This window comes from Petrotoga sp. 9T1HF07.CasAA.8.2 (genome assembly GCF_002895585.1).
GTDB lineage: Bacteria > Thermotogota > Thermotogae > Petrotogales > Petrotogaceae > Petrotoga > Petrotoga mobilis.
This window is the reverse complement of sequence record NZ_AZRI01000010.1, coordinates 1-57,671: the sequence shown is the minus strand read 5'-3', so window position 1 is coordinate 57,671 and position 57,671 is coordinate 1. Positions and strand designations below refer to the sequence as shown.

Here is a 57,671-nt window from a genome sequence, read left to right as displayed (position 1 = left end):
AAAGTTGACCATTAATCTACGCGGTCTACCCAGAAGGCGGACACTAAAGTCTCTCGGCGGGCAACCTCTGGCCTTCTTGTTTGACCTTGCTCAAGATAGAGGTTACCAAGCTGCCAGATCGCTCTGACACTGGTGAGCTCTTACCTCACCGTTCCACCCTTGCCTTTCGGCGGTTTTCTTTTCTATGGCCCTATTCAGGGATCACTCCCTCTGGTTGTTAACCAGTATCTTGCCCTTAGAGTCCGGACTTTCCTCAAAATAGGCCCAAGTATGCCTACTCGCGATCAACCGTCCTACTTCAATTATTCAAATAATTAAAAAATTTTCCCTGATAGGAATCCCTTTCTCTCATCGTATCTTCAATTAAGTTTAAAATCTTTATTTTAGAAATTCCCCAATTTCCATGTAACGTGCCAATTTTTGGAGGATCGGCAACGAGCCTATGAATCACAATCTTTGGATCCAAATATTCCAAGAAAGTAATCGCCCTTTCTACAAAATCATCCAACGTCAAAGGCACAAACTCCCCACTTTTATACAAATCCGCAAGCTTTGTATTTTCAACGATATACAAAGAATGCAATTTTACACCGTCAACCTTCAACGCTGAACTAACTTTAGCCATCTCTTTCACATCTTCTAATGTATCACAAGGAAAATCTATTATATAATGCAGAATAACCTCTAATCCAGCTTTCTTTAACCTGGTAACAGAATCTATAACCTCTGCCAAAGAATGCCCTCTGTTCATATACTTTAACGTATTGGGGTTAGTGCTCTCAACACCAAGTTCAATGTAAACATCAACTTTATCTTTGAAAGTTTTTAAAAGCGCTATCACATTATCTGGAACACAATCAGGACGGGTCGATACATCCAAACCTACTATTCTATCGTCTATCAAACTACTATTATACTTTTCTTTCAACTCATCAACAGGGGCGTAGGTATTGGTGTTTGCTTGAAAGTAAGCTAGGAATTTATTAGCTTTTTTCTCGTATCTATTAATCATGTCTTTAACCTGTTCTTTAATACTCACCTTGGGTTTAAAGGCTGCAAAACCGCTCCCCGTTAGATCACAATAAATACATCCACCCTTACCTCTCTCGCCTGTTTTATTTGGGCAAGTAAATCCTGCATTGATTGGTAACCTTTGCACCCTTTCACCGTATCTATTCTTAAAATACTCACTCAACCTATTATACAAATCCAACTACATCACCATCTATTCAATTGAAGTTTCAAGTCGTTTATAACGCTTCTTTTTGGACCATAAATGACAAAAAATAAGTTGTTTACTCCCCTATACCATGCACTGATTTGCATCTTCATATACTCATCGTTGTACTCGCCATATATAAAAGGAATAGCCGAAAAAGCAGCGGCTAAGCCATCAGAATAATCACTAACAAAGGTATACCAAAAATTCAACAAAGCGAATGGATTCTCGAAATGAACAATGTGAACTTCGTACAAACCTCCATTCTTTTTGAAGTTCATCTCCAAATGTTCGCCAGTATCTGGGACCGTTGTGTTTATTATCGTCCCATTTCTGGTGACTATCCTACTTATCTCCTCATAGCCTGTAGGAGAAAACTCTATGTAATCATCGATGGGTTTAGATATCCCTATCGTCGTTATGGCTATCAGAATGATCGCTATTATTATACTTATCTTCGATTCTTTGGTAAAAATTGTGGAATTTCTCATAAATTTGCTCCTTTTCTTCTTTTAAAGTTAAAAATTCTCCATTGTAGTATAAGAATTTGCCAGCTACCATCGTTGCGAAAACGTTCTTAGGATTTGCAGAATAAACGATATGAGACTTTAACCTTGATAAATCATTAGGTAAAAACTCAAAGGAATCCATATCTAAAATAACCAAATCCGCTTTGAACTCAGGTTCTAACCTTCCGATATTTGTTTCTAAGGCAAAACCTCCGTTCTCCCAGCTCATCCTTAAAATCTGTTCTACTGAAAATCTATCAGGACCGTACTTGTATTTCTGCAATATGCCTCCAAACTTCATCTCGTTGAAAAAATTCAAAGAGTTGTTGCTAGCACAACCATCCGTACCAAAGGTTATGTTTATATTCTTATCGAGCATATCCACTATGGGAGCTATCCCATTGCCCAACTTCATATTACTAATCGGGTTATAAGCTACATTCACTTCGTTTCTCGAAAGAACCTCTATATCTTTTTCATCCACATGTACACAGTGCGCCGCAATCGTGGGAAGATCGAATAAACCTGTATTCTCAACATCTAAAAGATTGTACTGCTTTCTTTCATTTGCAGATTCTAACAGATGAATTTGAATGTGAGTGTTATACTTTTTTGCAATTTTCGCTACTTCTTTCAATTTATCCATTGGAACAGTGTATGGGGCATGAGGTCCAAAGCCTATATAAATTCTATTATCCAATCCATTGTATTTTTCATACGTTTCGATATTTTCTTTTATCCTTCTATTCCAACCCTCGTCTGTATCAAAAGAAAGCCCTCTTGAGATATATGCACGAATCCCTAAATCGTATGCAGCCTTGGCTATCTCATCCGTAAACATATACATATCAACAAAAGTTGTTATTCCGTTGGAAATCATCTCTAACATAGAAACTAAAGCACCATAGTAAGACATTTCACTTTCCAAAAAGTCCTCTCTCGGCAGCATCTCTTTGAACAACCAATCGTTAAGTGATAAATCATCGGCAATACCTCTAAAATAAGACATTACTGAATGGCTGTGGGTGTTAATAAATCCAGGGACGATCAACTTACCAGTTAGATCGTACTCGTCCACATCTCCCAAATCCACCTCGTTTGAATCACCTGGTGCAAGTAAATCTTCGATCTCATCACCGTCTATTAATATATCAAATTTTTCTACATCGTCATCCGCACTTATCAAAACATACGCGTTCTTCAAAAGCTTTTTAGGCATATCCACAACTCCTTTGGTTGTTTTCATTGATATTATACTGTGAACTACCATTGAGCTAAAGATTCAATAGCTTCCTAATTCATCAACCATTGCGGAAAAACACCCTAGAAGGGATCTAAGGATGCCCGTCTTACACAGTCTCCAAAGGCTTTACTTCCCCCAGTTCCTGGGGTAGAGTCAGTTTATACAGTGACTCGCTGTTTTAATCCAAACTGCCTAATATTAACGGCAGCGTTTATATCTCTATCATGTTTAGTTCCACATTCAGGACATATCCATTCTCTATCAGAAAGTTTTAAACCTTCGTTCTTATACCCACATACACTACAAACCTTAGACGAAGGTTCGAACATTCCTATCTCAATTACTTTCTTACCTAGTCTCTCTGCTTTGTATTTTAGGAACGTTTTGAATTGATACCATCCTGAATCTGAGATACTTTTAGCTAAGTGATGATTCTTTAACATACCTCTTATATTGAGAGTTTCTACAATGAAGAAATCAGCTTGGTTCTCACTGATTTCTTTTGTTAGTTTATGCAGAAAATCCTCTCGTGTATTTTTTATTTTCTCATGTATTCTAGCAACTTCTAATTTTGCTTTGTCCCAATTCTTAGAACCTTGTTCTTTGCTTGAAAACTTTTTATATGCGTGTTTTAATTTCCTTTCGTACTTAGACAAAACTTTAGGAGCTGGATACTTTGTTCCATCGGATAATACAACAGAATCTTTCAATCCCATATCCATACCAATTGAGTTCTCATAGTCTATATATCTTTCGGGGTAAGAACCTTCGACTTCAAATGTTATAGATACAAAATACTTACCTGTTGAAGTTTTAATGAAAGTACAATTTTTTATCTTTGCATTTGGATCTATTTTTCTATGTACTCTTACTTTGATACCTTCTTTAAACTTTGGTACGAAAAGAATTCCGTATTTACCATTACTCTCATTTTCGTACAGTTGTATATGTTGTGGAACTCTAAAAGATTGTCTACTAGATTTCTTTTTAAATTTAGGATGCTTAGCTTGTTTCTTGAAGAAACGTTTGAATCCAGTTTCTAAGTTCTTTATGGACTGTTGTAGAGATTGAGAATTGGCATCGTTTAGCCATTGATACTTCTCAGTTTTTTTAAGAGCTGTAAGCACTTTAGCCCACATATAATAGTTAGTTGATGTTTTGGTATTCTTGTATGCATTACTGGAGAATTCTAGAAAAAGATTGTATACAAATCGAGTATGTCCAAAATGCTGATTAAGTTTCTCTATTTGTTCGTTTGATGGATATATACGAAACTTGTATGTTTTTAACATATTCAATCACCTTAATTCGAAAACTCTATGATATAATACAATTGTACCATACATACATATAATTAACAACATTTTTTTGATTCAAGCTCGTAAGGATTAATATTTTGAAAAGGACAATGGTGGAATTCATCCATTAAGCTAAAGACTCAATGGTTTTCTTCCACGAATTTTATAAAATATCGTTTATGAGTTGATTTTTAAAAGAAAAAAGTATAAAACCAAGTAAAACGAATAATTCAAGCTTCATTAAAAATTACAATAAAAAAACAATGAAAATGTAAAACTTTCGTGTTGGATTGTAGGTGATATAATGATATTATTAAAGAAAAAAGCCTATTTTTCTCCTAAATTAGCTGTACTAGATTTTTGTAAGTTTTAAGAAAATAAATATTAAAAGATTGAGGTCAGTTTTAAAGATAATATAGATAACGTCGAAATTGGGGAGAGGCAATATTATGAAAAAGTTTTATTATGTAGGGTTAATATTCCTTTTGTTGTTTGTATTAGTGCAGGTGAAAGAAAAACTGGAGGGTACGATCTTTCTTTGAATAATATCAGTATAAACAAAGATAACTTTCAAATTTTTATAGATTTGTTTTTAAAGGTACCAGCTAAAGGAGAGATGGTCACACAAGCGTTTACGTATCCTTCAATAGCGGTAGAAATTAACGAAGTTTTGGATGTAGGAGATTGGGAAGTGGTTGTAACTATTGAACAGAAGAATGGTGAACCATTGTTGTTAAGAGAGAGTTTTACATTTTCTAATTAATATTTTTAAAGAAATATCGAGGTTTTATATTTTAAAAAATTGAGAGACGACCAAATTGGTTGTCTCTTCTCTTGTTGTTATAGCGCCCCTTCGCCCCGCAGCCCGCCCATAAGGAAAAAGGAGTTAATTTTGCTCCATTACCCACCCAAAAAGAAAAAGAAGTTGAGTTTGCCCAGCACCCCCCAAAGGTATTTTAAAAATAATTGAAATTTTGGCAAATAAATAGTATAATTGTTTATGGTTGTTTTTTGGAGGCTTAATTGTGAAAAAACACGATCTACGTTCACTTGGTTATTTGAATATGATCATTTATTTTGCTGTAATAGTTCTGTCAAATATATTTGTTGGTCTTTTGATAGGATATTTAATATACAGGTTTACCGACCAGCAGATATGGATGGTCTTGTTGATGTTTTTAGGGATAATTTCAGGATTGTATTCGGGTATAAGGGAGCTTTTGAAAGAGGTAGAGAAACATGAAAGAGCTGAAAAAAAAGCTGAAAGAGATAGAAATGAAAACAATAACGTTAATTCTGGTTGAAACCTTAGTTCTTTCTTTGTTCTTTTCTTTAGAAGCTCTTTGGGTGTTATGGGGAGGAATTGGAGCAGTTATAGGTTTTTATTCGCTTGCAGAAGAGATTAAAAAAATTACGGTTGGTTCAAAGCCTAAAAAGATCTTACCTGGTTTTTTTATGAGATACCTTTTGTATGGAGTGATATTGGGAATCGCTGCCTTTAATTCAGCTTATGCCCTTTTGTTGGCTTTTGTCGGTTTAATAAATTTGAAGATAGTTCCATTTTTATCGTATAAATAATTTTGGTAGGTAGTTGGAGGAGGTGTTCTTTTGACGAACGATAGATTGAAGAAATTTACCATCTTTCTTTTTGCCGCTTATATAGTTTTGGGGGTAATTAACTTTTTTGTTTTCGATATGAGTTTAGAGGGTGTTGGGGATAGATGGATTGTTTATTTTGGTGATGGTGGGTTCTTTGGTCAGTTGAACCCAATGACGTTGATAATGTCTTTTGCTGTTATGTTTCTGTTGATTTTAGTTGCCCGGAGTATACATTTTGAGAGGATTCCTGGAAGGTTACAAGCTGCTGTAGAAACCTTTTTTGACTATTTTTGGGAGATGGTGGAAGATTCTGTGCCCAACCCTAAGTATCGGAGACAAACTTTTGTAATAGCTATGAGTTTTTTTCTGTATATAAGTGTTTCAAACGTTCTTGGTGGGATGCCTGGAATAAACGTTGTACCAGTTGAAAATGGATTGAATGTGCAGTTGTTCACGGATACGTGGTACACACCTACCTCTGATTTAAATGTAAATCTTACGTATGCCTTGATGGTTCTAGTGGTTAGCCACTTTTTTGCTGCAAGGTCTAAAGGCGTACTTAAATGGCTTAAATCTTTCTTTGAACCCAATCCATTGTTGTTTCCTATCAATATAATCAGTGAAATAGCTAAACCAATTTCTCATTCTTTGAGGTTATTTGGCAACGTCATGGGTGGTGGGATATTGGTGTTGATTATTAGTTATATGTTGAAATATTTCGTTTTACCTGTGTTCTTGTGGGGTTTTTTTGGTTGGTTTATTGGTCTAATTCAGGCTTTTGTTTTTTCTTTGTTAACTATTGCGTATATTGGATCATTGCTGGAATAAAAAAACTTATCAAATCAAAAAAACTAGTTTAAGGAGGAGAAAAAGATGGATTTAGCTACAATGCTTCAAAATTTAGTTACTGAAGGTGGTTCCATTGGATGGGGTTTATATTATTTAGGAAAGTTATTGGGAGCAGGAGTTGCAATGGGAATAGGAGCTATAGGTCCTGGTGTTGGAGAAGGTAACATTGGAGCTCATGCAATGGACGCTATGGCAAGACAACCAGAGATGAGCGGGAATTTAACAACGAGGATGTTATTGGCAATGGCGGTTACAGAGTCAACGGGCCTTTATTCTTTGGTTGTTGCCTTGATTTTGTTGTTTGTTCTTCCATGAGTATCTATTTTGTTGAGAATTATTAGTTTTTCCCCCAAGAGGTGATTGTATGATATCTTTTAACTTAACTTCCATAGTTAATTTAGTAGGTTTTTTGGCTTTCATGTTTCTTATGTACAGGTTGTTGTACAAACCATATTTTGATATGACAGATAAAAGAAAAAAAGAAGTAGAGAAGAATTTGAATGAGGCTGAAAAATTAAGATTAGAAGCCCAATTAAAGAAAGAAGAGCTGGATAAACAACTATCTGAAGCAGATGAAAAAAGGCGTGAAATTTTATCTGAAGCCGATGAGCAAGCTAAATCTATAATCAAGGCTGCTCAAGGAGAGGCTCAAGAGCAAAGGAAACTTATTTTAGACAAAGCAGAAAAAGAGGCTGAAGAGATTAAAGAAAGTGCAGCAAGAGAACTGCAATCGAGAATTGTTTCTCTGGCTGTTACGATTTCTTCTATGATATTGAAGGAGCAGATCGATAAAAAGAAGAATGAAGAGTTGATAAGAAGGGCTATAAACAGTTTGAAAGACAAAGGGGAATTGTGATGAAAGCTTCTTATTTTTTGGCTTCAAAGTATGCCCAAGCCCTTTTGGGTACTTTGGAAGAGAAAGGTGAAATTTCAAGATTAGATGAATATGTAGAAGCGTTTCAAAGGTTAAAAAAAGCTCTCGAAAGTAGCGAATCTCTTAGAGACATGGTTTATAGCCCGTTGATTCCGCCAAAACATATAGTTTCACGAATGAAAGATGTCTCAGAATTTGATGATACTGTTTTTGTTCAATTTTTGGAAGTTTTAGTGGATAAAAGACGTCAAAATTTGATTCCTTTTATGTCTCATATTTTATATCAAGAGAGTTTAGAGAGAGAAAAAGTTGTAGAAGTGAGGCTTGTGCTTCCTAATGAAGTAAGTAATACGATTATAAATCAGGTTAAACAAGCTATTCAAAATAAAACAGGAAGAAAAATAAAGTTAAGAACGCAATTCAATGAAGATCTTATAGGTGGATTACAGTTGTACATTGGAGATAAGTTTTTTGATTACTCCGTAAAAGGATTTTTAGAGGACATTCAATCTGCCTATGCCCCAGTTAGTGGAGGTGAAATATTTGAGAGTTAATCCAGATGAGTTAACGAAAGTAATAGAAGAACGTATTAAAAGTTATGAAAGTGGAGAGATAAAAGAAATAGGATGGGTAATGCAGGTAAGCGATGGTATCGTTAGGGCTTACGGTTTGAAGGATGTTATGACCAACGAATTGGTTGAAATAGAGACATCTGAAGGTGAAAAGATCTACGGTATAGCTATGAATCTAGAAGAAGATAACGTTGGTATTATCACCTTGGGAGATTACAAAGGAATAAAAGAAGGAGACAAATTAGTAAGAACCAACAGAATAATAGAAGTACCCGTTGGTGAAAAGTTGCTAGGTAGAGTTGTTAATCCTTTAGGTATGCCATTGGATGGAAAGGGTGAAATAAACACCGATGATTTTTATCCAATTGAAAGAAAGGCAATGGGTGTTGTAACTAGAAAACCCGTTGATACACCTCTTCAAACTGGGTTGAAAGTGTTGGATGCCTTGATCCCTATAGGAAGAGGTCAAAGAGAGCTTATAATCGGAGATAGACAAACTGGTAAAACCGCTATAGCTACTGATACAATTATAAACCAGAAAGGGAAAAATGTTTTTTGTATTTATGTTTCGATTGGGCAAAAGTCATCAGGTTTAGCAAGAACTATCGATAATTTAGAGAAGTATGGTGCAATGGACTACACTGTAGTAGTGGCAGCAGATGCTTCAGATCCTGCCTCTTTACAGTATATAGCTCCTTACGCTGGTGCAGCAATTGGAGAATATTTTATGTTTAATGGTAAGGATGCGTTGGTAATTTATGATGATCTAACCAAACATGCCGCTGCTTACAGGGAGATATCACTTTTACTTAGAAGGCCGCCAGGAAGGGAAGCTTATCCCGGAGATATTTTTTATTTGCATTCCAGATTGTTGGAAAGGGCGTCTAGGTTGAACGAAAACTATGGAAATGGATCTTTGACAGCTTTACCAATAATCGAGACACAGGCGAACGATATTTCTGCATATATTCCTACCAACGTTATTTCAATAACGGATGGCCAGATCTATTTAGAAACAGGGTTGTTTAACGCAGGGATAAGACCTGCTGTTAACATAGGTTTATCTGTTTCAAGGGTCGGTGGAGATGCCCAGACGAAGGCGATGAAAAGGGTAGCTGGATCTTTAAAATTAGACTTAGCACAGTACAGAGAGTTAGAATCCTTCACTCAGTTTGCTGCTGATCTTGATGAGGCAACAAAGAAACAGCTAACAAAAGGAGAAAAGCTCACTGAATTGATGAAGCAACCACAGTATTCACCAATGGAGATGGAAGAACAAGTTGCTGTTATTCATGCTGCCAATGAAGGTTATTTGGATCAAATCCCTACAGATAGAATAAGTGATTTTGAAAGACAATTTTTAGCCTATCTTAAAGAAAATTATAGGGATACCTTAAATAAGATAAGAGAGAGCAAAGACATAGCAGATGAGATAAAGAAAGAGCTGAATGAAGCAATCTCAAAATTTTTGAATGTGTTTAGATGATTGGGGTGATTTTAAATGAGTCGTGGTAATTTAAGAGCCATTAAAAGAAGGATCGCCTCTACAGAATCTACTATGCAAATAACAAGAGCTATGCAGATGGTTGCTGCTGCAAGGCTCAACAAAATACAAAGGCAATGGAAAGGTGTAAAAGATTATTCTAATTACGCAGAAAGAATTCTAAAAAAAGTTCCCTTTGTTGAAGAAAGCTTATACACTCAAAATAGTGAAGGTTCTTTAATCTTTGTGATCACCCCAGACATGGGTTTAGCTGGCTCTTTTCCATCTGATCTAGTTAAAGAAGCTTTAAGGGTGAAATCTAAGCTGGAAGATTTTAAAGGATACTTTGCATTGGGTGCAAAGGGCTATTCAGGTTTAAAGAGTGAAACAGTCTTGGAAAAAGAGATAAATTTATTCGACATTCCAAAGGTTGATCATGCGGAGTATTTGCTGGACATTATTTTTCAAATTATGGAAAATAAAGGCATTAGCAAGGTGAAAGTTGTGTATGGAGAGTTAAAAAATGCCTTGATACAGTTACCGAAAACTTATGATCTACTTCCAATAACAAAAGATAAATTTGAAATAGATGCCAGATACGAATACGAACCCGAGGAAGAGAAAGTGTTTGAAGATGCTGCATATCAGTATCTTCTCTCTAAAATGTATCTATTTTTATTTGAAACCAAGTTGAGTGAACTTCATGCTCGCCAGAACGCAATGAAAAACGCCACAGATAACGCGCATGATTTAATAGAAGAGTTGAACCTTGAATACAACAAGCAAAGACAAGCCTCTATTACCCAAGAATTGATAGAGATTGTTAATGGGGCGAATATGCAATAGGAGGTAATTCGATGCAAGATCAAAAGGGTAAAATAATATCTGTTATTGGACCTGTCGTCGATGTGAAATTTCCCGAAGGCCAGCTACCTAACGTTTACGATGCTCTAAAAGTAAAAAACGAGTACTCAGGTGAAGAATTAATACTTGAAGTTGAGCAATTAATCGGAGACGATACAGCTAGATGTGTTGCGATGGATTCTACCGATGGTATAAGAAGAGGTCAAGAGGTTATCAACACGCTAGAGCCAATAAAAGTTCCCGTTGGAGATACCACGTTGGGAAGGATGGTCAACCTTTTGGGGAAACCTATCGATGAAAAAGGAGAGGTTGAAGGGGAAGAATACTGGCCAATCCACAGGGACCCTCCATCGTTAAATGAACAAGATACATCGATTGAGATTTTAGAGACGGGTATTAAATGTATAGATCTTTTGGCTCCATTCCCCAGAGGCGGGAAAATAGGATTCTTCGGTGGAGCTGGAGTAGGTAAGACCGTTCTTGTTATGGAACTTATAAGAAATATAGCTAAAGAACACCAAGGGATCTCTGTATTTGCAGGTGTAGGTGAAAGAACCAGGGAAGGTAACGACCTTTGGCTGGAAATGCAAGAGACAGGGGTTATTGATAGCACGGCGTTGGTGTTTGGTCAGATGAATGAACCCCCTGGGGCGAGGTTCAGAGTTCCTCTAACCGCGTTAACTATCTCAGAATACTTTAGAGATAGGCAAAAAAAAGACGTCTTACTTTTCATAGATAATATATTTAGGTTTGTACAAGCAGGATCAGAGGTGTCGGCTTTATTAGGAAGAATGCCCTCTGCTGTAGGATACCAGCCAACATTGGCATCGGATATGGGACAGTTGCAAGAGAGAATAACATCCACAAAAGATGGATCTATTACCTCTGTTCAGGCTATTTATGTTCCTGCGGACGATTTCACGGATCCCGCACCTGCCACTACTTTTGCCCATTTGGACGCAAATATAAACCTTTCAAGGAGACAGTCAGAATTGGGACTTTATCCCGCAGTTGATCCATTAGATTCCACATCAAAGATGTTGGATCCCAATGTAGTTGGCCAAGATCATTACTCGGTTGCAAGAGAAGTCAAAGAAGTTTTGCAAAGGTATGAAGATTTACAAGATATAATAGCGATTTTGGGTATAGAAGAATTATCAGAAGAAGATAGACAGATAGTGAATAGAGCCAGAAGAATTCAAAGATTCTTAACTCAGCCTTTCTTTGTTGCAGAAAGGTTTACAAATTATTCGGGTAAGTATGTTAATGTAGAAGATACTATCAAAGGCTTTAAAGAAATACTTGAAGGGAAGCATGATGATTTACCTGAAAGCGCCTTTTACATGGTGGGTACGATAGAAGAAGCCGTAGAGAAAGCGAAAAAAATGAATGAATGAAGTGTTTGTAAGGCAGGTGGTATAAATATTTAAATTCAAAGTTGTTACCCCAGAAGGGGTAAAGTATGAAGAAGACGTTCAGTATGTAGAATTTAAAACAAAAGAGGGGTCTATGGGAACCTTAACTCAAAGGTTGCCAATAGTGACTTCTTTGAGAATCGCCCCCGTATCAATAAAAAAAGCAGATAACTCAGTTGAGAGTTTCGCCATCCATGGTGGTATTTTGGAGATGACGGGGGAGGAAATGACCATTGTTACCACCGCTGCTGAAAGATCGGAAGATATAGATGTTGAAGCCGCAAGGAAAGCTATGGAAAGTGCCCAAGAACAGATTAAAGCAACGGAAGATCAATTTAAAAAAATAAAATTACAAACAAGAATTGAGAAGAATCTTTTGAGGGTCAATATGTCAAAGAGAAAGTAAATGGCTTTTTAATTATCTTTGAATTAGGTCTATTTTTGTTTTTATCCTTTGCAAATCGTTGTAATTTTTTTCTAAATAATTATCTTTGATAGCCTTTAAATAACTTAAATTGAGCCAAACTTTTTCCCTTTCTTTCAATGAGGTTCTTTCTTCCTCTAGAATAGAAGGGGAAAATATTTTTTGATCTGTTAGAACATATGCAAGCAAATTATTAGCTAAGTCTTGATTGTTGCCAGCCACAGAACTTTTGCTGAATACTAAGTCAACTTCTTGAATCTTCAAAGTTGTTATAACAGCGGGATTTATCATTTCTTCTGGAAGGATAAAAGAGATTTTATAAGAGTTTATTGAGAATAATCTATGAGTTAAACTTCTTTCCTGGTTTATGAAGATAACTTGATTGTTGAAAAGTTTGAGAATATCGTTTTTTAGAAATAGAATCAAATGAATTCCATAAATATTGACAATTTCAGAAATCAAGTGTAATTTGCGGTAGTGGATGTTTTTGTTAGAGGAGAAAAAAAAGATATAAAAACCTTGGTTAATACCTTCAGCAAGCTGTTTTATTATGCTTTTTGGTTTCAATTTTTTTATTACGTATATACCTAAGCTGTTCTTATTATAACTTTTGGGTTCTTCAATCATTTTTAAAGACTCAAATAATTCTTTTTTAAGAAAATTATAACGTAACTTTAAGAACAGATGTTGTGATCTCATTTTTTACCTCAACACCTTGACATCATAGGTGTGAATTGTTTCTTTCAAATCCGATAAATACTTTCCAAAAGAGTACATATAATTTTTACTCTTTTTAAAATCAAGTGTGAAATAAATAGCGTTTTTGATCACGAATTCGTTTTTGTAATTGGGAACGATGTAGGACACCGTAGATTCGTTTTTCGACGTGTTGATAATTATCGCCGGTATTTTTACAATTCTCAAATTAGACTGAATATGCAGGAGTACTTTTCTTTCTAAATTTTCAGAGAAGTTCAAAGATAGAACGATTAAATCCACTTGATACAAAAGATTCAAGAAATAAAATTCAAAATTTAGAGCATCGTTGGTAAACCCAAAAGATAATAAAACATCTTTTTCTGTGATGAACCTATTATCCTTGTTTAAGTATGTTTTGTTCCTGTTTATATAACATTCTACATACTCTTTGTTATTGATAGCAATAACCTCAGATTGGTCGTTTAAAGACCAACCTGAGGTGGATAATATTAAATCAAAATCAAAAAATTCCATTGCATTAGCTGAGTTTCCTACAAAAATTCTCATTTTCCAAACTTTTCGTAAAAAGTTTTATATGCCAAATAAGTTTCGTATATATCCGCTTTTGATGCCACTTCATACGGAGAGTGCATCCCCAAAAGCGGCACGCCGGCATCCAAAACGTCTAAACCTTTTTCAGAAAAGAAAAGGGCTATGGTTCCTCCTCCGCCTCTGTCTACCTTTCCCAGTTCTCCTATTTGCCAAGATATGCCTTCTTTGTTGAAAAGGTTTCTAACTTTTCCTACTAATTCAGCATTTGCATCGTTTGTTCTTCCTTTGCCTCCTGAACCTGTGTATTTCATAAGAGTTATACCATAACCAAGTTTTGGAGCGTTGGATAGATCGTGAGCTTCTTTGTAGTTTGGATCTACAGCAGCTGATACATCGGCTGAAAGCAGAGTGGAATTTGTAAGTATTTCTTCTATGTTTTGAAGTAGTTCTTCTTCTTTTGCTAAAGCGGCAATTTTCTTCAAAACGTAGATCCAGAAATGATTTTTTGCTCCTGTATTTCCGTCGCTACCTATTTCTTCTTTGTCGACTAGTAAAACTGCCGGGTTTTTTACAGAGGTCTGAGCATCGATTAAAGCGGTCAATCCTGTGTAGGCACAGACTCTATCGTCGTGTCCGTAGGAAGCTAAAAGGCTTTTATCCAATCCTACATCTCTAGCAGGAAGGGCAGGAACGATTTCCAATTCAGCACTAACTAAGTCTTCTTCTACGATTCCATATTTATCGTTCAAAATCTTCAAGATATTTAACTTAACTGGATTTTTAATCTTATCGGTTTCATCGTAGGAAATAGCAGTAGTACCAATTAGCAAATTCATTTTTTCTGCTTCAAATGCTTCCGAAACCTTTTTATTAGCCAAATCTCTATCGAGATGTGGCAGTAAATCTGATATCACAAATACGGGATCGTTTTCGTCTTGACCTATGGAAACCTCTATTTTACTTCCATCGCTTTTTATTACTACGCCATGTAATTCAAGCGGTATGTTGAACCAGTGATACTTCTTCACTCCACCATAATAATGAGTCTTTGCCATTGCAATATTCTCATCTTCCACTATTGGCTCGGGTTTCAAATCAAACCTTGGTGAATCTATGTGGGCACCTACTATGTTGATACCATCCTTCAAAGGATTGTTGTACTTGAACGCAAATACCGCTTTGTCTCTGTTTACAAAGTAAACTTTATCCCCTTTCTCTATCTTTCCTAAGTTCACGTAATGAGAAAGAGGTTTGAAACCGTTTTTTTCAAGGAGCTCCACTGAGTATGTAGCTGCCTTTCTTTCAGTTTTAGAAAAGTTGATAAAATCCTTGTACTGTGAAGTATACCTATCGATATCTTCTTTGCTTCTTTTGCTCCATACACTTTTCTTTTGAAAAGTTAAACTTTTTTCTAACTCTGTTAGGTCCATTAGATCACCTCCAATAAAATTTTACCATATTTTTTTGAAAATAAGCACAGTTAAATAATTTTTTATGAAGTTTCGATTTATGAATACTCAAATAATCCGTTTATAAATGATTAGGAAGAAATATTTCGAAATAGAATTGATTACGATGTTTAAACTTTAATTTTCTTCAATTTTATTATTTGTTTAAAAAGTATAAAAATATTATAATAGAAACGCTAAAGAAAGATAAAGTTGCAGGGCGAAAGAGTGAAAACTTCTTAATCCTTATGGGTGGGGAGCGGGGGAAGGGCGCCATCTATAGTTTTGAAATTCCTAAAGATAATAACAAAATTTTGTGAGGAGGGGTTTTTATGGAAAAGAAGATTTATCCAGAGTTGACTATGGATTTTGTAAGGGTTACAGAAGCATCGGCTTTGATGAGTAGTTTATACTTGGGTTGTGGCAATCTGGAAATGATTAAGCATAGTTCCATTGATGCTATGAGAGGTATGTTTGATTACATAGACTTTAAAGGGAATATAGTAATGAGTAAATACGATAAAGAAAATTCAAATATGTTGTACGTTGGTGAAAAAGTGGGTAGTTGGCAAGATAACACTTCTGAAATGGATTTAGCTGTTGATGCTATAGACGGTGTGAAATTAGCTGCTTTCGGTCTTCCAAATGCCATAAGTTGTGTTGCCGCCACCGTGTCGGGAGGTATTAAAATACTGCCGACTTTTTATTCTTTGAAACTTGCTGTAGGTCGTGAATTAAAAGGTAAATTGGATTTGAGAAAACCTATTAAAGAGAATATAAAAATCGCGAGCGAGGTTTTGGGAATTGCACCAACGGAATTAACCTTTGTTATTTTGAATAGACAAAGGCATGAAGAAATTATAGAAGAGATTAAAGAAGCTGGTTCACGAATAAAATTAATAAGTGATGGAGATATTACAGCTGCCATAGCCACCGCGGTTCCCGATAGTGGGGTGGATATCTATATTGGTATTGGAGGAACTCTTGAAGGGATACTTTCGGCTGCTGCTTTAAAAACGTTAGGTGGAGAAATTCAAATGAAATTATGGACAAGAGATAGAATTGAAGAACAATCGATCAAGGAAAAAGGTTGGGACCTTGAAAAGATCTTTTATACCGATGAAATAGTTGGTGGGGAAGATGTAATATTTTCTGCTACGGGTATAACCGATGGAGATCTTTTAAAAGGGGTTAAATTTGTAAAAGGTTTTGCTTACACTCATACACTTACGATGAGAAGTAAGAGTGCAACCGTAAGAAAAATAGAGTCTATGCATAATTTAAAAAATAAAACTATAAGGTTGAAATCTTTGGAAGATGATAAAAGATTAATCGATTTGAGGAATGAGTATATTAATTAAGTTGAAAATCTTTTTTCTTTTGTCCTTGTCATAAGTAAGATTACCCCTTCAAAGGCTATTTGTAAATAATAAGTTGCAAATCTCCACAACAGTACAGTAGTAGAAACGAATCTTCCAGGCATGAAACTGGCAAGAACGATACCATACAATGCTTCTACCCCACCTGAGGACCCTGGGGTAGGTATGTAATAGACGACAAAGTTCATTATTATAAAAAGTATGAATACTTCAAGAATGCTGTAACTTCCTGACGTAATTGATGATAGTGTAATGTGCAAACCTAAAGAATGAAAAAAAACGATGAAACCTCCAAGTATAAAGTCTATTGTGACTATATGTGCCTTTTCGATCCATAGCGTTTTGATACTTAACTTTAGCTCTTCCAACCAATTTTCTAATTTTTGTAATCTTTGTTCAAATTTCGATTTGTTTTTTAATGGAAATATCTTTAGTAAAAAATTAAACAACTTATATATCAATTTTGGGTTTAAAAATAGTAAAATTAACAAAGCAGAGAACCCTAAAGCGGCCATAATACCAATAATAAGTATATATTTTCCAGTCCCTATTCTGCCTAAAATACTCATTACTCTTCTTATGAAAATTAAGATAACGGCAGAAGAAAACAGTAAATTTTCTACAAGCCTAGACAACACTATATTTGTAGCCAAAGTGGATTCTATTCCTAATTTTGTAAGATGGTATATTTGATACGGTTGACCACCACTGGCCATTGGGGTGATATTTGACATAAAATAGAATGAAACAGTGTTATAAATGGCATCCTTAAACTTTATTTTTTTGTGAAAACTTAAGGTTACTATGTACAATCTGATTAAATCGATCAAATAAGCCATAGAAAAAACTATAAATACCTTCACAATAAAAAATAGATTGACAGTTTTAAGAGTATCGAAGGTTTCTTGGAAATCTGCAAAAAATGAGATCACGATGTTGATGACCAAACCAATAATTAAAACTACGATTAGATTAATGATTATTTTTTTTCTACTAAGTGTGCTTTCATGTTCTTTGCCTTTATCCTCGGACATTTTTTCCTCCTGTATGGATTTTTTGTTTTATACCTTCTTCATAGATATTTTTTAATTTTATAAAGGCCTTTTCATCACTATAATTTTCAAATAATTGGTAAGATTTTTTCTCGTATTCAGCGTACAACTCTTTGTTAATATTAAGTTTTTTGATTATCTCAACAAAATCTTCTATTGAATTACCAGATAAATAGTTAGGAGAAAATATTTGTTTGTAAACTGGTAAATCTCTAAGCACTAAAGGTAAACCACTTCCAGCTGCTTCAATTACAACCAAGCCAAAGGTTTCATGAAAGGAAGGAAAGAAGAAAATATCCGATAAAGAATAATAATCGATCATTTTTTCTCTATTTATAGTTCCAGTAAAATTTACATTATTAGGAGCCTTCTTTATCAACTTGTTCATTTCATCATAATGCTCTGTTAAATGTTTAAAGGGCATTCCCCCAGCCCAAATGAACTTCATGTTCTTTAATCTTTTAGCGGTTTCCACGAAATCTGTTATACCTTTTCTAGGTTGAATCTGTCCGGCACCCAAAATTATGAAATCATCGTCATTATACCCATATTTTTTTCTTAAATAAGATTTTTGAGTGTCTTTTTCCTCGGGTTTTGTGAGAAACAATTCTTTTATAACAAAGTTTCTAAAGATCACAATTTTATTAGGATTTATCTTGAGATCCTTAATCAATTCATTTTTGGTCTCTTCACTGACTGCTAAAATGCAATCAGAAGAGTTATAGAAATATTTTAAATACCTATTGAAAAAAGGTAACCATAGCTTGTTGAATTTTATACTCCCTTTCAACGAATTAGGAACTATGTGAGCAGAAATCACACAAAAAGAATTTTTCTTATTCTTTAACAACGAAAAGAAGCTTTTTATGTTGAGAGTATGAATATGTAAAACATCGTAATTTCCTAAAATTTTGTTCTCATATATAGTGTAATCACTGTATTTTTTTAAGATGTATTTGTGATCCGATGTGGCAGAATACACCCCCTGACCAGGGTATTTCTCAGCTATTGATAGAATATCGATTTTCATATTTTCCCTTCTCAAAATTGGAATTTAAATGTATTTAATAAGTCTTTTTAGGTTTTTGTTATAAACTTTTGAATTAATCATAGCAGAGTTATCGACTATAAAATCTCTGTAGACATAACCATCAAGGTAAACCTTTTGCTTATAAAGATATTTATCTATCAACGTGTTAGATAACCCTTTTTGGGACATTAAACTCAATGGAAATCCTATACTTTCTATTTCGTACTGGGCTAAATCTTGTAAGGTTGTTTCAACCTTTTTAGTTGATTTTTGTTCTCTCTCTCCAAATAACGTACTTTTTATATCTTCTAACTGTTGAACTTTTCCCTTCACTCGCTGAGTGGTTTCTCTTAGTAGATTTTTACGGTTGTTGTTAAAATAATCTAATGCGCCTGATTTGATTATTAATTCCACAATATTTCTGTTGATATTTTTGTTTATTATGAAATTAAAAAAATTTTCTAAGCTTAAGAGTTTCGCTTCTTCAAATATCTGAGAAACATTTTTACCTATTCCTTTAATTATATACAAAGGTAGTATTAGCTCTGTTTCACTTGCCAAACCAAATGGATATCTAATGTCTGGCAACTTTATTTTCACACCTAAAACTGATGCTTCATTTATTACATCGACATCAACGCCTTTTATTTTAACATATTCTAAGAAGAAATTGGAAGGATCTTTAAATTTTTTTTCTGATAACCAGTATGTGAGGTGAGCGTAAGCTACCGCATGAGATTTATTAAAGGCATACTGAGCAAAGTTTTCTATCTGAGAAAACAATAAAGTTGCTTCTTTTTCGTCTATCTTTTTCGAGACGTTGGTAATAAATTTGTTTTTGAAGGTTGTAATTTTGTCTTTCTCTTTTTTAGATACTGCTTTTCTCAATAAATCTGATTCTTGTGGAGAAAATTCTCCTAAGATTTGAGCGATTTTCATTATCTGTTCTTGGTAAACTAAAACTCCCTTTGTCTCGGGGAAGATTTTTTTCAAATATTCTGGTGAGTCATCATTAACGTATTGATCTATCATCCCAGATTCAAGGGGTCCGGGTCTGTTGATGGCTAATAGTAAGATAAGCTCTTCAAAATTTTTGGGTTTTATTCTTTGGGCTAATTTTTGCCCTAATTTTGAGTCCAATTGGAAGATGCCTTTTGTCAAACCTTTAGATAGGTAATGGAAAGTTTTTGAATCGTTAAGCTCTCGGTACTTTTCTTTTATCTGTAATCTTTTTAAGAAGGTCAATGTGTCCAAAGCTAAAATGTCAAACTTTTCCACTCCTAAATATTTTAAATCAGACATTTCCCATTCTATTATAGGTACTTCCTTTTTTTCCACAGGAGAAAAGGTTCTAAGGTCATTTTGGGAGATTATCAAACCCGCTGCATGAACAGACTCTGCCACTTCTATTCCTTCAAGATAATAAGCCACATAAAAAAAGGTTTTCTCTTTTTGTGATAAAGATTTAAATTTATCAATGTTCTCTTTGCTTCTTATTGGAGCGTTTATTTTGGATTCTAAATTGTATCCAAGTAATTCTTCTGCCTTTTTTAAAGCAGATTTAATTTTCATGGTTGAGTAGGTCCTGATTTGAGAGATCTTGTTTTCTCCAAATTCTTTTTGCAATGCCTTTATTAGATCAACTCTTCTTTCCGCGTCGATATCCAGATCTATATCAGGTAATTCATGCCTGTATTCGTTTAGAAATCTTTCAAAGAGGAGACCGTAGTCTATAGGATTCACCTTAGTTATTCCTAATTTATAAACTAAGAAAGAACCTACAGCGGAGCCTCTCCCAGGTCCAACAGAAATGCCATTTTTTTTAGCGGTGTCAACGATTTTTTTAACCGTTAAAATATAATTTTCTACGTTTAGCTTTTTTATGATGTCCAGCTCGTAGGATAGTCGTCTTTTTTCTTCGAGGGTTAGGTCTTTTTGTGAAATAGTATCTGTTAGATTATAGTCAGTGACTTTGTATTCATCAAATCTATAGTTTCCTATATTGTAATAAGTTTCTATATTTGAGAAAATAGATAGTTCATTTTGATATTTTAAACTATCTTTGATGCAAAGAGATTCTTCATCTTTAAATATATCTTTTAAAACGTCAGTTGGGTACTTCACATAGGGAAGTTCAAAATCGATTTTTTTTAATCTTAAGTTGTTTCCTAATCCGTTGTAGTGCATTATAGCTGATCTAATATCGTTGTTTGTTTGCAATAAGTACTTACCATTTGCAGTTTCATATAATATTATTGGCTTAATTCTATACTTTTGGGCATAAACGATAAAACTCACCCATGATCTTGGGTGCGGTTCTGATAGAACTATGCAATTGTACTCATATCTTTTTGCTATGGAGAAAAGGTCCCTTAGCTGAAGATATGATTTGCCAATGCTTTTTGAAGTTATCACAGGTCCTAAGATCTTCAATGGCAGGGCCCTCCATCAAGAATTTTGTCTTTTTAGGTTTGTTAAAGTGATCAATAGATTTTTAAAATCTTCGGGTAAGGGGGCCAAAAATTCCATCCATTCGTTACTTTTTGGATGATAAAAGCCTAATTTCAAAGCATGAAGCATCTGTCTATCTACTGGTATTTGAAGATCTTTTTCGACTTTATTTTTTCCATACAAAGAATCTCCAATTACTGGATTACCGATGTATTTGAAATGCACTCTGATTTGATGTGTCCTTCCTGTTTTCAACCTTATCCAAACCAATGTGGCAAGATCTCCAAATTCTTTTAAAACTTTGTATTCGGTTATCGCTTCTCTTCCGTTGTACACAACAGCCCTTTTATGCCTTAAAATAGGATGCCTCCCCAAGGGTAGGTCTATTTCCCCTTCTTTTTCTTTCAGCGTTCCTTCTATTAGGGCTAAATAGTATTTCATTGTCTTTCTTTCTTTGAATTCTTTTGAAAGTAAGTTATGAGAATAAGCATTTTTTGCCACGACCAACACCCCAGAAGTTTCTTTATCGAGCCTATGAACAATTCCTAATCTGCTTGGATCTTGCATAGTTTTATCAAGATCCTTTACATGGTACATTAGAGCGTTAACCAAAGTACCGGTTTTGATACTCGGTGTTGGATGCACTATCAATCCAGCAGGTTTGTTAATAACGATTAATTCCTCATCTTCATACAGTATATTTAATGGTATATTTTCTGGTAGGATATTTTCTTCTTTAGTTTCTTCTACCAATTCATGAAAATCTATTTGAATTTCTTCCCCTTGTTTAACTTTGTAATGAGGTTTCTTTTGAGACCCGTTGACGGTAATTTGTCCTTTAATTATGGCGTTTTGAATGAGATTTCTAGAAATTTCGGTGGGCATTTTTTGGGCGATGTATACATCAAGCCTCTTTTGTTCATCTTCCTTTTCAACTTTGTACACTCTTTTTTTCATATTTGCTCCTTTTGAAAAAATGGTATAATAAAATCACACCACCAAACGTCACGAATATATCAGCTACGTTGAATATAGAAAAGTTTGGCCAATATATCATATCTACAACGTATCCTAACCTGATTCTATCAAAGATATTACCTAAAGCTCCTCCTATAATAAAAGCGATACCCAAGTCAAAAGACGTAGTAAAAAACTTATATTTTTCTTTATATTTTTCTTTTAAGATAAAAAGAAAAATTACTATTAGTGTAGAGAAGATTCCATGAAACAAAGCCATATCTTTAAAAAGTCCAAAAGCTATGCCTGTGTTTTCAACGTAAGTCAATTGGAAAAATCCAATTTTAATTTTTTTTCCCAGAAGAAACGTTTCTGAAAGTTTTTTAGTTAATTGGTCAAAAAAGATAATAATAGGTATAACCCAATTCATTTGTTCAATCCTTCCTTTTCACTTTATTATAGCTGATATTGATTATAACACTTTAGAGGTAAAAATTGTCACTTTACCGTTAAAAATCTTATCAACCGGACTGTTAGACGAAGGTACTCAATCACTTTCATTCTTATAGGTGGGCTACGGGGTAAAGAGCACAAAAGTCTTTTCCACATGCGCGGGCTGCGGGGCCAAAGTGCTGAAACTCCTTCATCCTTAGAGGGCGGGTAGCAGGGCAAAGGTGCTGAAAGTTTTTCATCCTTCTGGGTGGGGAGCGGGGCGAAGGGGCGCTAACACAGGTTTTAGAGTTCCTAAAGGCTGTAATTTTAAACAAATGAGGAGGAAAGATATGGAAGAAAGAATTCACAACTTCGATACTTTAATGGTTCATGCGGGTTTTGAAAAAGATCCAACCACCGGGGCTAACGTAGTACCAATTTACCAGACTTCATCTTATACCTTTGAAGATTCAGCTCATGCCCTTAGGCTTTTCAACATGGAAGAAACTGGGAACATATATACACGTATAATGAACCCGACGACCGATGTGTTGGAGAAAAGGGTTGCTGCTTTGGAAGGTGGTGTGGGCGCTTTAGCCACTTCCTCGGGGCAAGCTGCAGAAGCGATAGCGGTCTTAAACATTATGGAAGAAGGGGATGAAATACTCACAGCAAGCTCTTTGTATGGGGGAACATTCACATTATTTAAGAATTCTTTGAGTAGATTTGGCATAAAAACCCACTTCTTTGACATTGACGATGTGGATAGCTTGAAAAATAAGATAAATAATCGGACAAAGGCGGTTTATGTGGAAACTATCGGGAATCCCGAACTTTCTGTACCTGATTTTGAGCAGATTTCTAAGATAGCTCATGAGAATGGTATCCCTTTGATCGTAGATAACACCTTCGCTACACCTTACTTGTGCAAACCTTTCGAATTTGGCGCTGATATCGTTATTCACTCTTTAACCAAATATTTGAACGGGCACGGTAATTCAATTGGTGGAATTATTGTTGATAGTGGAAATTTCGACTGGAACAACGGTAAATTTAATATGTTAACTGAAGAAGATCCTGCTTTTCATGGGATAAGCTTTTATAAAAAATTTGGAAATGCTGCCTATATCTCAAAAGCCCGCTCCCAATGGTTAAGAGATCTAGGGGCTTCAATAAGTCCTTTCAATTCTTTTTTGATATTGCAGGGCATTGAAACATTGAGTTTAAGAATGGAAAGGCATTCTTCAAACGCAATGAAAATTGCAGAATTCCTATCCGAAGATTCGAGGGTGAGCTGGGTAAATTATCCAGGATTGAAAAATCATAAGGCTCATAAAAATGCGGTTAAATATCTAAAACATGGTTATGGAGGGATGCTTTCCTTCGGAGTAAAAGGTGGAGTAGAAGCTGGGAAAAGATTTATCGAAAGTTTAAGAATATTTTCCCATGTTGCAAATGTTGGCGATGTTCGATCACTCGCCGTTCATCCTGCTAGTACCACTCACGGGCAGTTAAGTGAAGAAGAACAGTTGGCTTCTGGGGTAAGTCCTGATATGATTAGACTATCCGTTGGGATAGAAGACATAGATGATTTGATTGAGGATATTGATTCAGCTCTAACTAAAGCAACTAAGAACTAATAACCATTTTTTAAGTTCATCCGGGACAGAACGAAAGGAGTGTTAAAAGTGCCTATAAAAATTCCTGAAAACTTACCAGCTGCAGAAGTATTGAGAGAAGAAAACATATTTATAATGACTGAAGAGAGGGCGGCACACCAAGATATTAGGCCTTTAGAGATTGTTATTTTGAATCTAATGCCAAACAAGATAGTCACCGAAACTCAATTATTACGCTTGTTAGGAAACACCCCTTTGCAAATAAATGTAGTGCTTTTAAGGATGGTATCACATAGCCACAAAAACGTATCGCAAGAGTACTTAGACACCTTTTATAAATCTTTTGATCAGATAAGTCACAGAAAGTTCGACGGATTAATTATCACTGGGGCCCCTGTTGAAACTCTTGATTTTGAACAAGTGGATTATTGGGAAGAGCTTAAAGAAGTGATGGACTGGTCAAAGAAAAATGTATTTTCTACTCTTCATATTTGTTGGGGTGCACAAGCAGGATTGTACTATCACTATGGTATAAACAAATATCATGTATCAAAGAAGATATTCGGCGTATTTGAGCATTCGGTAAGTTGTGAAGACTCGCCATTGGTTAGAGGGTTTGATGATACGTTTTGGGTCCCTCATTCGAGACATACCCAAATCAAAAGAGAAGATATTGAACCAATAAAAGAACTGATGATCCTATCCGAATCGAAAAAAGCAGGTGTTTATTTAGTTGAGAGAAAAGATGGTAGGCAAGTGTTTGTTACAGGACATCCGGAATACGATCCAGAGGTTTTAAAAAAAGAATACTATCGTGATTTAGAGAAAGGTATGGACATTGATATCCCAGTAAACTACTTCCCACATGATGATCCAGAAAAACGGCCCGTCGTGAGATGGCGAAGTCATGCTTATATTTTATTCAACAATTGGTTAAATTACTATGTTTACCAACAAACCCCATACAATCTTGACAATATTGACCAAGCAATCCTTTAACAATCAATTCAAAAAAAACAAAACTGTAGGGCTAACTTATTAGTTGCTCTACAGTTTTAGTATCTTTATACAAAATTTTAGAATTTAATTTTTGGTTGAAACCAATTCTTTTGTTTCTCTTGCTATCATAAGTTCTTCGTTTGTTGGAACTACCAACACGGTTACCTTAGAATCGGGAGTACTTATGACCCTTTCTAAGCCTTTAAAATTGTTTTTCTCTTTATCTATCTTTACACCAAGGTAAGTTAAATACTTTTCACATATTTCTTCCCTTGTTACCGGAGAATTCTCTCCTACACCGGCGGTAAACACTATAACATCTACACCGTTCATCGCTGCAGCGTAAGCTCCAATATATTTGGCTATCCTGTACTCATAAATGTCAAGTGCAAGACGACAAACTTTATCTCCTTCTAATGCTTTATCTTCAATATCCCTCATATCACTTGAGAAACCTTTCGTTATTCCATAGACTCCACTTTTATTATTCAATATTCCTATAACTTCTTTTGCTGTTAATCCCTCTTCTTGAGCCAGAAATGAAACAATGGCAGGATCTATATCCCCACTTCTTGTTCCCATAACTAAACCCTCTAAAGGAGTGAATCCCATTGAAGTGTCGAAAGATTCACCATTTTTTACAGCGGCAATGGATGCCCCATTTCCAATGTGTGAGGTTATGATTTTAAGTGTTTTTATATCTTTTCCCAATATTTCGGCTGCCCTTCTTGAAACATATTTATGACTCGTACCATGGAACCCATAACGTCGAATCTTGTATTTTTCGTAGTACTCATAAGGAATTGCATACAAGAAAGAAGTATTTGGCATAGTTTGGTGGAAAGAAGTATCAAATACCCCAACTTGTGGCACATTGGGTAAAAGGTCCATCGCTGCTTTTATTCCCATGACGTTTGCAGGATTGTGCAACGGCGCCAAAAAAGACATCATTTCAATTGCATCCAAAGACTCTTTGTCAATAATAACAGAAGAAGAAAATCTTTCACCCCCGTGCACCACTCTATGTCCAACTGCATCTATTTCCTTTAGAGATGAAATAACCTTGTAATCTTCAGAAGTTAAGAGATCTAAAACTTCTTTTAAACCTTCTTCATGATTTTTTATAACCTTCTCTATAACATATTTTTCTTCGTTTTTTCTGTGGATAATTCTTGACCCTTCTATACCTATTCTTTCGACCAATCCTTTGGCTAAAACTTTTTCTGTATCCATTTCAAGAAGTTGATATTTAATCGAAGAACTACCTGAGTTGATTACTAAAACTTTCATGTTTTTCCTCCTCACGCAAACGATTTTTTAACCGTTAAATTATACAACAATATAGAAGAAATTTCAAATAAAAAGTATTCAAGAATAATAAGTAGCAATAATCTCTTTTGAAAGCAGTGACTTATAATCCCAGATGTAAAAAAAGTCTCTTTCGGGACATTGGGCAACAGCTGAGTTATGAGTGCCTAGTTGAAGATTATAATCACAACATATTGACAAATTTTGATTTTATTCATATAATAATATCATATCAAATATTTTTGATATGTTATTATCATATGTGAGGTTTTCCTAGAATGCAAATATTAAAAGAGATTTGGGATTTTACTCAATATCAGCTTCTTGGCATGAAATGGCTTGATACCTTGATTGGAAAGATCCTTTCAAGTCTAGGAGTGGATACATCTACCCGCATAGGTGGTAGCATCGAGTTTTTCGTCTATGATGTCATTAAGATAATCATACTGCTGTGTTTACTGATTTTCTTTATCAGTTACATTCAGAGCTTTTTTCCACCAGAACGCAGCAAGAAAATATTAGGCCGATTTCAAGGTCTCGGTGCTAACTCTGTCGCGGCTTTACTAGGCACGGTAACGCCTTTTTGTTCTTGTTCATCCATTCCTTTGTTTATTGGTTTTACATCTGCAGGCCTTCCAGTGGGAGTAACTTTCTCGTTCCTTATCTCTTCCCCTATGGTCGACCTAGGGTCGCTGTTTCTACTTATGAGTATTTTTGGAGCAAAAGTTGCAGTCGTGTATGTAATACTCGGATTGATTATCGCAGTAATAGGTGGTACGGTTATAGAAAAATTACGAATGGGGAAGTACGTTGAAAGCTTTATTATGATAGCTGGAAATGTAGATATAGAAGCACCCGAACTGACAAGAAAGGATAGACTGGTCTACTCTAGGGACCAAATGCTGTCCACCTTTAAAAAGGTGTTTCCATATATCTTGATTGGTGTGGGCATTGGCGCCATTATTCACAACTGGATTCCCGGAGAATGGATTAACTCCGTTCTCGGTAGTAAAAATCCGTTTGGAGTTGTTTTAGCCACACTTGTCGGCATACCAATGTATGCCGATATCTTTGGTGTAATCCCAATTGCAGAAGCTCTATTATCTAAAGGAGCTGACCTAGGCACCGTTCTTTCGTTTATGATGGCGGTCACAACTCTGTCTATACCATCTATGGTCATGTTACGCAAAGCTGTCAAACCGGAGCTATTGGCACTATTTATCGCAATCTGTACCATGGGTATTATTTTTGTAGGTTACTTTTTTAACGCTATTCAAGGCTTCATCATATAGTAGTAAGAAAATATCAGTAAAAGACTTAGTGTCCAGCTATTGTTTATACGATCTGTATGGAGTATGGCATTTACATCAGAAGTTGTTGTACCGCAGAAGGCTCAATTGTGTCTATAATCTAGTTATACTTCGGAATAGATTCCAAATAGTTGCCATCAATTGAACAACAAAAACTGAATAAAAAGGGGTGTAATAAAAATGTCACTATTTGAAAAGAAAAAAGAAGAAACAACATCCTATTACGGAGAAAACCGTAATACAGGAAGCATTGCGAAGGGAGTACATGCTAAAGCTGGGGGTGCTAGTGTTAAAATACTTGGAAGCGGATGTCCAAAATGCAATCAACTTGAAGTGACAACAAAAGAGGCTCTGCAGCAGCTTGGTATGGATACAGCGATTGACCATGTAACAGATTTTTCAGAAATTGCAGCTTATGGTGTCATGACAACCCCTGCTCTTGTTGTAGATGGAAAAGTGGTTTCTTATGGTAAAGTTTTAAAAACAGAAGAGGTAGTGGAGCTTCTTCAAAAAGTTAGGTCATGAAAAAAATGAATGAAATTAGCAACCCGAGTCACAGATTTCGTTAGCATGGTTGTTACACAAAGGACCTTTCATAGCACACATATTATTTAGCGGTTTTTGAATATTGAATAAATTTTTAAGATTTGAAAGACAAATCCAGGCTTTGGTTCGGTTTTCCACCTCAAGATATAAAAGATCTGCTGTGAGCAGACCTTTCTATGTGCACCCATATGCCTGTTACATATAAAAAAACATCCGCTTTACGCGGATGTTTTGATAAAATGGTTCATAATTATAATGCAGTCCATCCTCCATCAATAACCAACTCAGAACCTGTCATGAAGGAGGATTCATCGGAAGCTAAGAAAAAAGCTCCGTATGTTATATTTAGCAAGTTCATCTGTAGCTGTTTTTGTTAACAATCTCGATGCACCTTAACCTTCCCTCCTTCCTTTTCAAAGATTACTGTCTTTAGAAACTCTAAAACATGCATTGTAACTAACTTTTAACACTTTCAATATTTAGGGATAAAACGTTCCAATCTCCCCCGTTGTTTCCCCTGCTTCTGCCTACGATAAGAATTATGCTTTCGCACCTTTAGAAAAGGTTGTTAAGTATTTGGATCTTAGTGGGTTTAACTTCTTAACGGAGTAAATCTGACGGATATATGGTATGAAAGTAGAAGAATTGTATAGATATCTCAAAAAACATGGAGAAGAATTAAGGCAAAAGCTCCTTGAAGTAAGATACAACCCGAAACCGGTAAGTAGGAAAGAGATACCGAAACCGGATGGATGGAATGGATAAACTACTATGGAATAGCGAACATGAAAAAGGTAGCAGAAAATCTTGATGGATGGCTTAGAAGGAGAATTAGGTTGTGTATCTGGAAAGGATGGAAGAAAATTAAAACAAAACATGAAAACTTAGTCAAATCAGGACTAAACACTAACAAAGCATGGGGATATGCAAATACAAGAAAAGGCTATTGGATAATCTCCAATAGCCCAATACTTTCAAGGACACTAACTAATAAACACCTTAAGGAAATGGGTTTAACTTCGATCCTGGAAACGTATAACCTAAAACATCAATTCTGTTGAACCGCCGTATACCGAACGGTACGTACAGTGGTGTGGGAGGACGGTAGATAAATTAATTATCTACCTCCTAACCCGATCGATTCCCTGCCCTGGGACTACTATGACATCTTTAGCCACCCTCTGTTGACCCCGGCATACCCATTGCTGAGATACAATTACCCTCAGAAATAACAGATTATTTTTTTGATGGGTAACATTTGCCTTATATCTTTACTGCTACCCTTGCTGCCTCTTCTATGGCTTCCAAGGTTTTTCTGGGCTCTACGGCATCACCAATCACATATACCTCAGATACTTTGCCTTTTATTTTCTCTTCTAGTGGGTTATATGCTTTAGCTCCCATGGATAGGACTATCGTATCAAATCCTGTGAGCTTTTCTTCTTTTCCGCCTTTTTCATATACTACACCATCATCAAGGAACTCCTTCACTGTGGCATTGGTAATTGCTTTAACACCGTATTTATTCAGCCTCTCCATGAGGAAGAATTTGACCGCTGCCTGTTCATCTCTCGCTATTTCCGGCAGCATCTCCACTATGGTTACATTATGATAATGCTCGCCTAGGAAATCAGCTGTCTCAACACCTACCATACCGCCGCCGACTATGAGGACATTCATACCAGCTTCTTTTTTGCCTTCCAGTATGTCAACCGCTTTGGCAAATTTGGGGTTGTCTATACCCTTTATATTGGGTACCAGAGGCACCCCACCTGTAGCTAATATAACCACATCGGGATTCTCTTTCATTATAAGGTCCTCTGTCACCTCTACCCCCGTTTTATACTCTACCTCGTACTTTTTGCCCATGGTTATATAGTACCTTATAGCCTTTAGTATATCCTGCTTTGTCGGTGGTATGGCTCCTATCCTGTACTGACCGCCCAACACATTTTCTTTTTCGTAAAGGGTAACCTTATGTCCCCTTTTGGCTGCCACCCATGCAGCTTCTAATCCGCCTGGTCCTCCACCAACTACCATAACGTTCTTGGATTTTTCCGCTTTTTCGACTTTAAGCTCTCCTTCTCTTCCAGTAAACGGGTTTACAAGACAGGAAATATTGGACTTTGTAGGATCAAACAGGTAGCCTGCGCAGGCCTGCATGCACCCTATACATGGTGAGATCTCTTCTGTTAAACCGGCAGCAACCTTATTGGGCAGTTCAGGGTCAGCTAAGGACTCTCTACCTAACGCAACTAAATCGGCTTTTCCGTCTTCCAATATGTCCTCCGCCATGAGTGGGTCATTAATTCTGCCGACTGCTATTACAGGTATATTAACGACCTTTTTGATTTCTTCCGATGCATAAACGTTAAATCCCGGAGGTACAGCTGCAGGTGCAATAATATATTGGGTGCTTGCATAAACCCCTGCGGATACATGGATTGCATCAACCCCTGCCTCTTCCATCACGCGGGCTACCAGTCTGGAGTCATTTATGTCTCTTCCACCAGGCACCCTCTCATCACCGCTCAATCTGAATATAATTGGATATCCGTTGCCCACTTTTCTCCGTATATTCTTAACTATTTCCACAGGGAATTTCATCCTGCCCATAAAATCTCCGCCGAACTCATCTACCCTCTTATTAGAATATGGAGACATAAACTGGGCTATAAGGTACCCATGGGCTCCATGTACCTCCACAGCATCAAACCCGGCATCTCTGGCCCTTCTTGCAGCATCTCCGAATTTCTCAATGAGGTCATATACTTCTTCGGTCGTCAATTCTCTTGGCATTTCCCTTTCCACCGGACATGGTATTGGCGATGGAGCCACAGGTTGACCTCCTATTTTATCGTGAGTTGTTTGCCTTCCGGCGTGATGAAGCTGAATTGCTATTTTAGCTCCATACTTATGAACCTCCTCTGTTACTTTCTTCCATGCAGGTATAAACTTATCGTCCCATATACCAGGCTCATCCCATGGAGAACCTTTTCCAAGAGGGTCAATTGCCGCAGCCTCTACAATCAGCAGTCCATATCCTCCTTTTGCTCTTGCAGCCCAATATGCTACATGCCCTTCGGTTGGGCTGCCATCCGCTCGTGCTAATCCAGTAGCCATTGGTGGTACCACATAACGATTTCTTACCTCCATCGTGCCTATCTTTATCGGTGAAAAAAGCACAGGATATTTCATATAATTGTCTCCCCTTTCTTTTTATTTTTATATTGTTATCTGTCTAAAAACCTTTCCTCTCGGAAAATGACCAGTGACCTTTAATGTCTCCCCAACACTTTTAATTGGTTACTCTCTTGAAGATTGTCACCTCCCTTTTACAAATAGCTCAGCTTCAACTTTTCCCATTCCTCTTGCGGCTCCTGTAATAATAGCAACTTTTCCTTCTAATCTTCCTGCCATAATATGAATCCCTCCTTTTGATGTGAATATTTTCACAATTTACGATAAATAAAAACGACTAAATTAATCGTATCTAAATTATACCATATTTTTTTAAAAGAAAAAGCATTTATGTTAAAATAATAAAAAGAAATCTTTTTATGGAGGTGTATTATGTCAAAAAAAATAACCTACGGAATGGTTGGTGGATCCATAGATTCTATGATAGGTGAGGCACATAGAAATGCAATATTATCAGATGGAAGGGCAAGCATAGTTAGTGGATGTTTTTCACGAGATTATAAAAAAACATTAAAAACAGGCAAAAAGTGGGACATAAAGAAAGATAGATTGTACGAAAACTACTTAGAAATGGCTGAAGAGGAGAGTAAAAAGAAAAATAAAATTGATTTTGTAGTTATTGCTACTCCGAATGTTTCCCATTATGAAATAGCTAAAACTTTCTTAGAAAAAGGTATAAATGTTGTCTGCGATAAACCGCTAACAACAACAGTAAAAGAAGCGCAAGAGCTAAAACAGTTAGCAGATGATAATGATCTTTTGTTGTGTGTGACGTATTCGTACGTGGGATATCCGGTTATCTCGTTAGCAAGAAACAAAATAGAAAAAGGTGAGTTGGGCGAAATAAGATTCATTAATGTACAATATATTCAAGGATGGCTTGCAAAAAAGATCGAAGATGAAAACAAGCAAGCCCAATGGAGATTGGATCCAAACCAAAGTGGTTTGGCTAATACTACAGCCGACATAGGTAGTCATGTGGAGAACATGGTTTCATATCTTACTAGAAAAGAGATCGATAATTTGTGTGCACGCCTTGATACTTTTGGTGAATCAAGAAAATTGGAAGATAATTCCACCGTGATGGTAAATTTCAAAGATAAAAGTAAAGGATTACTTTTCATGTCTCAAATTGCTGTGGGAGAGAACAACAATTTTAGCGTTTGCGTGTATGGTTCGGAAGGTACGTTGAAATGGAATTTTAATCAAGCAAACAAATTAACAATTTTGTATGAAGACCACAAAGAAGAGATAGTTCAAAATGTGGATGAAATTCCTGGAACAAATATAGGGTTCAAAAATACTTATTCCACATTTATTACCGATTTAATAAATAAAAAAAACGGAGAAATTATAACCAACGATAATGCCCATTTTCAAAGTGTAAACGCGGGATTAAGAGGGATGAGGTTTATTGAAAAATGTGTAGAAAGTTCGAAAAATGGAAGCGTTTGGGTAAAGTTTTAAAACCAAACTCAAATAAGAGGAGGGGTAAAATATGTTCAAAAGATTGACTTATGGAATGGTAGGTGGAAGTAAAGACTCTCAAATAGGCATAGTCCACAGAAAAGCTATAAATCTACACGGGAAGGCAGAATTAGTCTGTGGAAGTTTTTCAAGAAACTTCAAAAACACTTTGGCAACAGGCAAAGAGTTAAAAATAGATGAGAAAAGATTGTATAAAAATTATGAAGAAATGGCTGAGGAGGAAGCTAAAAGGCCCGATAAAATAGATTTTGTATCCATTGTCACACCCAACAGTTCACATTATGAAGTGGCAAAAAAATTTTTAGAATCTGGAATAAATGTGATGTGTGAAAAGCCGTTAACCATCACTCTAAAAGAAGCTGAAGAGCTAAAACAGTTAGCAAGAAAAAACAACCTACTTTTTGCGGTTGCTTACACCTTTACAGGTTATTCAATGTTAAGATACGCAAGAGAGTTAATTAAAAGAGGGGAAATAGGTGAGGTTAGGTTTATCAATGGTCGATACCTAAGTGAGTGGATGGCAAAGGTGCCGTTTGCCGGCAAAAATTCTCGCCACGAGTGGAGATCGGATCCAAAAGTTTCGGGTGTATCTAATTGCGTGGCTGATATAGGGGTACACGTGGAAAGCGTAGTTTCTTTCCTAACAGGTTTGAAGATAAAGTCCTTAAATGCCAGAATGGACAAGTTTGTTGAGCCAGATAGGCTAGACGATAATGCATCTATACTAATAAATTATGATAATGGGGCAGAAGGCATATACTGGACATCTCAAATTGCTATGGGCCACGAAAATACTTTGGATATTGGTATATATGGAACAAAAGGATCTATAGAATGGTCACAAGAACACGCAAATTACTTGAAGATCTCAAAAGTTAACCATCCTTTTATAACTTTATCGAGGGGAAGCGAAAGCGTTGATGATTTTATTAAAACTGATTATGTGACTCCTGGTGGGCATCAGGAAGGTTACGTTGAAGCCTTTGCAAGGGTATACGATAAGTTTATTAGCGCAATTACAAAAAAGAAAAAAGGAGAACTTTTAGAACAAAGAGACTTAGATTTCCCCACTGTAGAAGACGGAGTAGAGGGAATGCGATTTATAGAAAAATGTGTAGAAAGTACAAAAAGAGGTGCTAGTTGGGTAGAATTTTAAGATTATTTTGTTTCGAATTTTTGAAAAAAGTAATAACTGGTTTATATTTTATTAAATTACTAATCTATAAAAAATGGTATAATCAATCAGGTATATTATTAGTGAATTTTTTAACTTTTATTCCTCATAAAACCTAATTATACGAGGAGGAAAATGAATGGAAGAACTTCTTGAAAGCAAATTAAAAGACATTGAAACTTATCTTAATTCACTCGATTTGACGGACAAAACCGAAGAAGAAAGAAGGAGCTTGCTTATTGAAGTTTTGCATAAAGTTCAAGAAAATCTAGGATATATCCCAAATGAAGTGCAAAAATTAGTGGCAAAAAAACTGAAAATTCCTTCTTCTCAAGTTTATGGTGTTGTGACTTTCTACAATTTTTTCTCCACAAAACCTAAAGGTAAGTATCCTATAAGTGTATGCTTAGGAACAGCTTGTTACGTGGGAGGAGCGAACGAAATCTTAGACGAATTCAAAAAGATTTTAAATGTTGAAGAAGAAGAAGTAACCGAGGACGGATTATTTTCTATTCATCCGGTTAGGTGTTTAGGTGCTTGTGGTTTGGCACCTGTCGTAAAAATAGGGGAAAAAGTATATGGGAGACTTAAAATAAACGATGTAAGAAGAATAATTAGAGATTATAGAGCCAAAGAGAAAAATAGTTGATAGGAGGTTTTTCTATGCCTAAATTAAATAGTTTAGAGCAATTAGAATCGCTGATAAATGAACTCAAAGAAAAAGAAAATAAGAATAAAATTGTATTAAAAGTTGCTTTAGGTACCTGTGGAATCTCAGCTGGAGCTGATGAGACGTACGATGAGCTTCTAAAAGAGATAGAGGAAGAAAAAATAGAAAATATTGAAGTTATTAAAACAGGATGTTTAGGATATTGCTATGCCGAGCCAACAGTAGAAGTTAACGAACCAGGTAAAGAGCCAGTATTGTATGGCAACGTTACGAAATCGAAAGTAAAAGATCTTGTAAAAACACATTTTGTAGAAGGAAAAATCGCAGAAGCATTGTTGATAGAAGAAACCCACAAAAAAGCAATTTGAGGGAGGTAAAACGATGCCGGAACAAGTAAGAATCGTTTTAAGAAACGCTGGAAATATCGACCCCGAAAACATAGAAGATTATTTAAAAAATAACGGTTATTTAGCCCTAGCAAAAGCGCTTAACTCAAAAAGAGAAGAGGTAATTCAAACGGTTTTAGATTCAAATTTGAGAGGTAGAGGCGGTGGTGGGTTTCCAACCGGTTTGAAATGGAAATTCGCCATGCAAGCTAAAGGAGATGAAAAATACGTAATATGTAATGCTGATGAAGGCGATCCAGGGGCATTTATGGATAGATCAGTGCTAGAGGGTGATCCTCATTCTGTGTTAGAAGGTATGGCTATCGCTGGATACGCAATTGGTGCCCAAAAAGGGATTATTTACATAAGAGCAGAATATCCTTTGGCTGTTGCTAGGTTAAAAGTTGCTATTTCACAAGCTAAAGATTATGGATTGCTGGGAGAAAATATTTTAGGCAGTAATTTTTCTTTTGATATAGAGATCAGACTGGGAGCCGGAGCTTTTGTCTGTGGTGAAGAGACCGCTTTGATCCATTCGATAGAAGGTCTTCGTGGTGAGCCAACCAACAAACCGCCTTTTCCTGCCAATAGTGGTTTATGGAAAAAGCCTACAGTGATAAACAACGTTGAAACCCTTGCAAATATAGCACCTATAATACTCAATGGAGCCGACTGGTTCAAACAATTCGGAACAGAAAATTCTCCAGGTACGAAAGTATTTGCGCTTGCAGGAGACGTTAAAAAGGTTGGTCTCGTTGAAGTTCCAATGGGAACCACATTGAGAGAGATAATCTTCGATATAGGTGGAGGGATCAAGGGGGATAAAAAGTTCAAAGCTGTTCAAACTGGAGGCCCTTCGGGAGGATGTATTCCCGCTGAATACTTAGATACCCCTATAGATTACGATAGTCTTCAAGCACTAGGCTCGATGATGGGTTCTGGTGGAATGATTGTCATGGATGAAGATACTTGTATGGTGGATGTTGCGAAATTCTATCTTCAATTTACCGTCGATGAATCCTGCGGTAAGTGCACTACATGCCGTGTGGGAAACGTTAGACTTTTAGAGATATTGGAAAAAATAACTTCTGGGAATGCTCAATTGGAAGATCTCGATCATATGTTAACTTTGGCTAATGTCGTAAAGAACGGTTCTTTATGTGGGTTAGGACAAACTGCCCCAAATCCGATACTCTCTACTTATAGGTATTTTGAGGATGAATATAAAGAACATATATTGGACAGAAACTGTCGCGCTGGTGTATGTAAGAATTTAATAAGGTACGAAATAATTCCAGAAAATTGTACAGGTTGTACGGCCTGTGCAAGGGTATGTCCTACTGAAGCGATACAAGGTGAATTGAGAAAACCTCATACAATAGATCAAGAAAAGTGTATAAAATGTGGGTCTTGTTACACAACATGCAGGTTTAACGCTATAAAAATAGTATAAATAAAATATAAAACTCCTTCATTTTAATGAATGCGGAGCGGGTTGAAGCGGCGCTAAATTAGGTTTTCAAGAGGGAAAAAATTTTTGGTTAGGAGGGAAAAATTCTAAATGCCAAAAGTATATATAAATGACGGTGAATTTTTAGCTTCTGAAAAAGATACCGTTTTAACGGCTGTTCAAAAATTTGGCGGTTACATACCAACACTTTGTTATATGAACTTAAAGGATATAAATATAGAAAATAAGCCTTCTTCATGTAGAGTATGTATGGTTGAAATAGAAGGTAGAAGAACTTTAGCCCCGGCTTGTACAACGCCGGTATTTGAAGGAATGAGAATAAAGACACATTCCAGGATGGCGGTAGAAGCTCGAAGAACCGCTGTTCAGTTATTGTTATCAGATCATCCACAAGATTGTCTAAAATGTCCGAAAAATGGTGAGTGTGAACTACAAAAAATCGCCTCTGAACTAAACATTGTGAACAATCCTTATTTTGGCAAAACATCTAATTACGATCTTGATATATCTGCTGCAATAATTAGGGATCCGAACAAATGTATTATGTGTAGAAGATGCGAAACCATGTGTAACGAATTTCAAACCGTTGGGGTTCTTTCGGCTATAGACAGAGGTTTTGGTGCTGTCGTTAAGCCTTCTTTTGATATGCCTTTAGAAGAAACTGCCTGTACCTTCTGCGGTCAATGCGTGGCAGTCTGTCCTACGGGGGCTCTAGTTGAAAGATCTTACATAGACGAAGTATGGAAAGAGTTGGAAAATGAAGAGAAGCACGTTGTAGTTCAAACCGCTCCTGCGGTGAGGGTCGCTTTAGCGGAAGAATTTGGTTACGAGCCTGGAACTATCTCTACCGGGAAGTTGGTTGGAGCTTTAAAACTAATGGGTTTTGATAAGGTTTTCGATACCAATTTTGGAGCAGATTTAACCATAATGGAGGAAGCTACAGAGTTCAAAGAAAGGTTAGAAAATGGTGGTTTTTTACCTATGTTGACTTCTTGTTGTCCAGGATGGGTTAAATTTATCGAACATCAATTCCCTGACTTGCTTGAGATGCCTTCTTCTGCGAAGTCTCCTCAACAGATGTTTGGAGCGATTGCAAAGAGTTATTATGCACAAAAAAATGATATTGATCCCAAAAAGATAACCGTTGTATCCATAATGCCCTGTCTAGCCAAAAAGTACGAAGCAGCTAGAGAAGAAATAAATGCATCACCTGAATACAGGGATGTTGATTATGTATTGACCACCAGAGAACTGGCGAAAATGATCAAAGAAGCAGGAATTAATTTCAAAGCTGTCCCAGAAAGGGAGTATGATAGTCCTTTAGGAGAATCCACCGGTGCTGCAGCCATTTTTGGAAGAACGGGAGGAGTTGCAGAGGCAGCTTTAAGAACCGCTTATGAATGGATAACCGGGAATGAACTTAAAGAAGTAGAATTTGAGCAACTTCATGGATATGAGTCTATAAGAGTTGCAGAAGTTGAAATTAATGGGAAAAAATTAAGAGTTGGAGTTGCTTATGGCTTAGGTAACGCACGAAAACTCTTGGAAGACGTTCAATCGGGAAAAATAGACTTACATTTAATCGAAATTATGGCTTGTCCAGGGGGTTGTGTTGGAGGCGGTGGTCAACCGTACCATCATGGTGATTTCAACGTGATTAAAAAGAGAATCGAGGCATTAAATGTCGTTGACAAATCAAAGATAATTCGAAAGTCCCATGAAAATCCATCAATTGTTAGACTATACAACGAGTATTTGGAAAAGCCAGGAAGTGAAAAATCACATCAATTGTTGCATACTCATTATGTGCAAAGAGAATGGCTTTAAAAAACTAAAGGCGGAGAAAATCCGCCTTTAGCTTGAATTAAAACCACACTTTAAAGGTTTTTATTTCGTATGGTGTTATACTGAATACGATTTTATTATCTTTAAATGCAATTTCTTTTTCCTCTTCTTCAATTAAATTACATTCAACCACTTTTTTTAAACTTCTAAAAAATTCTATTTCCACTTCCTTTTTTCGACTGCCTTTATCTTCGAAAAGTCTAATTAGTATAGAGTCATCATCTTCCGCTTTTTTTATGGTTTCAATTACCACATCAAAATCGTTGACCTTGATAAAAGAGAAATTGTCAGGGAGGTTTCCTTCTTCGTTTTTTCTTATCTTTTTAACTATTACAGAATAATTCAATTTGTAGGCTTCTTGTATTACTTGTGAATCTCTCCATGTTCCAGCGTGTGGTAGAAGAGAATAAATGAATGTGTGATCCGTTCTATCAGCCGTTTCATCGGGTTCGATTGGGGATCTTAGAAGAGTGAGTCTCATAACGTTTTCTTTTATATCGTACCCATGTTTACAATCATTTAGTATGGAAACTCCATAGTTTGCTTCTGAAAGATCTGCCCATTTTTGTGCTGGGACTTCAAATTTTGCTATATCCCAACTTGTGTTGTTGGTTGTACTTCTTTCTATGTTTCCAAATTGTATGTTGTAGGTGGCTTTCGTGCTTCTTATATTAACAGGAAAAGCTGTTTTTAATAAAACTTGTTTCTCTTTCCAGTCAACATGTGTATCAAAATCGATTCTTCTTATGTGGTTGTACACAATGACTCTTTGTTCGATAGTTGAGTCATAAAACCTCCATGAGAATTTTAAAACACCTTTTAAAGGAGTCTCTTCCTCTACTTTTACTTCGATTAAATCAGTAACCTCTTTCATCTTTTCGTTGAAATAAGGAGAAATATCCCATGCGTCAAAAAAGTAAGGTTTATCTTCGAAGGTTTGTAGCACGTTTCCCAATTTCCCCTCTTCCAGTACTTCCCTTTTATTTTCTTTATCGTATAATCTTTTAAGCTGCCCTTTTTCATTGAATTCGATTATATAGTATCTGTTTTCAATGTAATCTTCTTTTACGATCATTTTTTCATCAATTTGCTTCTGCTCCAAATTTGATACCTTAATACTTTTATAGCCAAAAGGGGGGATTCCTCTAACCAACGTTTTTTTACCGTTTTCTAACTCTACAATCTCGTCCCTTTCAAAGGAGGTGGTGTTGAATAATACCAAACTGTCTTCTTCGCTTTTTATTTCCTTTGAAATCATAGAAATAGCCCTTTCGATCTCTTTGTTAGCTATCCCCTTTATCTTTTCAAAATCTCTTCTTGCATCTTCATAAACCTCTCTTATTGAGGAACCTGGTAAAATATCGTGGAATTGATTTAATAATAATAGTTCCCATCCTTCATTTAGAGAATTTTTAGGATATTCGAAATCTTCTAATAATTTCAAAGCCATAGAATTTAATAACTCTGCGTTATGGTACAATACTTCTGATTTTCTGTTTTCCCTTTTCACAAAAGCTTGTGAAGTATACGTACCTCGATGTAATTCGAAGTACAGCTCATCATCCCAAACTGGGACATTTTTATCTCTTATTCTTTCTCCCAATTTCTCAAAATAATCCTCTACTCTTCCCATATCCACTTGGGGTAAACCTGGGATTTCTTTTATTGCTTCATAATTTTCTAACATTTCATATGTTGGGCCTCCTCCCCCATCTCCCCAACCGAAGACAAGAAGTAATTCATCGTTTATATCTTTTTGTTTGTAGTTATCCCATATCCCCCTTATCGTGAAAGGTTCCACCATACCGTTGTAGGTATAAAAATAATTGTTCTTATCTGGAGTCGTAATAAAATGGGAAAGGATTTTTGTCCCATCGATGCCTTTCCACCAAAAAGTATCGTAAGGGAATTTGTTGATCTCATTCCAGCTTATTTTGGTTGTAGCGAAGTACTTCATTCCACTTTTCTTTATTATCTGAGGAAGGGCGTATGTGTAACCAAATGCATCTGGCAACCATACAACTTTAGAATCAATTCCAAACTCTTCTTTTAAGAACCTTTTCCCAAATAGTATCTGTCTTATCAAAAACTCACCTGGAGAAATATTGGAATCAGATTCTATCCACATACCACCAGTTGCTTCCCATCTGCCTTCTTTTATTTTTTGCTTTACTTTTTCATACAACTCAGGGTAATCGTTTTTTAAGAACTTGTACAATGCCGGAGAAGAGTGCATAAATATATATTCTGGATACTCTTGCATTAGGTTGAGAACCGTTGAAAAGGTTCTTTGTGCTTTTTCTCTTGTGTGTAAAACTGTCCAAAGCCATGCCATATCTATATGAGAATGACCTGTCAAAATAACTTTTGGAGAATCCATTTTAAAATTTCTCAGTTTTGTCAGTTCTTCTTGCAAAAAACTATAACTGTCTTTTATTGATTCATAGTATTCTTTGGATCGAGGTTTTATAAAATTGATTCTTTTGTAAGACTCGTTTAAAATATTGAATAATTTTACTCTTACAATATCGTTTTGACTTAGTTGATCGATTGTGTCAAGAATATTCTTTGCTAGGAAATAGTACTTTTGTGAATATTTTTCTATTTTGTAAAGTTCCAAACCTGAAAATGTATAATTTAATTCCCCTCTCAAGCCAGTCCATGACCTCAAGTATATCCTCAATACATTTCCTTGTACAATCTTTGGCGATATTAGAGCCTCTTTATGGTATTTGTCTATACCTTGAACAAATTGACCATTTACAAAGAGTAAAGACTCTGGATAGTCAGGAATAACGTCTAAATCACCATCTTTTTCCAAAGAAACCCTCAAAAATAGACTTTCTTCACCAATACTTTCAGGCAATTCGATATTTTTTCTAAACCAAAATATCTTATCGTACCCTCCCCACTTTTCCTCTTTTTCTATCTTTTTCCAGTCTATTGATCCGTTGAATTCAGGTTTGAATCTTCTTTCTTTGTCTTCAAAGTATCCCATTTGTTGAATTTGGAGAATACTTAGATTTTGTAATTTTTTAACTTCTCTTAATCCGTTTTCTAACTTTTTCTTGGTTATGTTTTCTAACATGTTTTATTTTGACCTCCTAGATAGCAATCCAATTAATGATAACACAACTTACTAGATAAGATAGTAAAAAACAAGAAAAGAACTTTGGAGATATTTAGCTTTAACAAAACTTTATATTTCCTTATATTTCACAAATAAAAATAAAGTATTATTTAGGTACAAAAGCTTTATGAGTAAAGTGTTTAAATAGTTTCAAAAATCTATTGGAGGTGAGTTTTGTGAAAAGGACGGTTATGTTTTTATTTATGGTTTCTTTGTTAAGCGTTTTGTCTTTCCCTGTAACCATAGAGTTTTGGCATGCGATGAGTGGAGACAGGATAGCTTTGATTGAAGATATTGTGAGTGATTTTGAAGAAGCTTATCCGGATATAAAAGTAAATGCGCAATATTCAGGAAGTTATCCTGAGACGTTGAATAAGCTTATTGCAGGGGTACAATCCGGGAATGCACCCCACATAGTACAGATTTACGAAATAGGTACAAGATTGATGATAGACAGTGGTGTCATAGTTCCTGTCCAAGATTTACTTGATCAAGATGATTCTTATGATGTAGGGGTTTTGTTGGAACCGATATTAAATTATTACAAAGTTGATGGGAAGTTGTACTCCATGCCTTTCAATTCATCTACCGCTTTGTTGTATTACAACAAAACGCTCTTTGAAGAAGCAGGCTTAGATCCAAATAGACCTCCTCAAACTTACGAAGAACTATTGGAATACTCCAGAATTTTAACAAAGAAAGACTCAAGAGGAAATACAGTGCAATACGGATTAACTTGGCCTACCCATTCATGGATAATTGAACAACTTATGGCTGCCGCTGATGCGCCACTTGTTAACAACGATAACGGAAGAACCGCCAGAGCAACAGAGGCTGTTTTCAATAGTGAAGCGGGTTTAAAAATATTTGAACTGTTTGACCAATTGAACAAAGAAGGTTTAATTCTTAATACAGCTAGGGAAGATTGGAATGCTGCCGGACAAAATTTCGTTTCAGGCAGAGCAGCTATGAATTTCTTTTCTACATCTGATGTAAAGGTTTTTCAAGAAGGGTTAGAAAGTAACGGCTACGAGTTAGGTACAGCCTTTTTACCTGTTCCAGATATAAGTGTCAGTGGAGGACCAGTTATTGGAGGAGCAAGTTTATGGTTGATAGATGGCCATACAGACGAAGAAACCAAAGCTGCCTGGGAATTTTTGAAGTTTGTCAATCGTGAAGATCAACAGATAAGATGGCACCAAGGTACAGGGTATTTTCCAGTTAGAAAAGATGCCATTCAAAGGCTGCACTATGAAGAGTTCTATGCTGAGAACCCAAATTACTTCACTTCCTTATTGCAACTATTGCTAGCTAAAAGAGATTTCAACTCCGCTGGAGCAGTTATTGGAGTGTTCCCTGAAACACGAGAGACTATAGAAATAGCGTATGAAAGAATGGTTGATGGACAAATGACACCTGAAGAGGCACTGAGCTGGGCTGAAAGTAGAGTAACAGAATTAATCCAAGAATATAACGAATTCTATCAATAATCTATTAAATGAATCTCTAAGATAAGTCTAGAATTTCAAATGTTGTTAATCCAAGGAAGAATTTTCTTCCTTGGTTTTTTGGGAGGAAATAAAATATGAAGTGGGGAAAATATACACCTTATCTTTTGCTTGCACCGACACTAATAATTATTGCCCTTTTTATATATTGGCCTGCAATTAACTCCTTTCTAATGAGCTTTTATAAAATATCACCATTTGGTAATAAGAAAATATATGCAGGTTTAGACAATTACATTAAGCTTTTTGAGAATGAGGCATATTGGGATGCGTTAAAGATCACAATCATATATATAGTTACAACGGTAATAATAGTCATTATTTTAGGCTACCTAATCGCACAATTATTAGATAATAAGGTTTTTGGGGTAAGAATTTATAGAACTTTAATTTTTGTTCCTTATGTTATTTCCTTTACTATTGGAGGTGCGCTGTGGACCTTTATGTTGAATCCGGTTGCAGGGCATGTGAATTATATTCTGTCAAGAATCACAGGAGAAAGTATTAATTGGTTAAATCAAGTGCCATATGCGTTAATTTCAGTTATAGTTGCCAGTGTTTGGAAGATGCTGCCTTTTTCAATTATTTTCTACCTTGCAGGGTTACAGTCCATATCGGAATCAATAATAGAGAGTTCTCTTATTGATGGAGCGAACGTATGGCAAAGGATGTGGAAAATAAAATTTCCTATACTTTCTCCCATTACATTTTACTTAGTTATTATGAACATCACCAATGGAATGTTTGAGTCGTTTGGGATCATTGACATTATGACAAGAGGGGGACCCTTAGGAAGCACTACAACCTTAATTTACAAACTATATCAAGACGCATTCTTTTTCCAAAAAACAAGTTTAGCTGCTGCTGAAAGTGTTATCTTATTTATTATTATGTCAATTATCACCTTTCTTTATTTCAGATTTGGTGAGAAAAGGGTTCATTATCAATGAAGGGAGTCAAGTAATAATGAGGAAATCGACTAGAGAAAAAGTTAATTATGTTTTTGTAGAGTTAAGTTTAATAATTGTATCTTTTTTCATGTTTTTACCTTTCATACTGGCAATTTCCATGAGTTTTATGGAACCAACGGAGGTTTTCTCTTATCCACCTAAGTTTTTTCCTTCAAGTATCAATTTTAAAAATTACATCACAGCTATACAACTTGTTCCAATGGGCAGAATGTTGTTCAATTCGTTGCTGGTGGCTTCATTTACAACATTAGGAAAGTTAATAACAGGAACATTGGCTGCTTATGCTTTTTCTTCTTTTCAATTTAAAGGAAAGAACATATTGTTTTCCACCCTCTTTGTAACTTTATTTTTGCCAGCCGAAACGGTTATGATTTTGCCTTTGTTTATGCTGATGTCAAATCTTGGTTGGGTTAACACCTACTGGGCGTTGATAATACCTTTTACCGCTTCAGCAACCAATACATTCCTATTTAGGCAACATTTTATGACGATTCCTCGCTCTTTAGAGGATGCAGCAAAAATAGATGGTGCTTCAGCTATGCAATATTTTTTCAAGGTGCTTGTACCTTTGTCTGGGCCAATAATCGCTGGGGCGGCTATTATTAATTTTGTTTATGCATGGAATATGTATCTTTGGCCTTTGATAGTTACCATGCAAGATGACATGAGGACGGTACAGGTTGGCGTAAAGATGATGATCTCAGGAGAGTCCAGTAACAATTGGGGAGTGATAATGGCAGGGACACTGTTAGTTGCTTTACCTACCCTTATAATATTTTTTCTACTTCAAGATTTGTTTGTAAAAAGTTTGGTCAGTAGTGGGCTTAAAGAATGAAGTAGGTTTTAACAAAATTAAATAATTATTTAACCAACAAAACCCCAAATGGGGTTTTTTTGATTTGCTTTCTTGTTAAGATCATTTTATGGTAAAATTTTAAAAGAATTAAAGGAATTGAAGGATTTTATAAAAAGGTGATTTTGTCCATGAAAAAATCCATATTGTATTTACTTTTTATTGTTTTTATGTCTACTACACTGTTCCCTTGGAGTGGGCATGAGGCGATGACTTATTATATAATTCAAGATTTACCAAATATTGATAAAAAGGTTTTTATTACAGAATATTCATACGAGGAAGAAAGGCAATACAATTTAGAATATCTTAGTTTAACCGAATTGGATTTTTAAAGGTTTTCGAAGGCGACAAATCATTTCTCTACTTTGTAGAATTATCCAAACAAGCTTTTGAAAAAAATGACGAATATTGGGGTTATAGATTTTTAGCTCGTGCGCTTCATTATATCGAAGATCTTTCACAACCTTATCACAATGCCCCCGGTTCATTTTTTGAAATCATAGGAGCAGCTTTTAACAAGGACATATCAAGGAAACTTAACAATGCACACTATTTTATGGACGATTATTTAGTATATCTTTTGTATTATTCTGATAATTCCGCGAAAGAAGTTATTTTGGGGGCAAAACCTGCCTTTTTTGATAATTACGAAGACTACGTTCAAGAAATGACGGGCTATTCTCTTAGTAAGTTTTCTATGATTCATTCAGAGATCAAATCTCAGTTTGGGGAAAGTTTAAATGATTATGTAACTATTGAACAAATTAGAAAGATGGATGAAGAAGGAAAATTGTCAAAACTTAAGGAAGAAACGTTGAGTGTATTGTCTTATTCTTCTTCCATAATAAAAGGATTTTTTATCGATTTTCTTGAATCAGTTGGTCAAATATAGTAAATTAGTTAGATATTAAAATGAAAAAGGAGATCTACCCTTGTGGAACAAGATAAAATACTGTTCATAGTCAATCCTGTAGCGGGTGGGGGTAAAGCCCTAAAAGTATGGACAAAAAATATCTATTCTATTTTGGAAAAGAAAAAGATATCCTTTGATTATTTATTTACCCAAAAGCCTTACGATGGTTTTAATTTGGCAATGGAAGGAATTAAAAAAGGGTATAAAAAATTAATTTCTGTGGGTGGAGATGGAACGGTCAACGAAATAGTTAACGCAATAATGTTGCAGGATATTATAGATCCAATCGAAATATCAATTGGTTCTATAGGTTCTGGCTCTGGTAACGATTGGGGAAAAAGCGTCGGTATACCTGCTAATTATGAAGAGGCGGTAAGCAATTTACGTAAAGACAATTTCATATTACAAGATGTTGGTAAGGTTAGTTATATTCAAACAGGTGTTGAAAAAACAAGATATTTTGTGAATGTTGCAGGGATGGGTTTTGATGCAGAAGTCACCTATAAGGCTAATAAAAGTAAAAAAAGATTGTTTGGCAAGCTTTCTTATTCTTTAAATTTATTAAGCACTTTAATTTCCTTCAAGGATCCTTATGTTGAAATCAAAATTGATGGAGAAAAGGTGTATGCAAATCAAGCTTTAACCTTGAATGTTGGGATTTGTAGATACAGTGGAGGAGGAATGATGTTTACACCGAAGGCAAAATACGATGATGGACTTTTCGATGTAACCGTCGTTGATAAGATATCTGTTGGTACAATTTTAGCAAATCTAAGGAAAATATACGATGGCTCATTTATAAATCATGAAGCTGTGAAAACCTTTAGAGGAAAATTGATAGAAATTACATCCAAAGAAAAGCTGTATTTAGAAACGGATGGTGAATCTTTGGGCCATTCTCCGTTGTATTTTGAAACTCTCCCTCAAAGACTTAAGGTTTTAAGTGGGCTATCAATAGAACATTAATGGATCTGCTTCCTGCTAATAAATATGAAAGTAAAAGAAAAAAATTTAATCAATTAATAATATAAACAGGAGCAACAAGTGCTCCTGCTTTTTGAAAAATTATTCCTGGCTTACCAATTTTGGGGGATAACCTATTTCATCCAGTAAGTTTTCTATTTTTTCTGGTTCTTGCAATGTTTCAACTTCTACTTTTTTGTTTTCTAAATCAACGTTGAAATTTTGCACGATACCTGAAGATTTTAATTGCCTTTCAATATTCATCTTGCAATGTTCACAAGACATATCTGGAACATCAAATACGTATTTCATTGTTTAACCTCCTATAGTTTTTTTGTGATTCTGCTTGAATTGTAAATCACGTTTATGGAACTAAATAACATAGCGACCTCTGCTATTGCTGGGTGAAGGATGCCGATCATTGCCAAGGGTATCGCGATAATGTTGTAGAAGAAAGCCCAGAATAAGTTTTGTTTGATTTTTTTAAAGGTTATTTCTGATATATTTATTGCATCTATAACTTTTGAAATTTCGCCTTGACTTATTATTACATCCGCAGATTCTATTGCCAAATCTGTTCCGTTACCTATTGCAATACCCATATCAGATGATTTTAATGCTGCAGCATCGTTTATTCCATCGCCTATCATGCCGACCTTTTTCCCTTCTATCTGATATTTTCTGACTATTTCTACTTTATTTTGGGGTGATATATTTGCAAATACCTTATCAATTCCAACCTTTTTAGCAACGGCTCTGGCGGTGTTTTCGTTGTCACCTGTTACCATTATGGGTTCCATTCCCATTTCTTTTAATTGTTTTATAGCTTCTACAGCATCGCTTTTAATCTCGTCTGCGATTCTTATGTAGCCAACAATTTTTTCATTTTTACTTACCTCTATTACCGTTTCTGCGTTTTCCATAAATTCTTGGTAGGGTTTTGCATCACGTGGTTTACCGATATAGTATTCATTGTTTTTGTATGTCCCAACGATTCCTTTGCCTGTTATTTCCTCTATTTCTTCAATTTCAACGTTCTGATTTTTAATATGCTCATGTGCGTATTCGACTATGGCTTTAGCCAATGGGTGAGTAGAATTTTTCTCTATTTCTGAAATAATCAAAAATGTTTCATCATCTAAATTGTGCTCAATAACTGAAGGTTGCCCTTTAGTTAAGGTCCCAGTTTTGTCCATGAGAATTGTGTCTATATCTTTAGCCGTTTGGATGGCTTCTCCATTTTTTATTATCAATCCTTTTTTGGCAGATACAGAACTGGCAGCCACAAGAGCCATAGGTGTTGCTAAGCCAAGTGCACATGGGCACGCTATAACAAGTGTGGCAACAAACGAGAAAATTGCCGTAGATAGCGGACCAGCATCTGTAAGAACCCAAGGAATGACTTTTGAAGCGTTAATCAAAAAAGGTTGGAATGTTTCATATTGGAAAAACCAAATCATACCACTTAAGACAGCTAACGAAAAAACCGTCGGGATAAAATACAAGGTTATTCTGTCAGCCAGAGCTTGAATAGGTACTTTAGAGGATGAAGCTTCTTCTACAAGTTTGATCATTTGATTTAGGAATGTGTCTTCTCCGACTTTTTCCACTTTTATTTTTAAGAGACCTGATTCAACTATCGTTCCACTCACTACGGGATCCTTCTCGCTTTTTAATAGGGGTAATGGTTCACCGCTTATCATAGACTCGTTTATGGAAGCTTGCCCTTCTACGATAGTACCATCTAAAGGTATTTTTTCACCTTGTCTCACCAGTATTAAATCACCTATTTTGACCGTCTCTATGGGTAATTCAACCACACCTTCATCAGTAATAACATTAGCTTTGTCGACTTTCATGGATAGAAGGAGCTTTATTTCTTTTGAAGCACTATGTTTCATCCTTGCTTCGATGTATCTACCAACCAGATTCAGTGTAATTAGCATAGATGCAATAGTACCAAAAGAAAGAATATTCAATCCTACAATTGCTAAAATTGTTGTTGCCCACGCTGAAATAGCTCCAAGAGAAACTAATGTATCCATATTTGTGTGAAGATGAGATAAAGCGATCCAGGCGCTTTTTAAAGTTTTTCTACCTGGAATGAAAATTGTGGCTGCGCCACCGATTAACTCAATCAATAGCATAAAAGGAACATGTACCCCGCTCATACTTAAAATCATAACAACCATAAGAGGTATAGTAATGGCTAATGAAATATACATATCTTTGCGTGATTCTTTGAATCTTTTTTCTATCAGATCCTCGGTGGGCATTTCCTCAGAGACCTTGTATCCAACATCTGCTACAGCCTTTTTGATTTCGTTCATCGGTATTGCTTCTTGTGATATTACTATAGCTTTTTCTGTGGCTAAATTGACTGAGACATATTTTACCCCATCTAATTTTTTAAGCGCCCGTTCTACGTTTTTTACACATGTAGCACAAGTCATCCCTTGAACGCTAAAAGATACTTTATTATTTTCGGCAAATTTTTCTTGAGAATTTGTAGATTCTATCGGTTTTTCTTTGACTTCACTCATATAGTACACCACCTTTTCTAAGTTTTTTTGAGATAATCAAAAACCTCTTCAAGTTCTTCTAATTTTACATTGATTTCTTCGGGATCTTTAGAAGACGTTGCATCTTTCACGCATGTTTCTATATGTTTTTTCAATATTTCAGAGTGTGCATTTTTTAAAAGAGAAATTGTGGCTAACAGTTGCTTAGATATATCAATACAGTATCTTTCTTCTTCAATCATTTTTATAGCTGCATCAATCTGTCCACGCGCTGTTTTAAGTTTTCTAAGAGCCTTTTCATGTTTCATAAAATCGCCTCCTTTTATCCATCCCACCAGGGGAGGGTAAAAAAATTATAAACTATTTTTGTTACGATCAAATTAATATGGATTGTCAAAACAGTAAACCCAGTTACTTACTCACGAGTTAGTAACTTGCGAGTAAGTAACTCTGAAGTTAGTCATATAATCCCACAAAATTGATTTTTTGGTAAAAAGCCTAAGTATTGTTTTGTAAAATAAAAAAGACGCCTTATGCAGACGCCTTTTATATTTTTCAACAATCTAATATTTTATCTAAAAATTAACTAAATTACTTTTCCATATAGTATTCCATTAGTATTTCTGCAACTTCGGCTCTTGTGAACTCTTTTGGTGGTTTTTCTCCTTTTGAAAGCATTTCCCTTACCTTTGTCCCACTGAGGAATACATGGTCTTCTTTTCCGTGTGGACATGTTTTTGCTGTAGCCATGCTTTCACATTTGGTGCAATAAAATGCATGTTCAAATTTTAGTGGTACTATCCCTATCTCTTCGGGTTTAAACTGGTCAAATATCTCTTGAGCTTCGTAAGTTCCGTAGTAATCTCCAACACCTGCATGGTCTCTTCCTACAATAAAATGTGTGCATCCATAGTTCTTTCTACATATAGCATGAAAGATCGCTTCTTTTGGTCCAGCGTATCTCATGTTAACAGGAAATACCCCTAAAAATACCCTTTCTTTTGGGTAGTACTTGTCCAGTATAACTTCGTAGGATTTCATCCTCACATCAGAAGGAATGTCTTCATCTTTTGTTTTTCCCACCAACGGGTTTAAGAACAAACCATCGACGATTTCAAGCGCTGTCTTCTGCAAATACTCGTGTGCCCTGTGTATGGGATTTCTCGTTTGAAAGGCTACTATCGTTTTCCAACCTTTTTCAGAGAATATCTTTCTTGTATCTTTTGGGTCGAATCTGAACTCTTGAAAGTTTTCGTGCTCTATCCTGTTGAGTAAGGTAATCTCCCCACCTAATGCTATTTCTCCTTGTTCGTATAAAAACTTCACCCCAGGATGGGTTTCGTCTTGGGTTTTGTAAACCTTCAACGCCTCTTCTTCTTTTCTTCTTTCAAACTTTTCTTGAAGATGTAGTATAGCATACTCTTTTGAATCTTCTTGGTTCTTTATCAATACATCTTCTCCCACTTTTAATTCGTCCGCAATCTCTTTTTTTACCGATAGAATTATTGGAATAGACCATACCGTTCCGTTAGATAATCTCATGTTGTTTAAAACAGAAATGTAATCTTCTTTTGTCATAAACCCTTCTAAGGGGCTAAATAGTCCAGTTGCAATGTTTTCTAGCTCAGATAGATCAAAATAAGTTACACTTATACTTTTTAACTCTTTCGACCTTTTTAACCATTCTTTTTTTTCTTCTTCAGTAGCTATTTTGTTGACCAATTTTCCACCGTGTGGCTCAATCATTTTTTTAGACCTCCGTTTTATTCATAAAACTGTTTTAGCGCCCTTTCACCCCGCTCCCCACCCTTAAGGATAAAAGGTACTTTAATTTTTGCACAAGGCTGCAATCAGATAATATTGTTGTTTTTTAAATATTCAATGACTTTTTCAACCGATTCTTCTATGCTTTCTACATCGGTGTTCAAAATTAACTCAGGATTCTCAGGCTCTTCGTAGGGAGCTGAAACCCCTGTGAAATTTTTTATTTCGCCTTTAATAGCTTTTTCGTACATACCCTTTGGATCCCGGTTTTTCAATTCGTCAAGCGGACATTTCACGTATATCTCTATGAATTCCCCGTCTTTTACTAGCTCTCTTACCCTCTGCCTGTCTTTTTTGTATGGGGAAATGAAGGCTGTCATTGTAATTATCCCAAGATCAGAGAATAACTTTGCAACTTCTCCTATCCTTCTAATATTTTCCTCCCTATCTTCTGGGGAGAATCCTAAATCACCATTTAAACCGTGTCTAATGTTGTCTCCATCCAAAACATACGACAACTTTCCCATTTTCAACAATCTTTCTTCCAAATCATGTGCTATAGTCGATTTTCCAGATCCAGATAACCCCGTAAACCAAAGGATTACTCCCTTTTGTCCTAAAAGTTTTTCTCTGTCTTCTTTTTTTACCTTTCCAGCATGCCATACTACATTTTCACTCTTTTTTCTCTCCACTTTTATACCTCCCAAAAGCCTTATCCATAATATAAATCTTAACAAAAGTACTCTGTCAAGAAGATTATACTCTAATCAGAGGGCTCAGTCAAGTTAAGGTATTAGAACATATGCGGGGATTAGGTTAAAAAGGAAAGTAAAACTGGTTGTAGAAAAAAATAAGGGCGAGTATATTCGCCCTTTTGTAGTTATTGTACGCTTTCAGCTAGAGATTGCTTAGCAATATTCACGTATTCGTTGAATCCATCTGGATCGTTTACGGCAAGTTCAGAAAGCATTTTTCTGTTTATGTCAACATTAGCCAATTTTAAACCATGAATTAACTCATTATACTTCAATCCTTGTGCTCTTGCAGCGGCGTTGATTCTTGTTATCCAAAGATTTCTGTAGTCTCTTTTTTTGTTTTTTCTACCTGCATAAGAATATTTTCCAGATTTGTAGTATTGTTGTTTTGCCAATGAATAACGTCTACCTACTGCTCCCGAGTAGCCTTTTGCCGCTTTTATATATTTTTTCTTTTTTTTGTGAGAAGTAACAGATCTTTTAATTCTCATCTCCTATACACTCCTTTAACTTAAATTAAGTTTGATTTCAAATCATCATTTTAGACCAAGTGATTTTTCAACTTTATCTACTATTTCCTTCGGTACTTCTACCTCTTTTTTTAGCCTTCTCATATGACTGCTATTTTTGAAACCCGTATTATGTCCTACGTTACTTCTATGTCGAAGAATTTTTCCGTTTTTTGTGACCTTGAACCTTTTTTTCGCAGAACCTTTTGTCTTTAATTTAGGCATCTTGATTCCTCCCAATTTTTAGAGTATATGTAGATTACTTATTTTTTCTCCTCATTGATTGGCTCTAAAATAATATCCATATCTTTACCCAATAATTTTGCCCCTCTGGAAACTTTTGCTATATCCGACGTTTGAGATACCACTTTGTCAAGTATTTCCTTACCTTTTTCTTTAAAAAGTATATCTCTACCTAAGAACATAATTACTGCTCTTACTTTATAGCCATCTTCTAAAAATTCCCTTATCTTTTTCAATTTGGTGTTGAAATCATGATCATCGATTCTGAGTCTAAATTTCATCTCTTTAAGAACTTGTTTTTTTTGCTTTTTCTTAGCTAATTTTTCCTTTTTCTCTTTTTCGTAGATATATTTACCATAATCCATCATTCTGGCAACTGGAGGTTTAGCTTCAGGGGCTACTAAAACCAAGTCCACTCCTGATTGTTCGGCTAATTTTAACGCTTCTTTTGTCGGCATCTCTCCGAGTTTGTTCCCCTCCTGATCTATTACCAGAACTTTTCTAGCTTTGATCTCATTATTTTTAGCGACTTTATCGCTTATACACAATCACCTTCCTTATTTAACATATAAAAAATGGGTGACGGATCGTCACCCATTTCTTCTTAAACACAAATAACTCTCTTTTCCTAATCAAAGAGTCATTTTTTTCAACATGCGTACCCCTGACGGTTTTTGATTATTCCCCGGGGTGGGAAGTTAACTACGGGCGACTTCCTCTTTACCTTTTATATATTATTAAATTCTGGTGGGCCATGCGGGTTTCGAACCCACGACCTACTGATTAAGAGTCAGTCGCTCTACCAGCTGAGCTAATGGCCCTATACCACTTTTTAATTATACCTTAACTCAATTTGTTTGTCAAGAAGCGACTTGATCTGATTCCTTACTTGACGTAGATGAAGAAGATTTTGATTTGGATTTTCTTGAGTCGGTAATATAGAAACCTTCACCTTTGAAAGAAATACCAACATTACCAATTATCTTTTCAGCTTTTGAACCACATAGTTCACATTTAACTTCAGGTGTTTCATTCATAGAATGCAAAATAGTGAACTCATAACCACAATTTTTGCACTTGTATCTATATAGAGGCAATTTTATCTTTCCCCCTTTTGTATTTTTTGATAAAAAATCACAAATAACCAAAAAGTAGCCTATCAAATTTATGTGAAATTTAATATGTTATATATGTTAATAGTTTTTTTATTTGTCAATTTGGCCCGTTTCCATGTACCATAGATAAAGATCTAATTTCCCTAATGGTTCTTCAACCATCTTTGATAAAACTCTCAGTTGATTTTCCAGATCAGTATACTTTTTCTCCGTCCAAGAAGGTTTGGGGACTTCTTTCACGAGATTATAATTTTTCATGATTTTCAGTATGTGCTTATCTAATATAGCGACGTCTTCTATTCCAACGTTTCTTAAAAAATGGCTGGCTTCTTTCCAGCCTATACCTTTTATATTTTCGACTAAAAACCTTCTGCTTTCTGAAATATCTTTTTGAAGTAAGTTTTTCAAACTTCCAATTATCCATCTATTTTCGACTATATATCGTGATCTGGTATTTGGGAACCTATGTCCAACTTCTCTTAATTTTGATATTAATTGCTCTTCGTTATAGTGAGCGAATCCCTCTTTTGTGATAAATTTCTGAGCTTTTATGCCACCCTTTGCCCTCCAATTTGCCGTTAATACACAAAAAGATAGTTCACTGAATAAGTCCAATTCATCGCCATTTTTTCCAATATCCTTAAACTCTTCAAACCTTCTTTCAACTTCATCCTTAATTGTAAGTTTCACATCTTCTATTTTATTGACCAAAATATCTAAAGAATTTGTTATGTTAGAATGGATCATCTTATTCCTCCAAGATTGTGTCAATTATTACCTTTTTTTCTGTTGGATCTTACAATTAAGAAAAAACCTAAGATCATATAAATTATAAGAGAAATAAAGATTCCAAAAAACTCAGGCTGGCTTAGTTGTTCCCATCCACTTAGCAAAGAATTATTTCCGATGGTAATGGATGTGTGTTTTTCCAATAAATAGATGGTGTAAAAAGATAGTATAAAACTTCCAAATATCACTGAAATGATTGAGATGATTGACTGATAATTCTTTGAAAAGATTATCGCAACGATCACACCTAAGATAGCAAAAATTATCCAAGGAATGTAAGAAATGGAAAAAGGTAGATTATTCAACCACTCTCCATTGGAAGAAATTATAAAAGTTCCTATTGAGTAACCAACCAGTCCGCCTAAAAGGAAACCACCAACCACAAAGGCTACATTAACTAGATGATAAAATACAAATCCAAAGATCAAACTGAATATCAAATAAATAAAAAAGCTGTAATCACCAAACGTTAGAACAAAATTATTAATTAAGGGGACTTTGAGAAGATAAGGTATCACTATGGAATAGGATGCATATACACCCAAAAGAAAAATAGTAACTTTGAAAGAAATCTTTGAAAAAAGTAAAAGTATTAGGGATAGAGGGAACAAAATATAGACTGAATTAACTAACAATAAATAGAGATTTGTAAAAGCCTCGGTATTGATAAAATCTGGAGTTACCATATCAAATTCACCCCTTTTATAATTAAATTAGTATTTTTAAAATCTTAAACCAACTAATTGTATCACATATTTTTGATTGGCAAAATCAATTTTATGGTATAATTTTAAAAAGGTTTTAACTCTCTTGAACGAAGTGAAGAGTGATAAAGATTTCTAGGGTACAAAAAAATTAAAAGTTAGAAGGAGGAATTAAATTGGGAAGTTTAAGAATCGAGGTTGATGAAGAATTTATAAACGGTTTAATAGACAAAGTTATCGAAGAAAATACCCAAGTGCAAGGTCTAAAAAATTTGAATGTAAAGCTGAGGGAAGATGGAATAAGTTTTCAAATGGAGGTCAATTTTTTGGGGAAAGATTCAAAAGTGGAATCTTTGATCAAGATTTTAGAAAAACCAGAAGATTTAGAAAACGGAAAGTTGCGCTTGTCCTTGAGTGGTGATGAAGGTGTCAGAAAGATTTTAGAAGGTGTATTTTATATACTTTCAGAATTCAGCGAAGCAGTTTCTTCAAAAGATTATGAGATTTTGATAGATTTTAATAAAGTAAAAATAAATCCTTTTGTTGATACCATGTTAAAATCTTTAAAAATTTCTAGATTCATTCTTCAAGACGGAAAGTTTGAATTACTTCTTGAATTCAAAAAATAGGCGGTGAGTAATGAAAGAAATATTGTTGGAAATAGATGAAGAGGCAGCCAAAGAATTTTTGATAAAAATTTTAGAAAACAGTAAATTTCATTTCTTGAAAAGAATATTTGATCACGTATCAAATATAGAGTTCAGTGATAACGAAATTAGATTCAAGGTGTTGATGTTCAAATACTATTTAAAATTAAAGACCTATCCTAAAACATTAACAGGGAGATACGAGTTTTTTCATAATATCCCGGCAAAAATGATCAAAAAAGAGGAACTCCCAAAATTTGTTGAATTAAACGACAAGACAATAATTATCAATATCCCCGAAAATCCTATTGGCAAAAATGTAAGTATAGAGAAATTTGAGATAGAAAATGGAAAATTAAAGATAATTTTAGGTTTGAATTAAGAAAGGAGCACAAATTATGGAAATAAATTCTGAATTAATAAAAAAGTTAAAAAAACTGTCCAACATAGAACTTAGTCCAAGTGAAGAAGAAAAGATAAAGAAAGATCTAAACGCTTTATTAGAGTATCAAAAAATATTAGATGAAATAGACGTTGAAGGAATTGAGGAGATGGTATCTCCCATTGAATTCTCGACATCCGTTTTAAGAAAAGACGAAGTAGAAAACTTTGAAGATAGAAAAGAAATAATAAACAACTTTCCAGAAAGTAAAGACGGTTTTCTCCGTGTACCAGGGATACATGTTAACGAGGAAGAATAATTTGAATACAAAAGGAAAAGTGTACGAAGACAAAGCGGTTTCTTTTTTTTTGAATAGAGATTATCGAATAATTGCAAGGAATTTTTCTTACAGACACGGCGAAATAGACATTATAGCTTTAAAGAATAAAATATTGCATCTTATAGAAGTAAAAGGTGGGAAAGAAACTTTTGGAGACCCCGCTTTCAGGGTGAATTCTAGAAAATTAAAAAAAATAATGAAAGTTGGTAATTATTTCATAGCTACCCATCCAAAACTAGAATTTGATGAAATTCAAATTGATGTAATTTCTGTCACCAACGATGGAGTAATAAATTATTACCCAGCTCAAAGGCTATAAAAAAGTGCCCCTGGAAGGAGTCGAACCTTCATTTGCGGATTAGGAATCCACCGTTCTATCCGTTGAACTACAGGGGCTTACTAAAGACAAAAACTATTATAGCAGAAAATTCGACAGCTGTCAATCGATGTCGAATGTTAAGTTGAGCTACTAGTTGAAAGTAACAATAGTATGTTTTAAAGTTTGTAGAAACACTAAAAAATTATATGGGGGTATTAAGCATGAGAAAAGTTTTTGTTCTTTTGGTAGCGCTGATTATGTTTGCAAACATGTTTGGGTTAAAAGTTATTATGGTGACGGATGCAGGAGGACTTGGAGATAAATCTTTCAACGATGGTACATGGGCTGGTGTTCAAATGGCTGTTGAACAACTCCCTGATATTGAAGCAGAAATACTCATATCCAAAGAACAAACTGATTACGTTCCAAATCTAACCAACGCTGCTCAAAGAGGAGATGTAGTAATAGGTGTTGGATTCATGATGGCAGATGTTTTGTTTAATTTCGCCATGCAGTATCCTGATACATTTTTCATAGGGATAGACATAGAACCATCTCCTAATCAAGTAATTCCTTCTAATTTAGCTCTTTATACTTTTAAAGAAGAAGAAGGTGGATTTTTACTTGGATATTTGGCGGCTTCCATGACAAAAACCAATGAAGTGGGTTTTATTGGCGGGGTTGAAATTTCTCCTGTTAAAAAGGAAGGAATTGGGGATCGTGGAGGGGGTGAAGCCTTTTATTAAATTAAAAGGGGAAAAGGAAAGGGAATTAAAGGGTTACGTTGGAGTTTTTAGGGGTCCTCCCAAACTAAAAAAAATGCTCTTTTTCCTTTCAATACATGGGGGGGAAATTTTTTTACACGGGGAACTAAC

Annotated in this window: 58 protein-coding genes, 2 tRNA genes, 1 other RNA gene and 4 pseudogenes (1 of these 65 running past the window's edge); 34 read left to right on the top strand and 31 right to left on the bottom strand. The window is 35.3% G+C overall.

Annotation, left to right across the window (positions count from 1 at the left end; translation table 11 throughout):
- The 5 genes from rnpB to X925_RS01730 all read right to left on the bottom strand — a co-directional run.
- Positions 1–300, bottom strand: an RNA gene (rnpB, locus tag X925_RS01750) — RNase P RNA component class A (it extends 31 nt beyond the left edge of the window).
- Positions 299–1,213, bottom strand: a complete 915-nt coding sequence (locus X925_RS01745; RefSeq protein ID WP_121958962.1) for a TIGR01212 family radical SAM protein — start codon at positions 1,211–1,213, stop codon at positions 299–301. The genes rnpB and X925_RS01745 overlap by 2 nt, the downstream gene beginning before the upstream one ends.
- A 5-nt stretch (positions 1,214–1,218) precedes the next feature.
- On the bottom strand, positions 1,219–1,710 hold the full coding sequence (locus tag X925_RS01740; RefSeq protein ID WP_121958961.1) for a hypothetical protein: 492 nt from the start codon (positions 1,708–1,710) through the stop codon (positions 1,219–1,221).
- Positions 1,619–2,947 carry an amidohydrolase gene (locus X925_RS01735; protein WP_121958960.1) on the bottom strand — a complete coding sequence of 443 codons (1,329 nt, stop codon included), beginning with the start codon at positions 2,945–2,947 and terminating at the stop codon, positions 1,619–1,621. Before X925_RS01735 ends, X925_RS01740 begins: the two co-directional genes overlap by 92 nt.
- A gap of 182 nt (positions 2,948–3,129) precedes the next feature.
- The gene (locus tag X925_RS01730) at positions 3,130–4,263 is read right to left on the bottom strand and encodes an RNA-guided endonuclease TnpB family protein (RefSeq protein ID WP_121958959.1); all 1,134 of its coding nucleotides are present in this window, start codon (positions 4,261–4,263) and stop codon (positions 3,130–3,132) included.
- Between the two features lie 397 nt (positions 4,264–4,660).
- Here X925_RS01730 and X925_RS10390 point away from each other — a divergent pair, with 397 nt between their 5' ends.
- The 11 genes from X925_RS10390 to atpC all read left to right on the top strand — a co-directional run bounded on the left by X925_RS10390 (position 4,661) and on the right by atpC (position 12,331).
- Positions 4,661–5,032: a protease complex subunit PrcB family protein gene (locus tag X925_RS10390; RefSeq protein ID WP_121958958.1), complete on the top strand. Its 372-nt coding sequence runs from the start codon at positions 4,661–4,663 to the stop codon at positions 5,030–5,032.
- Positions 5,033–5,294: 262 nt separating this feature from the next.
- Positions 5,295–5,573, top strand: a complete 279-nt coding sequence (locus tag X925_RS01720) for an AtpZ/AtpI family protein (RefSeq protein WP_121514855.1) — start codon at positions 5,295–5,297, stop codon at positions 5,571–5,573.
- Positions 5,509–5,847 carry a hypothetical protein gene (locus X925_RS01715; protein ID WP_158245383.1) on the top strand — a complete coding sequence of 113 codons (339 nt, stop codon included), beginning with the start codon at positions 5,509–5,511 and terminating at the stop codon, positions 5,845–5,847. The genes X925_RS01720 and X925_RS01715 overlap by 65 nt, the downstream gene beginning before the upstream one ends.
- 30 nt (positions 5,848–5,877) lie before the next feature.
- Complete coding sequence (gene atpB, locus X925_RS01710) at positions 5,878–6,696, top strand: F0F1 ATP synthase subunit A (RefSeq protein ID WP_121958956.1); 819 nt, start codon at positions 5,878–5,880, stop codon at positions 6,694–6,696.
- A gap of 45 nt (positions 6,697–6,741) precedes the next feature.
- On the top strand, positions 6,742–7,032 hold the full coding sequence (locus X925_RS01705; protein ID WP_012208577.1) for a F0F1 ATP synthase subunit C: 291 nt from the start codon (positions 6,742–6,744) through the stop codon (positions 7,030–7,032).
- Between the two features lie 49 nt (positions 7,033–7,081).
- Complete coding sequence (gene atpF, locus X925_RS01700; protein WP_121514852.1) at positions 7,082–7,573, top strand: F0F1 ATP synthase subunit B; 492 nt, start codon at positions 7,082–7,084, stop codon at positions 7,571–7,573.
- Positions 7,573–8,145, top strand: a complete 573-nt coding sequence (gene atpH / locus X925_RS01695) for an ATP synthase F1 subunit delta (protein ID WP_121958955.1) — start codon at positions 7,573–7,575, stop codon at positions 8,143–8,145. The genes atpF and atpH overlap by 1 nt, the downstream gene beginning before the upstream one ends.
- Complete coding sequence (gene atpA, locus X925_RS01690; RefSeq protein WP_121958954.1) at positions 8,135–9,649, top strand: F0F1 ATP synthase subunit alpha; 1,515 nt, start codon at positions 8,135–8,137, stop codon at positions 9,647–9,649. The genes atpH and atpA overlap by 11 nt, the downstream gene beginning before the upstream one ends.
- 15 nt (positions 9,650–9,664) lie before the next feature.
- Positions 9,665–10,492, top strand: coding sequence for an ATP synthase F1 subunit gamma (gene atpG, locus X925_RS01685; RefSeq protein WP_121958953.1), 828 nt, complete (start codon positions 9,665–9,667; stop codon positions 10,490–10,492).
- 11 nt (positions 10,493–10,503) lie between these two features.
- Positions 10,504–11,907 carry a F0F1 ATP synthase subunit beta gene (gene atpD / locus X925_RS01680; RefSeq protein ID WP_121958952.1) on the top strand — a complete coding sequence of 468 codons (1,404 nt, stop codon included), beginning with the start codon at positions 10,504–10,506 and terminating at the stop codon, positions 11,905–11,907.
- Positions 11,908–11,932: 25 nt separating this feature from the next.
- Entirely contained in the window at positions 11,933–12,331 is a 399-nt protein-coding gene (atpC, locus tag X925_RS01675) for an ATP synthase F1 subunit epsilon (RefSeq protein WP_012208571.1), read from the top strand.
- A 12-nt stretch (positions 12,332–12,343) separates the two neighbouring features.
- Here the strand turns inward: atpC and X925_RS01670 are convergent, their stop codons facing one another.
- From X925_RS01670 to X925_RS01660, 3 genes are read right to left on the bottom strand one after another with little or no spacing between them, the layout of a single operon-like run.
- Positions 12,344–13,048 carry a hypothetical protein gene (locus X925_RS01670; protein ID WP_121958951.1) on the bottom strand — a complete coding sequence of 235 codons (705 nt, stop codon included), beginning with the start codon at positions 13,046–13,048 and terminating at the stop codon, positions 12,344–12,346.
- A 3-nt stretch (positions 13,049–13,051) separates the two neighbouring features.
- Positions 13,052–13,615 (bottom strand): hypothetical protein, encoded by a 564-nt coding sequence (locus tag X925_RS01665; protein ID WP_012208569.1) that lies wholly within the window; start codon positions 13,613–13,615, stop codon positions 13,052–13,054.
- On the bottom strand, positions 13,612–15,030 hold the full coding sequence (locus X925_RS01660; RefSeq protein ID WP_121958950.1) for an aminopeptidase: 1,419 nt from the start codon (positions 15,028–15,030) through the stop codon (positions 13,612–13,614). The genes X925_RS01665 and X925_RS01660 overlap by 4 nt, the downstream gene beginning before the upstream one ends.
- Positions 15,031–15,380: 350 nt before the next feature.
- Between X925_RS01660 and glpX the strand changes: the two genes are divergently transcribed.
- Positions 15,381–16,409: a class II fructose-bisphosphatase gene (glpX, locus tag X925_RS01655; protein WP_121958949.1), complete on the top strand. Its 1,029-nt coding sequence runs from the start codon at positions 15,381–15,383 to the stop codon at positions 16,407–16,409.
- On the opposite strand, the gene X925_RS01650 is transcribed toward glpX, so the two are convergent.
- The 5 genes from X925_RS01650 to lspA are packed head-to-tail and all read right to left on the bottom strand — an operon-like array spanning position 16,406 to position 22,347.
- On the bottom strand, positions 16,406–17,461 hold the full coding sequence (locus X925_RS01650) for a lysylphosphatidylglycerol synthase transmembrane domain-containing protein (RefSeq protein ID WP_121958948.1): 1,056 nt from the start codon (positions 17,459–17,461) through the stop codon (positions 16,406–16,408). The genes glpX and X925_RS01650 overlap by 4 nt on opposite strands.
- Entirely contained in the window at positions 17,448–18,509 is a 1,062-nt protein-coding gene (locus X925_RS01645) for a glycosyltransferase family 4 protein (protein ID WP_121958947.1), read from the bottom strand. Before X925_RS01645 ends, X925_RS01650 begins: the two co-directional genes overlap by 14 nt.
- A 24-nt stretch (positions 18,510–18,533) precedes the next feature.
- A complete protein-coding gene (gene dnaE / locus X925_RS01640; protein ID WP_121958946.1) occupies positions 18,534–20,942 on the bottom strand; it encodes a DNA polymerase III subunit alpha in 2,409 nt (802 codons plus the stop codon).
- Between the two features lie 15 nt (positions 20,943–20,957).
- A complete protein-coding gene (locus X925_RS01635; protein ID WP_121958945.1) occupies positions 20,958–21,917 on the bottom strand; it encodes an RluA family pseudouridine synthase in 960 nt (319 codons plus the stop codon).
- Positions 21,892–22,347 carry a signal peptidase II gene (lspA, locus tag X925_RS01630; protein WP_121958944.1) on the bottom strand — a complete coding sequence of 152 codons (456 nt, stop codon included), beginning with the start codon at positions 22,345–22,347 and terminating at the stop codon, positions 21,892–21,894. The genes X925_RS01635 and lspA overlap by 26 nt, the downstream gene beginning before the upstream one ends.
- A gap of 352 nt (positions 22,348–22,699) precedes the next feature.
- On the opposite strand from lspA, the gene X925_RS01625 reads away from it, so the two are divergent.
- On the top strand, positions 22,700–23,989 hold the full coding sequence (locus X925_RS01625; RefSeq protein ID WP_121958943.1) for an O-acetylhomoserine aminocarboxypropyltransferase/cysteine synthase family protein: 1,290 nt from the start codon (positions 22,700–22,702) through the stop codon (positions 23,987–23,989).
- A 48-nt stretch (positions 23,990–24,037) separates the two neighbouring features.
- On the top strand, positions 24,038–24,967 hold the full coding sequence (gene metA / locus X925_RS01620) for a homoserine O-succinyltransferase (RefSeq protein ID WP_103898410.1): 930 nt from the start codon (positions 24,038–24,040) through the stop codon (positions 24,965–24,967).
- An 84-nt stretch (positions 24,968–25,051) separates the two neighbouring features.
- Here metA and ackA read toward each other — a convergent pair whose 3' ends face one another.
- On the bottom strand, positions 25,052–26,257 hold the full coding sequence (gene ackA / locus X925_RS01615) for an acetate kinase (RefSeq protein WP_103065110.1): 1,206 nt from the start codon (positions 26,255–26,257) through the stop codon (positions 25,052–25,054).
- Positions 26,258–26,553: 296 nt separating this feature from the next.
- On the opposite strand from ackA, the gene X925_RS01610 reads away from it, so the two are divergent.
- Both X925_RS01610 and X925_RS01605 read left to right on the top strand, forming a co-directional pair.
- Positions 26,554–27,567: a permease gene (locus tag X925_RS01610; RefSeq protein WP_121958942.1), complete on the top strand. Its 1,014-nt coding sequence runs from the start codon at positions 26,554–26,556 to the stop codon at positions 27,565–27,567.
- Positions 27,568–27,765: 198 nt separating this feature from the next.
- Entirely contained in the window at positions 27,766–28,110 is a 345-nt protein-coding gene (locus X925_RS01605) for a thioredoxin family protein (RefSeq protein WP_103065297.1), read from the top strand.
- Between the two features lie 271 nt (positions 28,111–28,381).
- Here the strand turns inward: X925_RS01605 and X925_RS10585 are convergent.
- A pseudogene (locus tag X925_RS10585) lies at positions 28,382–28,477 on the bottom strand (SDR family oxidoreductase); the annotation flags it as partial.
- 284 nt (positions 28,478–28,761) lie between these two features.
- Here X925_RS10585 and X925_RS10515 point away from each other — a divergent pair.
- Positions 28,762–28,896, top strand: coding sequence for a hypothetical protein (locus X925_RS10515; protein ID WP_255408238.1), 135 nt, complete (start codon positions 28,762–28,764; stop codon positions 28,894–28,896).
- Positions 28,890–29,192: pseudogene (locus X925_RS10385) on the top strand (group II intron maturase-specific domain-containing protein); the annotation flags it as partial. The gene X925_RS10515 and the pseudogene X925_RS10385, both read left to right, overlap by 7 nt.
- Before the next feature lie 202 nt (positions 29,193–29,394).
- Here the strand turns inward: X925_RS10385 and X925_RS01590 are convergent.
- Positions 29,395–31,329, bottom strand: coding sequence for an FAD-dependent oxidoreductase (locus tag X925_RS01590; RefSeq protein ID WP_103065295.1), 1,935 nt, complete (start codon positions 31,327–31,329; stop codon positions 29,395–29,397).
- Positions 31,330–31,464: 135 nt separating this feature from the next.
- Positions 31,465–31,551, bottom strand: a pseudogene (locus X925_RS10580) (cyclopentanol dehydrogenase); the annotation flags it as partial.
- A 153-nt stretch (positions 31,552–31,704) separates the two neighbouring features.
- On the opposite strand from X925_RS10580, the gene X925_RS01580 reads away from it, so the two are divergent.
- The 5 genes and pseudogenes from X925_RS01580 to X925_RS01560 all read left to right on the top strand — a co-directional run bounded on the left by X925_RS01580 (position 31,705) and on the right by X925_RS01560 (position 38,348).
- On the top strand, positions 31,705–32,799 hold the full coding sequence (locus X925_RS01580) for a Gfo/Idh/MocA family protein (RefSeq protein ID WP_012208555.1): 1,095 nt from the start codon (positions 31,705–31,707) through the stop codon (positions 32,797–32,799).
- A gap of 31 nt (positions 32,800–32,830) precedes the next feature.
- Entirely contained in the window at positions 32,831–33,976 is a 1,146-nt protein-coding gene (locus tag X925_RS01575; protein ID WP_012208554.1) for a Gfo/Idh/MocA family protein, read from the top strand.
- A 157-nt stretch (positions 33,977–34,133) separates the two neighbouring features.
- Positions 34,134–34,643 carry an NAD(P)H-dependent oxidoreductase subunit E gene (locus X925_RS01570; RefSeq protein WP_012208553.1) on the top strand — a complete coding sequence of 170 codons (510 nt, stop codon included), beginning with the start codon at positions 34,134–34,136 and terminating at the stop codon, positions 34,641–34,643.
- Positions 34,644–34,657: 14 nt separating this feature from the next.
- Positions 34,658–36,503 (top strand): annotated as a pseudogene (locus tag X925_RS01565) (NADH-ubiquinone oxidoreductase-F iron-sulfur binding region domain-containing protein).
- Between the two features lie 108 nt (positions 36,504–36,611).
- On the top strand, positions 36,612–38,348 hold the full coding sequence (locus X925_RS01560; protein WP_012208550.1) for an NADH-dependent [FeFe] hydrogenase, group A6: 1,737 nt from the start codon (positions 36,612–36,614) through the stop codon (positions 38,346–38,348).
- Positions 38,349–38,385: 37 nt separating this feature from the next.
- Here X925_RS01560 and X925_RS01555 read toward each other — a convergent pair whose 3' ends face one another.
- A complete protein-coding gene (locus X925_RS01555; RefSeq protein WP_121958941.1) occupies positions 38,386–41,454 on the bottom strand; it encodes an alpha-mannosidase in 3,069 nt (1,022 codons plus the stop codon).
- Positions 41,455–41,672: 218 nt separating this feature from the next.
- Between X925_RS01555 and X925_RS01550 the strand changes: the two genes are divergently transcribed.
- The 6 genes from X925_RS01550 to X925_RS01530 all read left to right on the top strand — a co-directional run bounded on the left by X925_RS01550 (position 41,673) and on the right by X925_RS01530 (position 46,710).
- Positions 41,673–42,986, top strand: a complete 1,314-nt coding sequence (locus tag X925_RS01550) for an ABC transporter substrate-binding protein (protein WP_012208548.1) — start codon at positions 41,673–41,675, stop codon at positions 42,984–42,986.
- 95 nt (positions 42,987–43,081) lie between these two features.
- Positions 43,082–43,954 carry a carbohydrate ABC transporter permease gene (locus tag X925_RS01545; RefSeq protein ID WP_103876093.1) on the top strand — a complete coding sequence of 291 codons (873 nt, stop codon included), beginning with the start codon at positions 43,082–43,084 and terminating at the stop codon, positions 43,952–43,954.
- Between the two features lie 16 nt (positions 43,955–43,970).
- Positions 43,971–44,810 (top strand): carbohydrate ABC transporter permease, encoded by an 840-nt coding sequence (locus X925_RS01540; protein ID WP_121958940.1) that lies wholly within the window; start codon positions 43,971–43,973, stop codon positions 44,808–44,810.
- Positions 44,811–44,959: 149 nt separating this feature from the next.
- Positions 44,960–45,163 carry a hypothetical protein gene (locus X925_RS10355; protein WP_041534047.1) on the top strand — a complete coding sequence of 68 codons (204 nt, stop codon included), beginning with the start codon at positions 44,960–44,962 and terminating at the stop codon, positions 45,161–45,163.
- Positions 45,164–45,387: 224 nt separating this feature from the next.
- Positions 45,388–45,723, top strand: coding sequence for a hypothetical protein (locus X925_RS10350; RefSeq protein ID WP_041534046.1), 336 nt, complete (start codon positions 45,388–45,390; stop codon positions 45,721–45,723).
- A gap of 42 nt (positions 45,724–45,765) precedes the next feature.
- Positions 45,766–46,710, top strand: coding sequence for a diacylglycerol kinase family protein (locus X925_RS01530; RefSeq protein ID WP_121958939.1), 945 nt, complete (start codon positions 45,766–45,768; stop codon positions 46,708–46,710).
- Positions 46,711–46,809: 99 nt separating this feature from the next.
- On the opposite strand, the gene X925_RS01525 is transcribed toward X925_RS01530, so the two are convergent.
- The 12 genes from X925_RS01525 to X925_RS01470 all read right to left on the bottom strand — a co-directional run bounded on the left by X925_RS01525 (position 46,810) and on the right by X925_RS01470 (position 55,090).
- Positions 46,810–47,019 carry a heavy-metal-associated domain-containing protein gene (locus X925_RS01525; protein WP_012208544.1) on the bottom strand — a complete coding sequence of 70 codons (210 nt, stop codon included), beginning with the start codon at positions 47,017–47,019 and terminating at the stop codon, positions 46,810–46,812.
- An 11-nt stretch (positions 47,020–47,030) separates the two neighbouring features.
- On the bottom strand, positions 47,031–49,250 hold the full coding sequence (locus tag X925_RS01520) for a cation-translocating P-type ATPase (protein WP_121958938.1): 2,220 nt from the start codon (positions 49,248–49,250) through the stop codon (positions 47,031–47,033).
- A gap of 17 nt (positions 49,251–49,267) precedes the next feature.
- Positions 49,268–49,537: a metal-sensing transcriptional repressor gene (locus X925_RS01515; protein ID WP_012208542.1), complete on the bottom strand. Its 270-nt coding sequence runs from the start codon at positions 49,535–49,537 to the stop codon at positions 49,268–49,270.
- Between the two features lie 283 nt (positions 49,538–49,820).
- On the bottom strand, positions 49,821–50,975 hold the full coding sequence (gene sat, locus X925_RS01510; RefSeq protein ID WP_121514830.1) for a sulfate adenylyltransferase: 1,155 nt from the start codon (positions 50,973–50,975) through the stop codon (positions 49,821–49,823).
- A 104-nt stretch (positions 50,976–51,079) separates the two neighbouring features.
- The gene (gene cysC, locus X925_RS01505) at positions 51,080–51,685 is read right to left on the bottom strand and encodes an adenylyl-sulfate kinase (RefSeq protein ID WP_103065281.1); all 606 of its coding nucleotides are present in this window, start codon (positions 51,683–51,685) and stop codon (positions 51,080–51,082) included.
- 188 nt (positions 51,686–51,873) lie between these two features.
- Complete coding sequence (gene rplT / locus X925_RS01500) at positions 51,874–52,239, bottom strand: 50S ribosomal protein L20 (protein ID WP_012208539.1); 366 nt, start codon at positions 52,237–52,239, stop codon at positions 51,874–51,876.
- A gap of 45 nt (positions 52,240–52,284) precedes the next feature.
- Positions 52,285–52,482 (bottom strand): 50S ribosomal protein L35, encoded by a 198-nt coding sequence (gene rpmI / locus X925_RS01495; protein WP_041534045.1) that lies wholly within the window; start codon positions 52,480–52,482, stop codon positions 52,285–52,287.
- 38 nt (positions 52,483–52,520) lie between these two features.
- Positions 52,521–53,048 (bottom strand): translation initiation factor IF-3, encoded by a 528-nt coding sequence (infC, locus tag X925_RS01490; protein WP_012208537.1) that lies wholly within the window; start codon positions 53,046–53,048, stop codon positions 52,521–52,523.
- A 197-nt stretch (positions 53,049–53,245) separates the two neighbouring features.
- A tRNA-Lys gene (locus X925_RS01485) sits at positions 53,246–53,321 on the bottom strand.
- A 39-nt stretch (positions 53,322–53,360) separates the two neighbouring features.
- Positions 53,361–53,597, bottom strand: coding sequence for an FmdB family zinc ribbon protein (locus X925_RS01480; RefSeq protein WP_041534044.1), 237 nt, complete (start codon positions 53,595–53,597; stop codon positions 53,361–53,363).
- Between the two features lie 108 nt (positions 53,598–53,705).
- Positions 53,706–54,362 (bottom strand): N-glycosylase/DNA lyase, encoded by a 657-nt coding sequence (locus tag X925_RS01475; protein ID WP_012208535.1) that lies wholly within the window; start codon positions 54,360–54,362, stop codon positions 53,706–53,708.
- A gap of 20 nt (positions 54,363–54,382) precedes the next feature.
- Positions 54,383–55,090 (bottom strand): hypothetical protein, encoded by a 708-nt coding sequence (locus tag X925_RS01470; RefSeq protein ID WP_012208534.1) that lies wholly within the window; start codon positions 55,088–55,090, stop codon positions 54,383–54,385.
- Positions 55,091–55,284: 194 nt separating this feature from the next.
- On the opposite strand from X925_RS01470, the gene X925_RS01465 reads away from it, so the two are divergent.
- From X925_RS01465 to X925_RS01450, 4 genes are read left to right on the top strand one after another with little or no spacing between them, the layout of a single operon-like run.
- Positions 55,285–55,737: a hypothetical protein gene (locus tag X925_RS01465; RefSeq protein ID WP_012208533.1), complete on the top strand. Its 453-nt coding sequence runs from the start codon at positions 55,285–55,287 to the stop codon at positions 55,735–55,737.
- A 10-nt stretch (positions 55,738–55,747) separates the two neighbouring features.
- Positions 55,748–56,137 carry a hypothetical protein gene (locus tag X925_RS01460; RefSeq protein WP_121514828.1) on the top strand — a complete coding sequence of 130 codons (390 nt, stop codon included), beginning with the start codon at positions 55,748–55,750 and terminating at the stop codon, positions 56,135–56,137.
- Between the two features lie 16 nt (positions 56,138–56,153).
- Positions 56,154–56,456 (top strand): Asp-tRNA(Asn)/Glu-tRNA(Gln) amidotransferase subunit GatC, encoded by a 303-nt coding sequence (gene gatC / locus X925_RS01455; RefSeq protein WP_121514827.1) that lies wholly within the window; start codon positions 56,154–56,156, stop codon positions 56,454–56,456.
- A gap of 1 nt (position 56,457) precedes the next feature.
- Positions 56,458–56,796 (top strand): YraN family protein, encoded by a 339-nt coding sequence (locus X925_RS01450; protein WP_012208530.1) that lies wholly within the window; start codon positions 56,458–56,460, stop codon positions 56,794–56,796.
- Between the two features lie 5 nt (positions 56,797–56,801).
- Here X925_RS01450 and X925_RS01445 read toward each other — a convergent pair.
- Positions 56,802–56,873 (bottom strand) — tRNA-Arg (locus X925_RS01445).
- 144 nt (positions 56,874–57,017) lie between these two features.
- On the opposite strand from X925_RS01445, the gene X925_RS01440 reads away from it, so the two are divergent.
- Positions 57,018–57,542 carry a BMP family ABC transporter substrate-binding protein gene (locus X925_RS01440; RefSeq protein WP_121958937.1) on the top strand — a complete coding sequence of 175 codons (525 nt, stop codon included), beginning with the start codon at positions 57,018–57,020 and terminating at the stop codon, positions 57,540–57,542.
- Positions 57,543–57,671: the final 129 nt, after the last annotated feature.

Excerpts from the sequence above, each read along its gene's own strand:
- X925_RS01740 (WP_121958961.1), bottom strand. The coding sequence starts at position 1,710 with ATGAGAAATTCCACAATTTTTACCAAAGAATCGAAGATAAGTATAATA.
- X925_RS01735 (WP_121958960.1), bottom strand. The coding sequence starts at position 2,947 with ATGCCTAAAAAGCTTTTGAAGAACGCGTATGTTTTGATAAGTGCGGAT.
- X925_RS01730 (WP_121958959.1), bottom strand. The coding sequence starts at position 4,263 with ATGTTAAAAACATACAAGTTTCGTATATATCCATCAAACGAACAAATA.
- X925_RS01715 (WP_158245383.1), top strand. The coding sequence starts at position 5,509 with ATGAAAGAGCTGAAAAAAAAGCTGAAAGAGATAGAAATGAAAACAATA.
- X925_RS01705 (WP_012208577.1), top strand. The coding sequence starts at position 6,742 with ATGGATTTAGCTACAATGCTTCAAAATTTAGTTACTGAAGGTGGTTCC.
- atpF (WP_121514852.1), top strand. The coding sequence starts at position 7,082 with ATGATATCTTTTAACTTAACTTCCATAGTTAATTTAGTAGGTTTTTTG.
- atpH (WP_121958955.1), top strand. The coding sequence starts at position 7,573 with ATGAAAGCTTCTTATTTTTTGGCTTCAAAGTATGCCCAAGCCCTTTTG.
- atpG (WP_121958953.1), top strand. The coding sequence starts at position 9,665 with ATGAGTCGTGGTAATTTAAGAGCCATTAAAAGAAGGATCGCCTCTACA.
- atpD (WP_121958952.1), top strand. The coding sequence starts at position 10,504 with ATGCAAGATCAAAAGGGTAAAATAATATCTGTTATTGGACCTGTCGTC.
- X925_RS01670 (WP_121958951.1), bottom strand. The coding sequence starts at position 13,048 with ATGAGATCACAACATCTGTTCTTAAAGTTACGTTATAATTTTCTTAAA.
- X925_RS01665 (WP_012208569.1), bottom strand. The coding sequence starts at position 13,615 with ATGAGAATTTTTGTAGGAAACTCAGCTAATGCAATGGAATTTTTTGAT.
- X925_RS01660 (WP_121958950.1), bottom strand. The coding sequence starts at position 15,030 with ATGGACCTAACAGAGTTAGAAAAAAGTTTAACTTTTCAAAAGAAAAGT.
- glpX (WP_121958949.1), top strand. The coding sequence starts at position 15,381 with ATGGAAAAGAAGATTTATCCAGAGTTGACTATGGATTTTGTAAGGGTT.
- X925_RS01650 (WP_121958948.1), bottom strand. The coding sequence starts at position 17,461 with ATGTCCGAGGATAAAGGCAAAGAACATGAAAGCACACTTAGTAGAAAA.
- X925_RS01645 (WP_121958947.1), bottom strand. The coding sequence starts at position 18,509 with ATGAAAATCGATATTCTATCAATAGCTGAGAAATACCCTGGTCAGGGG.
- X925_RS01635 (WP_121958945.1), bottom strand. The coding sequence starts at position 21,917 with ATGAAAAAAAGAGTGTACAAAGTTGAAAAGGAAGATGAACAAAAGAGG.
- lspA (WP_121958944.1), bottom strand. The coding sequence starts at position 22,347 with ATGAATTGGGTTATACCTATTATTATCTTTTTTGACCAATTAACTAAA.
- X925_RS01625 (WP_121958943.1), top strand. The coding sequence starts at position 22,700 with ATGGAAGAAAGAATTCACAACTTCGATACTTTAATGGTTCATGCGGGT.
- ackA (WP_103065110.1), bottom strand. The coding sequence starts at position 26,257 with ATGAAAGTTTTAGTAATCAACTCAGGTAGTTCTTCGATTAAATATCAA.
- X925_RS01610 (WP_121958942.1), top strand. The coding sequence starts at position 26,554 with ATGCAAATATTAAAAGAGATTTGGGATTTTACTCAATATCAGCTTCTT.
- X925_RS01605 (WP_103065297.1), top strand. The coding sequence starts at position 27,766 with ATGTCACTATTTGAAAAGAAAAAAGAAGAAACAACATCCTATTACGGA.
- X925_RS10515 (WP_255408238.1), top strand. The coding sequence starts at position 28,762 with ATGAAAGTAGAAGAATTGTATAGATATCTCAAAAAACATGGAGAAGAA.
- X925_RS01590 (WP_103065295.1), bottom strand. The coding sequence starts at position 31,329 with ATGAAATATCCTGTGCTTTTTTCACCGATAAAGATAGGCACGATGGAG.
- X925_RS01580 (WP_012208555.1), top strand. The coding sequence starts at position 31,705 with ATGTCAAAAAAAATAACCTACGGAATGGTTGGTGGATCCATAGATTCT.
- X925_RS01575 (WP_012208554.1), top strand. The coding sequence starts at position 32,831 with ATGTTCAAAAGATTGACTTATGGAATGGTAGGTGGAAGTAAAGACTCT.
- X925_RS01570 (WP_012208553.1), top strand. The coding sequence starts at position 34,134 with ATGGAAGAACTTCTTGAAAGCAAATTAAAAGACATTGAAACTTATCTT.
- X925_RS01560 (WP_012208550.1), top strand. The coding sequence starts at position 36,612 with ATGCCAAAAGTATATATAAATGACGGTGAATTTTTAGCTTCTGAAAAA.
- X925_RS01555 (WP_121958941.1), bottom strand. The coding sequence starts at position 41,454 with ATGTTAGAAAACATAACCAAGAAAAAGTTAGAAAACGGATTAAGAGAA.
- X925_RS01545 (WP_103876093.1), top strand. The coding sequence starts at position 43,082 with ATGAAGTGGGGAAAATATACACCTTATCTTTTGCTTGCACCGACACTA.
- X925_RS01540 (WP_121958940.1), top strand. The coding sequence starts at position 43,971 with ATGAGGAAATCGACTAGAGAAAAAGTTAATTATGTTTTTGTAGAGTTA.
- X925_RS10355 (WP_041534047.1), top strand. The coding sequence starts at position 44,960 with ATGAAAAAATCCATATTGTATTTACTTTTTATTGTTTTTATGTCTACT.
- X925_RS10350 (WP_041534046.1), top strand. The coding sequence starts at position 45,388 with ATGGACGATTATTTAGTATATCTTTTGTATTATTCTGATAATTCCGCG.
- X925_RS01525 (WP_012208544.1), bottom strand. The coding sequence starts at position 47,019 with ATGAAATACGTATTTGATGTTCCAGATATGTCTTGTGAACATTGCAAG.
- X925_RS01520 (WP_121958938.1), bottom strand. The coding sequence starts at position 49,250 with ATGAGTGAAGTCAAAGAAAAACCGATAGAATCTACAAATTCTCAAGAA.
- X925_RS01515 (WP_012208542.1), bottom strand. The coding sequence starts at position 49,537 with ATGAAACATGAAAAGGCTCTTAGAAAACTTAAAACAGCGCGTGGACAG.
- sat (WP_121514830.1), bottom strand. The coding sequence starts at position 50,975 with ATGATTGAGCCACACGGTGGAAAATTGGTCAACAAAATAGCTACTGAA.
- rplT (WP_012208539.1), bottom strand. The coding sequence starts at position 52,239 with ATGAGAATTAAAAGATCTGTTACTTCTCACAAAAAAAAGAAAAAATAT.
- rpmI (WP_041534045.1), bottom strand. The coding sequence starts at position 52,482 with ATGCCTAAATTAAAGACAAAAGGTTCTGCGAAAAAAAGGTTCAAGGTC.
- X925_RS01475 (WP_012208535.1), bottom strand. The coding sequence starts at position 54,362 with ATGATCCATTCTAACATAACAAATTCTTTAGATATTTTGGTCAATAAA.
- X925_RS01470 (WP_012208534.1), bottom strand. The coding sequence starts at position 55,090 with ATGGTAACTCCAGATTTTATCAATACCGAGGCTTTTACAAATCTCTAT.
- X925_RS01460 (WP_121514828.1), top strand. The coding sequence starts at position 55,748 with ATGAAAGAAATATTGTTGGAAATAGATGAAGAGGCAGCCAAAGAATTT.
- gatC (WP_121514827.1), top strand. The coding sequence starts at position 56,154 with ATGGAAATAAATTCTGAATTAATAAAAAAGTTAAAAAAACTGTCCAAC.
- X925_RS01440 (WP_121958937.1), top strand. The coding sequence starts at position 57,018 with ATGAGAAAAGTTTTTGTTCTTTTGGTAGCGCTGATTATGTTTGCAAAC.